Below are 57671 nucleotides of genomic sequence, written 5' to 3'. Positions count from 1 at the left end.
CACGGCGCTCATCTTCGGCGCAGGCGCTGCATTTATAATAAGAAGCAGAAGAAACATAAGAAGGACCCGCAGATAGACTTAGGCGAGGATACACTTAAGACGATTGACATAAGACTTTGAAAGAACGGGAAAGGGGGAGTATGATAAAATGACTGCTAAATTAAAACGAGGACTTACGGTTTTCCTTGTTCTGTGATACTCATGGCGGCAGCGGGAGCAGTGTTCGTATATTCGGGCATTGTATTAAAGCGCAGAGACGAGCACGGAAAGTAAGCCTTAGTAGGGCGAAGACGATAAGTTTTAACACATAAAAACTGGGACTATGACCGATCGATGAATATATTTTCACGGACGTCATAGTCCCTTTGGTCATTTATCGGCAAATCAAATATGATATGAACCTGCAGGCGCATTCATTTTATATTATAATTATGATAAAATATACGCAGACTATTGAATTTTGCGCATTACAAATGTATAATTACAAGGACAAAAACCATTTAGAAAGGGTAGAGGAAAAATGAAAAAAGTAATTGCACTTATTTTAGCCGTACTTATGATGGGCGTGCTCTTTGTAGGATGCTCGTCCGGCGGCAGCAAGTCTGACTCTGAGGGCGATGCACAGCAGGAAGAAGAGGCAACAGTAGAAGAGCAGGCAGGCGTGGTACTCAATTCCGCAGCTGACCTCGTAGGCAAGAAGATAGCAGTTCAGGAAGGCACCACCGGCGACCTTATCGCATCCGATATAGCCGATGCGGAGATAGTTCGCTTCAAGAAGGCTACCGACGCCGCTATGGAGCTTAAGAACGGCCGCGTTGACTGCGTTATAATCGACGAGATGCCGGCTAAGAAGATCGTTGAGAGAAATGACGATATGGTAATACTCGACTTCCAGCCGACCGACGAGATCGAAAAGTACGCTATCGCAGTTAAGAAGGACAACGCAGAGCTTCTCGGTATAGTAAACGACACTATCGCCGAGATCCAGGAAAACGGCGCATATGACAGCATTTTTGCATACTACATCACCGGCGACGAGGAAGCGGTTCTTCCCGAAATACCGGAGTATGAGGCTGACGGCGAGATAATCATGGGCACGAACGCAGAGTTTGAACCCTTCGAGTTCAGAGACGATGCAAACGAGATCGCAGGCTTTGACGTAGAAGTTGCAAAGTGGGTAGCTTACAAGGCAGGCAAGACGCTTAGAATAGAAGACATGAACTTTGACTCGCTTATCGCAGCTCTTTCCAGCGGCAAGATCGACTTTATCGCCGCAGGCATGACGAATACCGAGGAGAGAAGACAGAACGTAGACTTCTCGACCGACTATTATGAGTCTAATCAGGCTATAATCGTTCTTAAATAATTTAGTTTTTGTTGTCAAGTGAGGAGCACTTTTCACTGCTCCTCACTTGCTGATACCGATTTTAAATAAGAATTTTGGGGCGGATCCGAGTTTTTATTTAAGATCGCGTATCTGTTTTTTAAGGAGTGGAACGATTGGATATTTTTACAGCCCTGTCCGCGTGGTTTCAGACTGCCGGAAATAATTTTTATCAGGCGTTTTTATACGCCGACCGATACAAGCTGTATCTTGAAGGTCTTCAGGTCACGCTGACCGTAACGATAGCGGCGATAATTTTCGGAACTATAATGGGAATAATTCTTGCGCTCATGAAGATATCGAGCGTGAAGATACTTCGCTTTATTTCGATAGTATACATAGACTTCATACGCGGAACGCCTACGATGGTGCAGCTGCTTATCGCATATCTAGTTATCTTCACATCGCCGGACACCTCGAAGATGATGGTAGCGATATTCGCATTCTCGTGCAACAGCGCGGCGTATATTGCCGAAATAATTCGTTCGGGCATTATCTCCGTCGATAAGGGACAGCATGAGGCGGGGCGTTCGCTGGGACTGTCAAAGTCGCAGACTATGATAAATATCATCATGCCCCAGGCGATAAGAATGATACTGCCAACGTATGCCAGCGAATTTATCGTGCTTGTAAAAGAGACCGCTATCGTCGGATATATCGGACTTGCCGACCTTACGAAGGTGCAAAGCGTAATAACGAGCCGAACTTATGAGGCGTTTTTCCCGCTTATCATAATCGCGCTCATTTATCTGGGCGTAACGACGGTATTGTCAAAGCTGTTTGCCGCAATGGAAAGGAAGTTGAACGAGCATGATAAGCGTTAGACATCTTCATAAATATTTCGGCACGAACCATGTGCTTAACGATATTTCCGAGGAAATAAATAAGGGCGAGAAAATAGTTATAGTAGGCCCGTCGGGCTCGGGAAAGTCTACGTTCCTTCGCTGTCTTAATCTTTTGGAGGTACCTACGAGCGGCCAGATAATCATTGACGGAGTAGATATAACCGACAAAAAGACGGATATAAACAAGGTGCGCGAGCGTCTTGGAATGGTATTTCAGCATTTTAACCTTTTTCCGCATCTTACGGTAATGCAGAATCTTACGCTTGCTCCCGTTAAGCTTAAGATAATGTCAAAGGAGGAGGCGGACGAGCAGGCGATAAAGCTACTTAGGCGCGTAGGTCTCGAGGATAAGGCAAAAGCATATCCGAACCAGCTTTCGGGCGGTCAGAAGCAGCGTATCGCCATCGTGCGTTCGCTTGCGATGAAGCCGCAGATAATGCTTTTCGACGAGCCGACGAGCGCGCTCGACCCTGAAATGGTAGGCGAGGTCTTGGAGGTAATGAAGGAGCTTGCCAACGAGGGAATGACGATGGCCGTTGTGACTCACGAGATGGGCTTTGCACGAGAAGTGGGCACGAGGATACTCATAATGGACGAAGGCAGAATAATAGAGCAGGCGCCTCCGGAGGAGTTTTTTGAGAATCCCAAAGAGGAGCGCACAAAGGAATTTTTAAGTAAAGTCTTAAAATAAACGAGCAGCAAATTAAAGTGTGCCTTGCGGCACGCTTTAATTTTTAGAAAAAATCATCAGAAAGGCTTATATATATATGGATCCAAAACGTCTCGGAATGATCCAGATAATCATATGCTCCGTGCTTTGGAGCACGGGCGGCATATTTATAAAGCTGATACCGTGGAACGCAATGGCGCTTTCCGGCGCAAGAAGCCTTATCGCCGCGCTTGTTGTGCTTGTTTCGATAAAAGTAATGCGTCTTGAGCTTAAACTAAGCAAACGCACAGTATCTATTGCCGTTTCGCTTGCCGGTACGCTTCTTATGTTCGTTTTATCGACAAAGCTTACAACGGCGGCCAATGCAATAGTGCTGCAATACTGCGCGCCTGTTTTGATACTTTTATATTATGCCATATTTAAGAAGAAACGCTTTTTAAAGACAGATTATATAGTAGTTTTACTGACTTTAGGGGGGATAGTCCTCTTTTTTTTGGACGGCCTTTCCTCGGGCAGCGTTATCGGCAATGTTACAGGCCTTTTCGGCGGGATATTTTTCTCGGGCGTATTTATAAATTCTGCCGAGGCCGACGAAAGTACGCGCTTTTCGGGCATTTTCCAGGGCCAGCTTCTTACTGCCGTAATAGGACTGCCGTTCGCGGCGGCGCTTAACGTTCCCATAACGGGGCAGACGCTGATCCTTATAATACTTCTCGGCATATTCCAATTAGGGCTCCCGTATGCGATATACGCCGTGGCTTTAAAGAACTGCCCACCGCTTACGGCGTCGCTTATCGCCATCTTAGAACCGCTTTTAAATCCGCTGTGGGTATTTATTTTTGCGGGAGAGACGCCGGGGATGTGGTCGCTTATCGGCGCAGTTATAGTGCTTGCGTCGGTCACGTTTTGGTGTGCGAAGGACGCGGCGAAGAAGTCCGCGTAAATATTTAATAATCATTATAATAAACAGGAGGATTAAAATGAAAAAGAAGCTTATATCGATACTGCTTGCGGCGATAGTTGCCGTATCGCTTTGCGCATGCTCCGGCGGCGAGCAGAATAAAGCCGCAGAGGATAAGGAATTCGTAACGCTTGGAGATGCGTTTGCGGTGGACTCCGAGATGTGGATGTCGGGATATGACGATAAGGATTACGTATATGTATTTGAGTACGGCGGAAAAAGCCTTCGCGTGTCGGCCCAGCTTAGCAAGGAAAAGCTTGAAGCCATCGACGCCGTTGATTTTGCGTCCGAGGAAGGTTTTGATGAGATAGAAAAAATAGTTTCCGACCTTGAGATAACAAAGACTGAGGATCTGTCCGCAGGCATACCCTCGGATGAGGAGCTTTCGGCTTATATCGGCATTACGGGCGCCCAGCTTGAGGAAGCGGGCTTTTCGGAGAACGGCTGGTCGATAACCGATGACTCAACGGAGGTCTATTACATAAACGGTCTTTATAACTACAAGGTGACGTTTGAGCAAAAGATAGACGCCGACTCTTTGGACGACGACTTTAACGCCGCAGAAGCCGTGTCAGATCTTACGATAAAAACCATTGAATACGAAAGCCTGTCTTATAACTGCACGGATCTTAGCCTCGTGCCGTAACGTGAAGTTTGCCGCGAAGTATTAACAAAAAAAACGACGTGTTTCGACACGTCGTTTTTTTAAGCGTTGATCCTTTTTTCGCCCGACTTTTTGTCAGCGGCTGCCGCCTGATATGACGCCCAAACACCCGCAGGAAGCGGAGCAAAGAGGCGTAAAGCTGTCTGAGAATACAAAGATACCGAAATTTGCGGCGCTGTCATTGTCGGCTGTGAATGTAAGCTCATTTTCGGTATCGGCCAAAAGCGCGCGAGACTCCGCGCCGAGGAATCTGCCGTTTTCGTCATATACGGCGAACCATGCGCTTGAGCTTTCGGTAACGGATATCGTACAGCTGACCGTGCTGCCCGAGACCTGCACATCTGAGATCTCTGCCGCAGATACTGGCTGCTCCTTCGGACTGCGTATAACACGAACTGCGGCATGATCGAGAAGCTCATTATATGAATCGGAGCTGTTTTCAAGAAACTCGCTCAACTGCTCATTAGTACCTATATAGTAAAGGTCGGAGATATCGTCGATATATACCGAGAACGTATTTTCGATGATCCGGGGGACGTTGGTAAACGCAGCGCGGCCTATACGGGTCACGCCTTCATCGATAACGACGCAAACGGCGGCAGGCTCCTTAAATATCCACGTAGGGAAGAAGTCTTCGTCTCCTACGTTATAAGTTCCTGTGCGCTTAAAGTCGTATGTTGATCCGCTGCCGTAAATACGAAGCGTACCGTAAGCGTCTTTCTGCCAATATACGTCGGGACCGCAGCGGCCTTTGCTTGTAACAGGTCCCATGTTAAGAGGAACAGAAGCTGTCTTCCCGTCGGAGAAATGAAGCGTAACGCCCGTAAGCGAGTTGTCGCCTTCGGCGAGGCTTATCTCATTCCAATGAGACTGACGTCCGCCGTAGCGTATATCCGCAAGCTTTTTACAGTATCCGAAGGCTCCGCGGTCTATCGCATTAAGAGCGACGGGGAGAGAGATCTCCTTAATTGATGAGCAAAACTCAAAGGAACGCTTTCCTATCCGTTCCAAGCTTTCCGGAAGGTCTATCTGTTCCATGTTAAAGCAGTTCATAAAGGCGTGATCGCCGATACAGGTCACGCCATCCCCGATCACTGCCCGCGATATCGCTTCGGTATTATCGAACCACGGTACGTCCGTCCAATCATCATAGTCGGTCATAGCGCCTGTGCCGGATATGGTCAAAACTCCGGCCTCGTCAAGCTTCCACAGAAGATCTTCGCCGCAGGTGCCGCTCGTTTCGCCCGACGGTCCCGTGTAATATGAGTTAAAACATACGCTCGTATATTCGGGATAATGGTCGTCATCGCCCCATATAACGGCGTCCCACTGCTCACTGCTGCCGCCGTAGTATATGACAGATAAGTTTTCGCAGCCGTAAAAGGGAGTCTCGCCGATCTCTATAGTCGCTTCCGGTATGCGTATGCTCTGAAGCGCCGAACAATGCACGAACGCCGCATTGCCTATGCCTGCGACCTTTGGCGGGACTTTCAAGGAAGTTAGCTTTTCACAGTAGATGAACGCGGCTTTGCCGATGTAAGTAAGGCTTTGGGGCAGCTTTACGGATGTAATGTTCAGGCAGTCCCAGAATGCATAGTTTCCGACAGTCGTTACGCCTTCCTCGATAACGACGGCTCTTATATCCTGTTTCACGTCGTTCCAGTCGGCTTCTCCGAAATCCTGCCACTCGGTCATAGCTCCCGTGCCGGATATGGTCAGAACTCCCGCGTCGTCAAGTTCCCATCTGAGATCGCCGCCGCACGTTCCGGCCTCGGCTTCGGCCGTCATAGGCAGAAAAGAAAGAAACATGCAGGATACGATAACTATTCCCAAAAGTTTCTTTGTCACGTTGGATCCCTCCGGTATGAATGATTTGATTTAACGCCTTTATTTAACGAAATCATATCATAAACGATATGAGTCCGCAACGGACATGCGCTCTTTTATTAAAGCGGCGAACACATTTCGTGCGGCATGGCGTAATCTTATCAAAAAAGCGAAAAAAAGAGCCGCAGCGATTTTCATTTCGCTGCGGCAGGGGATTTTTATCTTTGCTGCGGTTTTGATCCGGCCTGCTCCTCCAGTGCGCGCTTGTTTACGCCGCGCATCATCACAAAGAACATTATCGCCGCAACTATCAGCGACAGAAGGTCGGTAAACGGCTGCGTATATATAATGCCGTCGAGACCGAACAGACGGTTAGCGATGAAGAGTATCGGCAAAAAGAAAAGGCCCTGCCTTGCTACCGACAGAAGCAGCGAAGGTATCGCGCGTCCCATTGCCTGAAACGAGAACGTAAACGAGAAAAGTATGCCGAGCACGGGGCTTGCGATCATCAGGGCGCGCAGTATCTGCACACCGTACATTATGACCGTTTCGTCCTTGATGAAGACGGATATTATGAAATCAGTATTGAAAAAGTACAGCGTCGTGAGCGCCACGCCTATGATCGTCGTGCATATCATGGTAAAGCCGATGGCCTTTTTCATGCGGGAATAATTCTTTGCGCCGTATGAGTAGCCGATGAGCGGCTGTATGCCTATGGCGAAGCCCATCTGCAGCATTACGACAAGCATATTCGCTCTCAGCGCCACGCCCATTGCCGCTACGGGGTAGTCGCCGTAGCTTGAAAGGACGTTGTTCAAAAACAGATTTGATATGCCCATGAGTATATTGTTCACGGAAGCGGGGAGACCTATCATAAATATCGGTCCCCAGATCTCATGCATCGTGAAAAACTTGGGCGCTATGGAGAGCACGGTATCCTTTCTTCTGAAATAGAGAAGATATACGATAACAGAGCATATATTGCCTATCACAGTTGCGATAGCCGCGCCGGAAACGCCCATATCGAGCACGAGTATCATTATGGGATCGAGGATGATATTCACAACGGAGCCGAATATCATGCCGAACATGGCCGTTTTTGCCGCGCCCTCAGCACGGATTATATTGGAAAGCATTATAGACTCCACCGAAAACACCGCGCCTATCGCCAAAAAGGTAAGATAGGAGCGCGTAAATCCCTCGGTTGCGGGAGATGTGCCCATGAGGTGCAGTATCGGCGTCATAAATATGAGGAATATCGCCATAAGAACGAATGAAGCCGCGACAGACATATAAAAGCAGGAGCTTGATATGTTTTTTATCTTATCGTAAAGCTTTGCGCCGAGCGAACGCGAGATGAACGTGCCGCCGCCTACGCCGAAGATGTTGCCCACGGCGAGGAATATAAAGAAAAGCGGCATAGTGAGCGATACCGCGGCCACCTGATTCGGGTCGTTCGTCTGACCTACGAAGAAGGTGTCGGCCATGTTGTATATAATGGAAACGAGCATGCTCAAGACCGACGGAACGGCAAGCGACATTACCGCCTTCGGTATAGGCATTTTTTCAAAAACGTCACGATTCATTTTGTTCTCCGTTTTTTTGATTTATTATGCACCGAATATATATATAGGTATTATATCAAGCGTTGATAAATATCATATTACTAACACAATATGTTGTCAATAGAGACGGAAAAAGATGTAATAAGTATACAAAATATGAGCAAGAGCATACATAATTTTTGAAAGATACAGAAACGAAAGATCTGCTTTATAAGAAAGAAATAAGACCCGTATGCTCAAACATCATCTTTAAGCCGATGAATATGAGCACGGCGCCGCCGATCATCTCTGAAGGCCTTTTGAACATTGCGCCGAAGCGGACGCCCGATATGACGCCGAGAAACGAGAGCGCGAAGGCGGTAAGCCCTATCACCGATGCGGCGGGGAGCACCGGAGTTTTTATAAAGGCGAACGTCATGCCTATGGTAAATGCGTCTATGCTCGTTGCAAGCGAAAGGATAAGAAGCTCTTTTAAGTCGAACGACGATTTGATGAAGGCAGGCTCGTTTTTTATAGATTCGTATATCATTTTAGCGCCGATGAACGAAAGAAGGAAGAAGGCGATGAAATGACCGAATCTTGTGATGCATTGAGAAAACTGCGCGCCTATCAGAGCGCCTATAAGCGGCATAAGCGCCTGAGAGCCGCCGAAGAACAAGGCGATAACCGCGCATTTTCCATAGTCGATGCGGCGCATACCGAGCCCCTTTACGAGCGAAATGGCAAATGCATCCGCCGAAAGTCCTACGGCGATAAGAAACGATTCGAGAAGACCCATTTTTTCACCTCCGAAAGCGGCCGTTTACGTAAAAAGCCGCTTTATTTATATTATCGGGAGCGCCGCCTTATGCATTTGGGATATCGTATGAGCGAGTTGAAAAGATTTGACATTATGCGCCTTGACGAGGGCGCGCGGCGTGAGTATAATAAAAAAACACGGATAAATCTTCTTAGGAGGAATTTATGTCTGCTCCTTCTGTAAAAATTGCGGCAAACAACAAAAAAGCATATCACGACTACTTTATATTGGAAAAGTTTGAAGCGGGGATAGAGCTTTTCGGCACGGAGGTAAAATCCGTGCGTTTGGGACAGCTTAACCTCAAGGATTCATATTGCTTTATAAAGGACGGGGAGCTTTTTGTAAGAGGAATGCACATAAGCCCTTACGAAAAGGGAAATATTTTTAATAAGGACCCTTTAAGGGAGCGAAAGCTACTCATGCACAAGCGCGAGATAAACAGGCTTTTCGGCAAAATGAAGCAAGACGGCTGCGCTGTGATCCCTTTAAGCGTATATTTTAAAGGCTCGCTTGTCAAAGTTGAAGTTGCGCTGACAAAAGGAAAGAAGGAATACGACAAGCGCCAGAGCATTGCCTCGCGCGATGCGAACAGAGAGATAGACCGCGCAATAAAGCAGAGAATGAGATAAATACGGGGGCGTACCGGTTTCGACGGGGATGCTGAAGCTCGATAAGCGGATAATGGCGCCCGGCCATTTAAAAACGGGCAACCTTAAAATTAAACGCTAACAGAACTAACAGATTAGCATTAGCTGCGTAATTACGCACAGCCGTCCCGCCCGTGAGGACCGCGGCATGGGACGGGGCGTCATTTAGCGGTGAACGTGAACGCGGTAAGCTTTGCCCGCGTCATGTAAAATGAAGCTACCGAAAATGTAAGCCCGCCTGTCGGCGTGCATCGTAGGGAACGTAAAACATCAGGCTATATCCGTAGAAAGTCGGGGGGATGTGTTTTCGGACAGGAGTTCGACTCTCCTCGCCTCCACCAAATAAAAAACCCCGCATGAGCGGGGTTTTTTGGTCAAAATAAATAGGCCTGTGAGCTCGGTAAGAGCGAGAAAAACGGCCGGATCGCAAAAAATAAAATAATGGTCAAGGAGAAACGTATGAAACAGAATATTGGCTAAGATCATTACCTCTTTTTTTATATATTGATGAAAAACAAGCAAAGTCATTGTTTGAGGAGCACTTGGAGATCAAACGGATCTTGATAGCTTCCTTGGAAACGGTGAAGAGTAATAATATTTGACAGAAGTTCACTTACCTATAGCGGACCACGGAAAATCCGTCTTTTCGCACCCGTTTCCCCCAAAAAGCGCACGCTTAGGCGTGCGTTTTTTTTATGCCCGTGTAAAACAGTACACCGATTTGCCGCAGCAAACAAGTTTGTTTTTCCGCTATGAAATGTGATGCAAGGTTGGTATAATAATAATGAACAAAGCATCTGTGATGATCCTAAGAATACCAAACGGAAAGGAAGGAACAATATGTCTATTATCGGAGCATATATGGCGCCGCATCCGCCGCTGATCGTGCCCGAGGTCGGACGAGGCGGCGAGCGGCAGATAGAAACTACGAGGGCGGCGTATATTCGCATAGCGCAGCGGATAGCAGAGCTTAGGCCCCAGACCATTATCATTTCCAGCCCTCACACTACGCTCTATTCGGACTACTTCCATATCTCGCCCGGCAAAGGCGCGGAGGGAAGCTTTGCGCAGTTTGGAGCTTTTAAGGTGCGCTTCAAAGAGAAATACGACGAAAAACTTATAAAGACCATTGCGCGCATTGCACACGCGGAGGATTTTCCCGCAGGGACGTACGGAGAGCGTTCGCCCGAACTGGACCATGGCGTCATGGTGCCGCTTTATTTCATACGACAGTATTATTCCGATTTCGATATTGTGCGTATCGGCCTTTCCGGACTGCCGCTTGAAGACCATTACAGGTTGGGTCAGATAATTAAGGAGGCCGTTTCCGATATCGGCCGCAGAGCCGTATATATCGCCAGCGGAGACCTGTCCCATAAGCTAAAGAGCGACGGCCCTTACGGCTTTGCGCCGGAAGGTCCGCAGTACGACGCCCGCGTTATGGACGTATGCGGGCGGGCGGCCTTTGATGAGCTGTTCGATTTTGACGAGGCCTTTTGTGAACGTGCGGCGGAGTGCGGACACCGTTCCTTCGTTATAATGGCCGGCGCTTTGGACGGGACCGGAGTAAAGGCAAATAAGCTTTCCTATGAGGATGTGACCGGCGTGGGATACGGCGTTTGCACGTTTGACCCGATCGGAGCCGACGAAAGCCGCAGATTCCTTAAAAAACGGCAAGAGGCAGAAAAGAAGCGGCTGACCGAATCGCGCGCGGCAAGCGATCCGTGGGTGAGGCTTGCATGGAGATCGGTGGAAAGCTATGTGCGCACCGGAAAGACGATCGATGTTCCGAACGATTTGCCTTGGGAGCTTACAGATACGCGGGCAGGTGCGTTCGTGTCTATACACAAACAGGGAAGACTGCGCGGTTGCATAGGAACGATCGCCCCGACGCAGAAAAGCCTTGCAAAGGAGATAATTATGAACGCTGTCAGCGCGTCGAGCCGTGACCCGCGTTTTGCCCCGATCCGCCCGGATGAGCTTTCGCTTTTGGAGATAAGCGTTGACGTGCTGGGAGAGCCGGAGGACATATCTTCACAGGCGCAACTGGATCCGGCGCGCTACGGCGTGATAGTGACGAAAGGCGGCAGGCGGGGTCTCCTTTTGCCGGCTCTGGACGGCGTGGACAGCGTGGAAGAGCAGGTGGCCATTGCCCGCCGGAAAGCGGGGATAGGGCCGAACGAAACGGTGGCGCTGCAGCGCTTTGAAGTTGTGCGCCACACTTGACGATCGGGGGGGATCAAAATGGCTCGATGCAGCGTATGTTTTCATCACTGCAATATTTTGGAGGGTAAAAAAGGTCTCTGCGGTGCGCGCACGTGTGTTAATGGGAAAGTGGTTTCCGAAAACTACGGGAGGATCACCGCCTTTGCGCTGGACCCTGTTGAGAAAAAACCGCTGCGACGTTTTTTCCCCGGCAGTATGATATTGTCTGTCGGCAGCTACGGGTGCAATCTGCGCTGTCCGTTTTGTCAGAACCATGAGATCTCATGGTCGACTGAGGCGATGAGAATGTCGGGGGAGGTAGAGAAAATTACGCCGGAGGAGCTTGTTTATGCGGCAAAACGTGCAAAGTCCCGCGGGAACATCGGACTTGCGTTTACCTACAATGAGCCGCTTGTGGGCTGGGAATTCGTCCGTGATGCGGCGTCTATGGCGCATGAGGCGGGCCTTATCAACGTAATGGTCACCAACGGGACAGCCGAGCCGGAAATTCTGGAAGCGCTTCTTCCATATATTGACGCCATGAACGTCGATCTTAAAGGCTTTACGGAGCATTATTATACCGGCGTGCTGGGCGGCGATCTTGGCACGGTCAAGGCTTTTATCACAAGAGCCGTTAAAGAATGCCACGTGGAGCTTACTACGCTTATCGTGCCGGGGGAGAACGATTCGGTGGAAGAAATGCGTGCGCTGACCGAATGGGTTGCGGGACTTAAGGACACGAAAGGGAATACGATCGGCCGCAGTATCCCTCTTCATGTCTCACGCTTCTTTCCTCGGTTTTGCATGACGGATCGCCCGGCAACGGATATAGGAAAAGTCTACCGTCTGGCAGATGCGGCCCGCGAACGGCTCGACTACGTATATACAGGAAACTGCTGACAAGGATTAAAAGCCGCATAAAAAAGACAACGAAGGGCGATCGTGCCGCGTTGGACCGCTCCGTGCTCGTTTGACACGGCGCGTATATCGTGATATTATTTTTATAAATAATTCACGTAATTCACGGCAAAGAGCGTTTATTTTAGATCTGCCGCGCGAATCAAAAAAACATACGTTTCATCCGAAGAGGCGGGGGACGCCCCCGAAAAAAGAATACGGTATCGGCGAGAATAATGAGAGCTGCCGTAAGGATCGCCGGGGACCTTAGCACGACTTTTTATTTGGGCTTTGCGGCTTTGAAGCTTAGGGCGTTTTTGGCGTTTTTTCAAAGCTTCAGTTTATGCGGACAACTGCCGCACAGCCCAAGTACGACATATGAAGGGAGACAAGCCAAATGAGCAACAACGATATTTTGAACGGGAATCATCTCGAAGGCGATGAAGCGCACCGACATTTTATGCGTGTCGTATACCAGGTGAACAATATTGCCTGCCTGTTTGAGCAGAACGAGGACGGGAGCGTTTCGGCTATTTTCGTGACGCCGGCTTTTGCCAAAATGATGGAATGCGATTCGCAGGAGGAAGCGCTTATGATCATGGACGGCGAAAACCTGTTTAAGAATACTTATGAGGAAGACCGTCGGCTCATTTTCGATATGTTAAGGAACCGCATCGGTCCGGACGGCACGCAGGACATTACGGTGCGCAGGATCACAAGCAAGGGGAATATCATCTGGTGCGCGATACATTACGCATTTATCGACGACTACGACAGGCATTACGTTTATTGTACATATGCCGATCTCACAAGACTTAAGCGATATGAGGAGCAGCTGCAGAGCGTGTATACAAGCCTGGGTGAAAGCTTTCACCAGACGGATGACGATTCGCTTGCCCGCGTTCGTGCCAATCTTACTACCGATATCGTTGAAGAGGCCAACGGCGCATCGAGCTATGTGACGAACAGCGAGAATATGAATTTCTCGGATGCGCTGAAAGAAAGGGCGTCATATTTCCCGATCGATGAAGAAAGAGATATATTCCTTGACACCTTCAATGCGGACGCGCTGACAAAGGCATATATGGACGGCGTAGTCTCGGCGAGCAGGGTGCTTTACTCCCGACTGCCCAACAATTCCGTATTCTATGTAAAGATCACGGCGAATGTTACGCGCCACCCCCTTACAGGCGATCTTGTCGTCTTTATTAAAGAGGAATCAAACAACCCGGAGAAGCTTGCCTCCACCATAAACGGAAAGATACTTGCAAAGCAGTTCGATCTCGTTGCATATATTGCCCGCGACATTTACGATGTTGCCATAGGCGACGCGAGCATGATCGAGCACGGAAACATATTTCCGAAGGTAAAGCACGGCTCCTATAAGGAGTATCTTGAAACGCAGATCATTCCCGCCCTGCCGAAGGATGAAGAATATCGGCAGAAGATACGTGAAGCAATGGATCTTAAGACTGTTTTTGAGATGTTCGAGGTAAGGGAGCCTTATTCAGTAGATATTGAAGTGGACATGGAGGACGGACATTTTTATAAGCGCTTTGACTTTTATTCCGTAGATCCAGAGTCTGAATACTGCATCGTTCTTAAAACAGACACGACCGCGGTGCGCCTGGAGCAGTTGGAGCAGGAGGAGCGCAAACGCGAGCTTGAATACAGCAGGCAGGAGCTGGCGGACACCGACGGCATAATGGCCGACGCGGGCTTCGGTATGTGGCACATGACGCTTGAAGAGGGAAAAGCGTCGCGGCTGCGCGCTAATGCAAAAATGAAGGAGCTGTTAGGGATAGCCGGAAAAGACCTGACAGAGGAAGAAATATACGACGCATGGTATTCCCATGTGCCTGAAGCGGAAAGACCGGCAGTAATGAAAAGGATCGAAGAGATGCTTTCGGGAAAATTGTCTGAGTGCATCAATCTTTGGATCCATCCGGACGGCCACGAGATGTATACGCGCTTCGGCGGTACCGTAGTGGCCGATGAGAACGGAAAACAGTCTCTGCGCGGTTATTACAGCGATGTTACCGAGTCTGTCCGCGAGGACAGAGCGCAAAGAGAAGCGCTTAAGGACGCTCTTGTTGCCGCCGAGCATGCAAACAAGGCAAAGACGACATTCCTTAATAACATGTCGCATGATATACGCACTCCGATGAACGCGATAGTAGGCTTTACGGCGCTTGCCACGTCGCATATTGAAGACAAGGAGCTTGTACACGACTATCTTGGCAAGATATCCGTATCGAGCCAGCATCTTCTCTCGCTCATAAACGACGTGCTTGATATGAGCCGAATAGAGAGCGGCAAAATGACGCTTGACGAATCGGAAGTCCATCTGCCTGACCTTATCCATGACCTGCGGACTATAATACATGCCAATATAGCGGCAAAGCAGCTAAATCTGTTTATTGATACGCAGGATGTGGTAAATGAGGATATTATAACGGATAAGCTTCGTCTGAATCAGGTATTTCTCAATATCCTGTCAAACGCGATAAAGTTCACGCCGAACGGAGGAGATATCAGCTTCTTTGTAATAGAAAAAGCATCTCCTATCCCCGAACATGCATTGTTCGAGTTCCGCATCAAAGATACGGGCATCGGCATGAGCAAGGAGTTCCAGAAAACGCTTTTTGACGCCTTTACCCGTGAAAAGACAAGCACGGTAAGCGGTATTCAGGGCACAGGCCTTGGTATGGCGATAACCAAGAGCATAGTAGATATGATGGGCGGCACGATATCCGTAAACAGCGAGGAAGGAAAGGGCAGCGAGTTCATCGTGACGATGCCCTGCCGCCTTAACGGGAACTCCACTCTCAACGAAGCGATCCCCGAATTGCAGGGACGCAGAGTGCTCGTTGTGGACGACGATACCGACACATGCCTTTCTGTATGCTCTATGCTCAGAACGATCGGTATGCGTCCCGACTGGACAAGCCAGGGAAAGGAGGCCGTGATCCGCGCGAAAGAGGCAATGAAGCAGGCGGAGGCGTTCAGCACTTATATCATCGATTGGCAGATGCCGGATATGAACGGAGTTGAGGTAGTCCGCCGGGTGCGCAATGTTATAGGCGACAATGCCCCGATAATCATTATGACGGCTTACGATTGGACAGATATCGAGAAGGAAGCAAGCGAAGCCGGCGTTACCGCGTTCTGCTCCAAGCCGATCTTTTTGTCGGAGCTTAGGAAGGTACTGGCCGCACCCTTCAAGAATGCGCCGGAGAATAATGAGCCGGAAATAAAAGCGGTAGACTTTACGGGCAAGAAGGTCCTGCTTGCCGAGGATAACGAGATGAATCAGATGATTGCGCAGGCGATATTCTCTGAAGCAGGCTTAGAGATCGAGATCGCCAAAAACGGCGAGGAAGCCGTGAACATGATGAAGGAAGCGCCTGCCGGAACATATGACATAATTCTTATGGATATCCAAATGCCCATTATGGACGGCTATGAAGCTGCTCGTATAATTCGTTCCCTTGACGACCCCGTAAAAGCCCATATCCCGATCATCGCCGTTACGGCAAATGCATTTGAGGAGGACAGAAAGCTTGCGCTGGAGGCCGGTATGAACGGGCATCTGGCAAAGCCTTATGATATTCCAAAGATGATGGAAATGCTTGGACATATTCTGGCGTGACCGGCCGAATTATAAAAAAGATCCCGCGGCGCATAAGACTGCCTTTTGGTATTGCGCCGTAAGAGGAGAACGCGCGTATGTATGCGGTGCGCCAGATTGAACGTTTTTTGTAAAAACACAGTGATTTATTTTAAAAAAGCACGCTTCGGCGTGCTTTTTTATAGACCGCAAAAATATGAAAAGCTGCCCCAAAAAGCAACAGCAGGTTGCTTGCAATATTTTTTTAAGCGTATTAAGATCAATATATAAGGAGGCGTTAGTGTGGATACAAGAGAGATACTTCATGAGCTTAGAATAAAGAGCGGCTTATCACAGGATGAGCTGGCAGAAAAGGTATTTGTAACGCGCCAGGCGGTATCGCGCTGGGAAAACGGCGAGACCGTGCCGAATACGGAAACACTGAAACTGCTTTCAAGGTTTTTCGATGTTTCGATAAATACGCTGCTTGGAGAGCCGCGCCGTCTTATATGCCAATGCTGCGGAATGCCGCTTGAGGATAAGATCATAAGCAGGGAAAAAGACGGAACGATGAATGAGGATTACTGCAAGTGGTGCTACGCCGATGGAGCTTATACATACAGCAACATGGAAGAGTTGATAGACGCTTGCGTTAATCACATGACCGGCGAAGGCTTTTCAGAAGAGCAGGCGCGTTCTTATATGAAACAGCTTCTGCCTACGCTTGATCATTGGAAAAGATATGAACAGCTCGGCGATAACGGTCAGTTTGAGGAATTCAAAAAGAAGCTTATCGAAGAAATAAACGATCTTCATATAGAGGGTATGCCGAAGGTGGAAAAATTAAACGCTCTCGTCGGACAGCGTGTAAACTTCGAGTATCCGCTTCAAGGCGGCAGAAGCGTTAAATTTCTTGACGATGGAAAAACGTATTTGTGCGCTCAGCTTGAGTCGCAGTTCGGGAAAGGACGCTTATTTGGCGTTGTTGCAGATATGGATCTTATACTCGTATGCACTTACGAGGAAGGGGGTATAGATCCCGAGCTTGTGATGTATAAAAAAAGATGACAGAGGGCAATGCAGCCGCTTTTGTTCGTCTTATGCTTATTTGACATGCCGGATATATCGTGCTATCATTTTTTCAAATAAAACAAAAGGGGATCGTTTACTATGAATTTAATGGACAAATCGACGTATTCAACTGCTTCCGGTCATAACTATCAGTACGTTGTGCTTCAGGTGACGCTGAAGGAAAAGCTTATCGGAACGGGTTCGGGAAACTTAAAGGCGTTGGAGCGCGTTATCAACGATCAGGCAAAAAAAGGCTATAGGCTGCACACAATAACAACGACGAGCGCGGAGAGCAAGGGACTTATGGACGGCGACCGTATCCAGGCGACTCTTGTATTTGAGAAGCTGGAGTAAAATATACGCGTTTCCGGACGCGGCTTATATAGCATAAGCGATATCGCGTCGGCGGGATTTTTCGTTTTGGAGTTAAATCCAAATTTAAGTGAGTGGTTGAACGAAAGGAGTGCGCCATGGTATATTTTGTTATAACAACATATTTCGATAAGGAAAAAGACATAAAGGACTATCTTGAATACATAGAAAAAGTTGCGCCCATCGTTAAAAGCTACGGGGGACGGTATTTGGTGCGCTCGGAAAATATAACGGCGCTGAGTCCGAAATGGAAGCCTGACAGAGTGATAATAATTGAATTCGACAGAAGGGAGCAGCTTGAGAAGTGTTTTTCGTCGGAAGAATACAGAAGAATTGCCGCTCTCAGAGAAAACACTGTTGACAGTCGGGCGATAATTATTGAATGATTAAGGAAAGCGGGGGATGAAGCATGAGGATAAACGATAACGTTCATTTGATACGAAAAGAGTTTTTCGTAACATCAAGCGTGAAGCGATTTGTAAACGTTTATCTCATCGAAGGAAGGCACTGCTATCTTGTTGACTGCGGCGTTGCGGGGACGGAAACTTTGATAGAGGAATACTTAAAGACAATAGGCCGCAGCTTAGATGATTTAAAAGGCATATTTATCACGCATTCGCATCCGGATCACATAGGCGCGGCGGCTGGAATACAAAGGCGAAGCGGATGCGCAGTATATGCTCCCGCAAAGGAGGCCGAGTGGATAGAGGATATAGACCGACAGTTTTCGGATCGCCCCATCCCGAACTTTTATAAGCTGCTGCCGGAATCGGTAAGGATAAGTCGTCAGCTTGAAGACGGCAATGTGATCTCGCCCGAGAATGGGATAGAGCTTCGCGCGATATCGACAGAAGGCCATTCGCACGGTTCAATGTCATATATATTGAACGGCGAGCTCATTTTTACGGGCGATGCGATACCGACTTCAGGCGACGTTCCTATTTTTGTTGATTATAATAAAAGCATAAAGAGCCTTGACCTTATCAAAAGCATCGGCGGTATAAAATACGCCTGTCCGGCGTGGGACGCAGTTTACGATAAGGATAAGCTTGACGAGAGGATATTGATCGCAAAGGAAATGCTTGCACGGCTGAAAGAAGCGGCGATTCAAGTCGAAAGCGAATTCGGAGACGTTTATGACGATGAAAATATCTTACGGATATTTAAGGCGGCAGGCATGCCGGACTATTCGGGAAACCGCCTTGCGAGAATAAGCATAGAAGCCTGCCTTATGGGGCAGGACGATGGGTGAGACGCAAAAAAAGCCTTGTGAAAGCAAGGCTTTTTTTGCATCCTCCCGCGATTATTTAATCGCGGCTTCTATGCAGAATATGGCTTCGTCGAGCGTACATACGGCGTCGTCGAGATTATCGACGACGGCGTCGGCTTTTTCGTACTCCTTCGTGTCGATCTTGTTTTCGGGCATGTTGTCTCGGTCCTTTTCCTCCTCGTAGAGGATATCGTCGACGGTGCATTTGAGCTCCTCAAGTTGTGTAATTATCTCGCGCAAGGCTTTTCTTCTTTGATTGTTCATGGTGTTTGCCCCTTCTTTCAAAGATTTCGGCTGGTTTAAACTAATGCTTGATAACATGATTATACACGAAGCTTTGACCATTTACGACAAGCTCCCCAAAAAAATGCCCCCGTATGCATTCATGCATACGGGGGCGAGCCGATCGCTTTATTTTAGTCTTTGAGCATTGCGTTTGCGATGGTCATGCGCTGTATCTGGTTGGTGCCTTCGAATATCTGGAATATCTTAGCGTCGCGCATGAGCTTCTCAACGGGGTATTCACGGCTGTAGCCGTAGCCGCCGAGTATCTGTACTGCGTCGGTAGTAACAGACTGAGCCAAGTCGGAAACGAAGCACTTCGTGGATGCGCCGATGCCGGGGTCGGTGATGCCGTTAGTGATGAGCTCTGCAACATACCAGCACATCTGGCGAGCTGCGATGGTCTTCATCTCCATGTCAGCCAGCATGAACTGAACTGCCTGGAACTTCGAGATGGGCTTTCCGAATACTACGCGCTGCTTTGCGTACTCAACGGAGTAGTCTATGCAGGCCTGCATAATGCCGACAACCGTAGCGTTGCCCAGAGGACGGGTACGGTTTAAGGTGTTCATGGCTATCTTAAAGCCTTCGCCCTCTTTGCCTACGAGATTCTCTGCCGGCACGACAACGTCTTCAAAAATAACGTCGCTCGTCTCGGAGGAGCGTATGCCCAGCTTGTCCTCGTGCTTGCCTACGGAAACGCCGGGACGGTCGCGCTCAACGATGAACGCCGAAACGCCCTTTGCGCCGAGATCCTTATCGGTGGAAGCAAATACGGTGTAAAGCGTGGAAACGGGGCCGTTGGTGATAAAGCACTTAGCGCCGTTTATAACGTATTCGTTGCCGACCTTTTTTGCGGTGGTGCGCTGATGAGCAGCGTCGGAACCGCCGTCTGGCTCGGTAAGACAGTAGCTTGCGAGACCCTTATTCAAAATATGGTCTGCATACAGCTTCTTCTGCTTTTCGTTGCCGGCAAGAAGCACGGGCGTGAATGCGAGCGAAGACGCGCCTACACCTATCGAGAAACCGGGATCGACCTTACCTATTTCCTCGCGCACTATGCACTGAGTCTTGAGGTCGAGTCCGAGTCCGCCGAATTCTTCGGGTATGTACATACCGTTAATGCCGAGGTCGCATATCTTTTCATATACGTCCATGGGGAAGTAGCTCTTTTCATCGCAGTCTTTAACGATGGGACGAACATACTTTTCGCAGAATTCGCGCACGAGAGCCTGTATTTCAAGCTGCTCTTCGTTTAAAAGGTGATACGGGTTTATCATGGTGACCATCCTCCTGTTTTTTTAATTTTTGTTTTTAGAATATACGACGCACGACTGTATCGGTCAAATAAAGCCGTAACATTGAACAAGCCCGAAAGAACTAACAGGCAATTATTTGTGCATTATAATATTTAAAAATATTATAACAGGCAAAAGCGTATTAGTTAATATTAAAACCGCCGCAAACGCAAAAAACGAACTGAACCAAAAGGAGAATCGTTAGTGTGACTTATGCGAAAAAACGTGCTATACTATAAAAACCGACTATATGGCGCGCAAAGGAGGAAAGCAGAGTGGATTATGAAAAGACGCTTCTTTATATACACAGCGCTTTGAAGTTTGGCATAAGACCGGGGCTTGAACGCATAAGCGAGCTTATGAACAGGCTTGGGAACGTGCAGGACAAGCTGAAATTCGTACATATCGCAGGAACTAACGGCAAGGGCTCTACCGCTACGATGATCGCGTGTACGCTGGAAGCGGCAGGGTACAAAACGGGGCTTTTTACCTCGCCGTATATCGTTGATTTCAGAGAGCGCATACAGATAAACGGGAAGTATATAGAAAAAGACGCTCTTGTATCGGCCGTGGAGCGCGTAAAAGCCGCCGCGGAAGATATGGAAGCAAAAGGGTATGAGCATCCGACCGAGTTCGAGCTTATCACTGCTGCGGCGTTTTTGGCTTTTTATGAGGAAAAGTGCGATTACGTAGTGCTGGAAACGGGACTCGGCGGGCGGCTCGATTCGACTAACGTCATAAGCTCGCCCGAGGTCTGTGTAATAACTTCCGTATCCATGGATCATATGAACGTTTTGGGCGACACGCTCGAGCTTATCGCAAAGGAAAAGGCCGGCATTATAAAGGCGGGCTGTGATACCGTGATATATCCCTTAAACGCGAAGTGTGTAACGGATATTATGGAAAAAACGGCCGATGAACGCGGCTCAAAGGTGTTTTTGCCCGATATGAGTCTTTTACATATCATATCGGAGGACATGGGAGGAAGCGTTTTTGAGTACGACGGGACGAAGATCGAGATAAAGCTTGCGGGGCGTCATCAGATATATAACGCGCTTACGGCGCTGTGCGCCGTTTCAAGGCTTTGCGCGCGCGGAGCAGATATAAGCGGCGAGGCCGTAAAAAAAGGCTTTGAAGCGGCAAGGATACCGGGACGCTTTGAGGTGGCGGGGGAAAGCCCGACGGTCATACTCGACGGCGGGCATAACGAGGACGGCGTAAGAACGCTGTGCAAAGCTCTTGACGCGCTGAAAATAAAAAAGCCCACCGTTATAATGGGTATGCTTAAAGACAAGGCGTATGAGGAGTGCATATCAATGGTAGCCGAGCGGGCGGGCGCATTTATCGCCGTAGACGTTCAAAATCCGCGCGCGCTTTCACGCGCCGAGGTAAAAAGCATTGCGGCGCGCCGCACGACCGCATATGAAGCGGAAACGAACGAGGCGCTGCCGCTTGCGTTAAAGCTTACGCCGAAGGACGGCACCGTGCTTATATGCGGCTCTTTGTACCTTGTGTCGCAGTTTAGGGAAAAGATAATGAAATAAGTCGATACGTTGGGGGCCAAATAAAGCCCCCTTATTTTCATAAATTCATCACATAATCAAAAAACCGTCACATTTCCTTCAAATAATACACATAAAGAAAATATACCCTTTACTTAAAGAAACATAGGAGGGGAGGCATCCATATGGCAAAATTCCGACATGAGTTCAAGCATATCATAAATCCTTCCGATTATTATGCGGTAAAATCGAGGCTTTCGTCAGTACTTATGCACGACAAATTTGCCAAAGAGGACGGCACGTATAAGATATCGAGTCTTTATTTCGACAACGTGTACGATAAGGCGTTAAGAGAAAAGATCGACGGCGTGAACGACCGCGAAAAATTCCGTATAAGGCTTTATAACGACGATACGTCTTTTATAAAGCTTGAAAAAAAGAGCAAAAAGAACGGCCTGTGCCAAAAGATAGCAGAGCGCGTAACGGCCGAGGAAGTGAGACGGATAATAAACGGCGATATCGAATGGATGAAGGGATCTAAAAAGGGGCTTATTTGCGAGCTTTACGCGAAGATGCGTTATCAACAGCTCAGGCCGACGGTCATAGTGAGCTATACGCGCGAGGCGTTCGTATATCCGCCGGGAAACGTAAGAGTAACGCTTGATTACGACATACGCACGGCGCTTAAAGCGACCGATATTTTAAATCCCGAGCGCGTGGAGATACTTACCGGCACGAATATCGTTATGGAAATTAAGTACGACGAGTATTTTCCGTCCATTATAAGGGATCTCGTACAGGTCCCCGACAGGCGTGCGTCGGCTTTTTCAAAGTATGCTAAATGCCGCATATATGATTAACGCGAACTGATATTAAAGGAGGAAAACAAAAATGACTTTTGACGACATCTTCAAAACAAGCTTTCTTGAAAACGTGACGTCTGTCAATATTACCGACATGCTCATAGCCATGGGTCTGGCTTTTCTTATCGGACTTTTTATATTCCTTATATATAAAAAGACTTACTCCGGCGTTATGTATTCACAAAGCTTCGGCATAACGCTCGTTGCGCTTACGCTTATAACGACTGTTGTGATTCTTGCGGTAACGAGCAATGTGGTACTGTCTTTAGGCATGGTCGGCGCGTTATCGATAGTTCGATTCCGCACGGCGATAAAAGAACCGCTAGATATAGCCTTTCTGTTCTGGGCGATTGCTGCCGGCATAGTGCTTGCGGCAGGCATGATACCGCTCGCTGTTATAGGCAGCGTGGTCATAGGCATAATACTTCTCGTTTTCGTAAACAAGAAGTCGCACGTTAATCCCTACATAGTTGTTCTTACTTGCGAGAACGCCGAAAGCGAAAAAGCGGCCAGAGCTTTCGTTGAAGCGAATACGAAGCGCTGCGTGATCAAGAGCAAGACGGTAAGAAGCGGCGCTGTAGAGCTTAATATGGAAGTAAGACTTAATGAGGACAACACCGATTTCATAAACGAGCTTGCAGCGCTTAACGGAGTACAGAACGCCGTGCTCGTAAGCTATAACGGCGAATACATGGGATAAGGAGAGTATGGTATGCAGGCGCAAAAGAGGTTTGAACGTATTTGCGTTGCAGCTATTGCGGCAGCCGTTATCATAGCGGCAGTTCTTTTGGTGGGAAAGATAAAGACGTCACAGACCGAAGGCAGCGAAGCAGAGTATGAGGCGCTTCTTTTCGATACAAAAAAGGTGCATACTATCGACATAGGCATTGACGACGGGGACTCGTTTTTGGAAACGTGCGAAAACGAGGAGTACAGGCAATGTACGGTAACGATAGACGGTGAAAAGTTCTACTACGCAGGTATCCGCGCAAAGGGCAACACCTCGCTTTCCACGGTGTCGGCTTTAGGAAGCGACCGTTACAGCTTCAAGCTGGAGTTTGACCAATACGAGGACGGCAGAAGCTATCACGGACTTGATAAGCTGAGCCTCAATAACATAATACAGGACAACACCTACATGAAGGATTATCTCACGTACCGCCTTATGAACGAGTTCGGCGTTGACGCGCCGCTTTGTTCGTACGCATATATAACGGTGAACGGCGAGGACTGGGGGCTCTATCTTGCCGTTGAAGGCGTGGAGGAGAGCTTCCTTGAGAGAAATTACGGCGCGCACCACGGCGAGCTTTATAAGCCCGATTCGATGAACATGGGCGGCGGCCCCGGCAACGGCAGAGATTTCAAAATGGAAGACTTCATGGAAGAAAACGGGATGGATGAAAACGGGCAAACAGGCGCGGAAGGCAGAAACGGCAGAGCGGGCAGAAACGATATGACGCCGCCCGAGGGATTCGATCCGTCGAACATGCCTGAAGGCTTCGACCCGTCGAATATGCCTGAGGGCTTTGATCCGTCGAACATGCGCGAAGGCTTCGATCCGTCGAATATGCCTGAAGGCTTCGATCCGTCGAATATGCGCGAAGGCTTTGATCCGTCGAATATGCCGGAGGGCTTCGATCCGTCGAATATGCCCGAGGGATTCGATCCGTCAAACATGCCTGAAGGCTTCGATCCGTCGAATATGCCCGAGGGATTCGATCCCTCAAAGATGTTCGGCGGCGGAGGGCCGGGCGGATTCGGCATGGGATCCGACGACGTGAAGCTGAAATACACGAGCGGAGACGTGTCCGATTATTCAAATATTTTCGACAGCGCAAAGACCGACATATCGACGAAGGACAAAAAAAGGCTCATTAGATCCTTAAAGAATCTTTCGCAAAACGAAAAAATCGAGGAAACAGTAAATACGGACGAAGTAATACGCTATTTCGTGGTGCATAATTTCGTCGTAAACGGCGACAGCTACACCGGCTCGATAATACACAACTATTATCTGTATGAGAAAAACGGACGCCTTTTTATGATACCGTGGGATTATAATCTCGCGTTCGGCACGTTTATGTCGTTTGATGCGGGAAAAATGATAAACGACCCGATAGATACGCCGCTTTCTGTAAGCGATTACGACGATCGCCCGATGATAGGCTGGATATTCAAAAACGAAGAATATACCGAGATGTATCACGAGTATTTTAAAGAGTTTCTTGAAACGACGGACGTGCAGGCGATCATAGACGAAACGCACGACCTTATAGCGGAATACGTAAAGCGCGATCCGACTGCCTTTTGCACGTATGAGGAGTTTGAAAAAGGCGTGGATACTCTGAAAGCCTTCTGTCTTAAGCGAACAGAGAGCGTAACGGGACAGCTCGACGGCACGATACCGTCTACGGCGGACGGTCAAAAGGAAGATCCCGACAGCCTAGTTGGCGCCGACGGCATAACGCTGTCCGACATGGGGACCATGGGCGGCGGCTTCGGCGGCGGACAGGGCGGCCCCGGAGGATTTGGCGGAGGCGGCCCCAGCGGCGGACAAGGCGGTCCCGGCGGCTTCGGCGGAGGCAGGCCGGATGGAGGCGGCTTAGACGGCTCCGATATCCCTGATACGGTGCAGGGCGAAAAATCCACCCAAAATCAAGGCGGTCCGCGCGATATGCATCCGCAGGCGGACACGCAGACCGGCAACGATACGGTAATGTGGATTGTCTTATCTGTCATACTCGTTTCCGCGCTGATAATTGCATTTTTATATAGACGAAAATAGTGACAAATCGAAAAATAGTAGTATAATAAACTAAGAGTTTAGTTTTAAAAAGACGCTGGATCACAGTTTTTCATAAGATCATGGGAATTTCAAACGTTTTAGCACTACTGTGCGGACTTGCTTTATTTCTATACGGAACCACTCTTATCGGCGACGGTCTCAATAAGGTTGCCAGCGGCCGTCTTGAGACGGTATTATACCGCTTAAGCGGCCGCCCGGTAAAAGGCGTATTGCTCGGCGCGGGCACAACGGCGCTTATTCAGTCGTCTACGGCTACGAGTATTATTGCCATAGGCTTTTTAAACAGCGGCATGATGCGACTGTCCCAGGTCGCGTATATGATTTTGGGCTCGATACTCGGAAGCAGCATAACAGGGTGGATAGTAAGTATATCGTCTCTCGGCTCCGGTTCGGGGATAACGCAGATCCTTTCCGTTACCAATTTTATATCCGTAATTGCCATAATAGGTATTTTCCTTCGCAAGTTCCGAAAAAGAACTTTTGAAAACGATATAGGAACTCTGCTTTTGGGCTTTGTAATACTTATGACGGGTATGAGCGCGATGAGCGCCTCCGTTGAGCCGCTTCAATCCGACGAGAGATTTTTATCTCTTATGGTCGATTTTTCAAATCCGCTTCTCGGCTTGCTCATAGGACTTCTCTTTACGGCGCTTATCCAGTCGTCGGCGGCTGCGGTAGGTATTCTTCAGGCGCTCAGTACGACGGGAGTCATAACGTTCAATACAGCCTTTCCCGTTATTCTCGGTATCGCCATAGGCGGGGCAATACCTGTACTTTTGGGAGTTTTGGGCGGAAATGCAAACGCAAAGCGCGCAGCTTCGCTTCATCTTATCATGGATATATTGGGCGCGCTGTTTTGCGGGATCGTGTTTTACGCCGTGGACAGCGCCCTAAACCTTGCCTTTGCGGATTCGCTTATGAATCCGGTGTCTATCGCCGCAGTCAATACGGCGTTCAGACTTGTAACGATAATCATACTTATGCCGCTCGTGCCGCTTTTAGTAAAGCTTACGCATAAGCTTGTAAAAGAGGTCAAGGAGAAAGCAAACAAGTCGGACGCGCTTTCCGTGCTTGATGAAAGCTTTATAAAATATCCTTCGCTGGCATTGGCACAGTGCCAGAAGGCGATGCACGATATGGCAAAATGCGCGTCTGAGGGCGTTTTGCTTATGGGCACGCTGCTTGAGTCGTACAACGGCGACGTATTTGCCCGAATGGAGAAGCTTGAGACGAAGTGCGACAAATACGAGGACGCCGTAAGCACTTATCTTATGAAGATCATGCGCTATAAGCTAAACACCGAGGAGGACGTTGAAGCGACGCTTCTCATGCACGAGATATCAGACTTTGAGCGTATTTCCGACTATGCTATGAACATTGCGCATATTTCAAAAGAGATGCGAAAGCAGGGCACGAAGTATTCCGCAGAAGCTCAGCACGAGCTGTCTGTTATGCACAGGGCCGTATGCGCAGAGGTAGAGATCACTATAACGGCCTTTGAAACGAAAAGCGCGAACGACGCAAAAAGCTCTGTAATACTTGCGGGCGTAATAGACGACATGTGCGAAGAAATGCGCCTGCATCACGTTCGCAGACTGCAGACGGGCGCTTGCACGGCGGAGCTCGGCATAACCTTCAACGATACTCTTTCCAATATGGAAAGTATTTTGGACAGATGCAGAAAGCTGTCGTCGATGATACTTAAATCGACAGAGGGAAAGATAGGCGTTCACGGACTCACTCAAAAGAACATACTTCTGGGGCAGGAGTGGTCGGCGGAAGTGGAAAAGGAATACAGAGAGAGGTTCTTAATGGAGCTTATGGGCACAGACGCCGTTCATAAGAACGAGACGTCAAAAGATACGGCCGGTGTAAAATAATAAATCTTGTTTAAAAAAGAGCGTTTTTGCTCTTTTTTTTATTTATGCTTTGTTGTATAATATTCTAAGTTATGCGTAGAAGCTTTTGCATATGATTTGGAGGATGACATGTCAAGACGTCTGTCACGCGAAGAAGCGTTCAAGGTGCTTTTTGAAATAAGTTTTCAGGGGAAAGAAAACATTGACTCAGTGCTCGATTATTATTATGAAAATCTGTCTGTACCGCAGCTTGAAAAGTCGTATTTTGAAGTCGTAACGCGCGGAGTATGCGAAAAAAAGGGCGAGCTTGACGATTATATCTCCCGCTTTTCCAAAGGCTGGACAAAGCAGAGGATATCTCGGGTGGGTACGTCTTTACTTAGGCTGTCGATGTATGAGATATTATATATGAACGACATACCGAACGGAGTATCGGCAAATGAGGCGGTGGAGCTTGCAAAAAAATATGAAAGCCCGGAATGCGGAGCGTTCATAAACGGAATTTTGGGAACGCTTATAAGAAGCCTCGGAGAAAAGAAAGAGAACTCATAATGGCGTCGTATATCGGTATAGATACAAGCAACTACCGCACGTCCGTATGCATTCTTTTTGAGGACGGATATAAGAACGTAGGAAGACTTCTCCCCGTAGAGCAGGGAAAGGCGGGCCTGCGACAGAGCGACGCGCTGTTTTTGCACACCCGGGCGCTGCCCGAGGTTTTAGCCGAGCTTCCGAAGGCGGAGAGCATTGCAAAGATAGGCGTAAGCACACGCCCGCGCGACGAGAAGGGCTCGTATATGCCCTGCTTTTTGGCGGGAGCGGCTTCGGCGCGCTCTATGGCGTATGCGTCGGGCGCACCGGTTTACGAGACGTCGCATCAGGCGGGACATACGCTGGCGGGGATATATGAAAATAAAGAGCTTCTTTCCATGCCTGAATTTATAACAGTCCACCTTTCGGGCGGCACAAGTGAAATACTTCACGTAAAAAACGATATGGGCGCGCTCAATATCATAAGGATCGGCGGCACGCTCGACATAAACGCAGGCCAGCTCATCGACCGCGCAGGCGTTATGCTGGGGCTTCGCTTTCCGTGCGGCGCAGAGCTTGAAGAGCTTGCGAAGGGATGCCCGACGGATGATATAAAGGTGAAGACCTCGGTAAAAGGTACATACTTCAATCTTTCGGGACACCAGAATATAATCGAAAAGATGTTTGGATCGGGCGAAGAACCGAAGAAAATAGCATCTTATGCCATAAAAGCCGTGACCGATACGATATTATCGGCGCTTAACAATCAAAAAACGCGCCTTCCCGTGCTTTTTGTAGGCGGCGTAAGCGCCAACGGATATTTAAGGGAAGTTATGAAGCGGGAGCTTTCTTATGTTTATTTCGTATCGCCCGCACTTTCGGGCGACAATGCGCTCGGCTGCGCCTACGGGGCGTATCTTAGCGATGTAAGGAGAAAATAAAGTGGCTGAGGAAAAAAATATACTTAGCGTAACACAGTTAAATAAATATATAAAGCTGCTTATTGATAAAAACCCCGTGCTTTCGAATGTATTCGTAAGCGGCGAGATATCGAACTGCAAGATACATTCGTCGGGTCATATATATATGTCGTTAAAGGACGACGGCGCGCTGATACGCGCGGTCATGTTCCGTTCAAGCGCGTCTAAGCTTGCCTTCAGGCCAGAGAACGGTATGAAGGTCATAGCGGGCGGCCGCGTATCCGTCTTTGAGCGAGACGGACAGTATCAGCTTTATATAGATCGGCTCACTCCCGAAGGAGAGGGGAGTTTGTATCTCGCTTTTGAACAGCTTAAAAAGAAGCTTTCCGACGAAGGACTTTTCGATCCTGCGAAAAAGCGCAAAATAAAGCGAATGCCCGTGCGTATCGGCATAGTAACATCGCCGACGGGCGCCGCGCTTCGAGACATGATAAATATTTTGGGGAGACGATTTCCTCTCTGCGAGGTCTTGGTCTATCCCGCGCTCGTTCAGGGGCCGCAGGCGCCTTTGGAGCTTATAGCAGGAGTGAATTATTTTAACGCGGGCAAGCTCTGCGATACGATAATAATAGGACGCGGAGGCGGCTCGATAGAGGAGCTGTGGGCTTTTAACGACGAGGGGCTTGCAAGGACGGTTGCGGCGTCTCAGATACCGGTCATATCGGCCGTAGGGCATGAGACCGATTTTACGATATGCGACTTTGTCTCGGACCTGCGCGCGCCTACGCCTTCTGCGGCGGCGGAGCTGGCCGTTCCGAATTTTGACGATATATATAATTATCTTTATAAGGCGCAAAGCACGATGACCCGGGCGCTTACAAAGAAAGTTGATTTTCTTGAAAATACTTACGAAAGACTTGCGGGAAGCACTGTATTTAAGTATCCCGAGCGGAGCTTTCAGGATAAAACGCTCATGCTGTCCCATTTGGAGGACAAGATGACTCATGCGCTCGACGCTCTGCTTAAAAGCCGCGTTCACGAGCATGACGCGCTGTCAAAAAAGCTTCATGCGCTCGATCCCATGGCGGTGCTCGAACGGGGATATTCTGTCACGACTGATGCACAGGGGCGCGTGATACGCTCCGAGAACGATATAAGTCCCGGAGACGACATAAAAGTATATCTTGACCGCCTGAGTATTGAGGCGCGTACCGTGAAGGTCATAAAAAAGCCCGACAGAGAGGATGGAAACGATGGCTAAGAAGATAAGCTTTGAGGAGAATATAAAAAAACTTGACGAGATAGTAAAAGCGCTGGAAAGGGGTGATCTTCCGCTTGACGATATGATAAAGCTGTTTGAGCAGGGTGCGGCGCTTTCAAAGCAGTGCAAAAAGACTCTTGATGAGGCTCAGCTCAAAGTGAGGATGCTTCTTTCGGAAGAAGGGACCGCGAGCGGCGCCGCCGACGATGAACAATAATAAAATGCAATAAAAGAAAGGAAAATTATTATGACTCCCGAGAACAGATTTGATTTTTATTCGCAGATGCTGAAGGAATATTTTGATTGTGTCATAGCGCCTATCGAGGGCTATCATAAAGAGATCAACGACGCGATGATCTACAGCCTTACGGCGGGCGGAAAGCGCATAAGGCCTATGCTCTGCATTGAATTCTGCCGCGTGATGGGCGGCGACATAAACGCTGCGATGCCTTTTGCGGCAGCGCTTGAAATGCTGCATACGGCTTCGCTCATACATGACGATCTGCCCTGCATGGACGACGACGATCTGAGACGCGGAAGGCCCACGAACCATAAGGTGTTCGGCGAGGCGATGGCGCTTTTGGCGGGCGACGCGCTTATTTTGAAGGCGTTTGAATACGCAACGAAGTCATCGGACAAGATCCCCGCCGACCGCGTGGTAAAGGCGATAAAGGTGTTCGCCGAGGCTGCCGGAAGCGAAGGCATGACGGGAGGTCAGGTAATAGACTTAAAATCCGAGGGGCTTAAAATACCGATAGAGAAGCTTGACAAGCTACATAAGATGAAGACGGGCGCTATGATAAGAGCCTCCGTTCAGATGGGCTGTATAGCTGCCGGCGTATGCGAGGGCAAGCTTTATGACGCCGCAACGGAGTATTCGGGACATATAGGTCTCGGTTTTCAGATAAAGGACGATATCCTCGACGTTGAGGGCAGCACCGAAAAGCTGGGAAAGGCCGTAGGACGCGACGAAAAGAGCAATAAGAGCACGTATGTGACCTTCTACGGCGTGAACGGAGCAAAGAAAAAGCTTACGGAAGTAACTAATAAAGCAAAGGATTGTTTAAAGGAAATACCGGACAATGAATTTTTACAGTATCTCACCGATTTTCTTTTGAACAGGGATTATTGAGAATAATCGTTAGGTGTAATTATTTGCGCATTTACGGGAGGCAAACATGAAGGAATTTTTTGTCTTCATAACTTCTAATATTGCGTTTGACGCCGCCTTTCTGTCATGGTTCATAGCCCAGGTCATAAAGATGGTCATAACGCTCGTCACGGAAAAGAGCTTCGACTTTCGGCGATTTATGGATTCGGGCGGTATGCCGAGCTCTCATTCCTCGTTCGTGGCTGCGCTTGCCGTATGCATAGCCTTCAAAGACGGATTTGCATCTTCGCAGTTTGCGCTTGCGGCTGCCTTGGCGTGCGTTGTAATGTACGATGCTGCGGGCGTAAGGCGCTCTGCCGGCGAGCAAGCCAAGGTTTTAAACAAGATGATGGACGCATGGGAAGATACGGAGCCCGAGTTTATGCAGATGCGCCTTAAAGAGATATTGGGCCATACGCCGGCGCAGGTGGGAGCAGGCGCTCTTTTGGGCATAGCCGTTGCTCTTATATTTATGCTGGCATGAGATAACCAAAACGAATGCGGGGAAGCGGCGTCTTTCCCCGCATTTATTTTTTTATTTATCTTTTTCGAAAAGTATGGATTATAAATATGATATATGATACAATACAACAATAAGATATAGTGGCGCAGTATTCTTAGTCGGAGCTTTTTGCTTTGAAGACGGGGCTAAAAATCCGTTAAAGGGCATATCGATGAAGCTTCTTGTGCTTGCTTAAAACGCCCAGTTTTGGGTGGGTGCTGGGAGTAACACCACGAGTGTTGGATTTAAGGGCAGCCTGTAATGGCATACAGATCTGACCCTTTTATCATGGAGACCCGACTTTGTAGTCTGCCTATACACGATCATTAGTTGACCGGACAGATTACGAACCGGGATTAAACCTGCATTGCGGTTGTTTTGCTGTGTGCAGAGTAGCCTGCCTTGAGTGAACAGCGGTGAACGGAAGACAGGCCCTAAGCCTTTGGCCGAAGGCATGGGGCTAATGCAGCCTGAAACCCTGTTTGCAAAAGAGGATAAAAAGCAGATAAGACCGTTTGGGAAAACCTCTAGGCTGTTCTTTTTTGAGGTATGCGGGGGATTGAAGTGCGGACTGAGTGGCAATCAAGTCATGCCGTCGGCGACGCGGCATATGAGGCTTTAATGGGAAACCGCCCGTTTGGCGACAGCGGGCAGCAGCATGGGAAATCCAACTTGACCAAAGCCGCAAGATTTACTCTGTATACCGCCACTATTATTTACTTAATATATAACGGAGGAGCTTTAATTGGAATCATCAAATGAAGGTACCGACGAAGATAATACGGGCAGTTTTGGCATAAGAGACAGGATAAAAAAACATAAAAAGATAATACGTTCTCTTGCCTCGCCTAAGCGAAAGTCAGACAGCCGGTGGGCGATCATAGTAGTAGCGGTTGCTCTTTTAGCCTCGTTTTGTCTTTCTTTCGTTTCAAACCGTGCGCTTTCGGGGGTATCGATTGCGGGAGCGCTCGTTATACTGCTTATTTTTATACTTTTGGGAATAGTCTTCGATATAGTCGGAACGGCGGTGACGGCGGCAAATTCCACTCCGTTTCATTCGATGGCCGCAAGAAAGGTGCCGGGAGCGAAGTACGCGCTCAAGATTATCGCGCAGGCAGGCAAGGTCTCAAACTTCTGCAACGACGTAATAGGCGATATTACGGGAATAATAAGCGGCGGCGCAGTAGTAGTTATCGTAGGATATTTTGCCGCGTCGTTTTCATGGGAGAAAAACAGCGTGCTTATAAATCTGGTGCTTACGAGCATCGTTGCCGCGCTCACGATAGGGGGCAAAGCGCTTGGGAAAAACATTGCGCTCGGTTATTCCAATACGATAATATATTACGTGGGGCTCGTTTTAGAGAGCATTTTAGGCGTTGCCGCGCCCAAAAAACTGAACAGACAAGGCGACAAAAAGAAAAGCGGCCGTATAAGAGCCGCAAAAAAGGATACTTAAAGTGAAAAAAAGGATAGATATTCTCGTGTTCGAGAAGGGCTTTGCAGAAAGCCGCGAAAAAGCCAGAGCCCTTGTAATGGAAGGCATAGTATTTGTAAACGGCGAAAGAACAGATAAGCCGGGGCAGAGCGTAGATGAGAACGCCCAAATAGAGATAAGAGGGAAAAAGCTTGAATTTGTAAGCAGGGGCGGACTTAAGCTTAAAGGGGCAATAGACCGCTTCAATATAGATCTGACAGACGTATACGCCATAGATATAGGCGCTTCGACCGGCGGTTTTACCGACTGTATGCTTATGCACGGCGCAAAAAAGGTGTACGCCGTTGACGTGGGGTACGGCCAGCTTGCATGGAAGCTTCGCACCGATCCGAGAGTTGTGAATATCGAGCGGACGAATATACGTTATTTCGACGACAGCGTGCTTGAGCGCAGACTTGATTTCGGCACGGTGGACGTTTCGTTCATCGGGCTTAAGCTCGTGCTCCCCGTGTTATACAGGACCCTAAGAGACGGGGCGCGCGCCGTTTGCCTTATTAAGCCTCAGTTCGAGGCCGGACGCGAAGCTGTGGGGAAAAAAGGCGTTGTGCGTGATATGCGCGTTCACGAACAGGTAATAAAAAAGGTGCTCTGTGAAGCGCAGGAAACAGGCTTTAGCATACTCGGGGTGTACCACTCTCCGATAAGGGGTCCCGAAGGCAACATAGAATACCTTATGTATATAGAAAAGCGCGCGCCCGAAGCAAGCTTCGAGGCCGATATAGAAAAGCTGGTGCATGAGTCTCACATGGCTTTTGAAAAAGACAAAAATGCATAAATCTGTTGGGAGGCATTTTTTTGAAAAGAGCTTTTATAATTCCTAATACCGGCAAGCTCAAGTGGCGGGAAGCCGTGCTTTCCATAACAAAGACGATAGAGGAAGCCGGCGGGGAGGTATATCTCGATCCTATGCATAAAACGGAGGTAGGCGCCTCCGATATAAAATATGCTCCCCTAAACAAAGTAAAAGGGAAAATCGACCTTATAATAACTCTGGGCGGCGACGGTACGCTTATAGCGGCTTCGGCAGAAGCGGCTTCGGCAGACATTCCCATGCTTGGGATAAATATCGGCAATCTGGGTTATCTCGTTGAGCTTGAGATCGACGAGACGGAGGAGCTTAAAAAGGTATTTGCAGGCAGGTTTGAATTTGACGAGCGCGCGATGCTCGATATCTCGGTAATAAGAGACGGCAAAACGATAAATCGCATAACGGCTTTGAACGAAGCAGTTATCTCAAAGAGTTTGATCGCGCACCCTGTAGATCTGTCGTTTTACGCGGACGGCATACTTGTAAATCAGTTCCGCGCCGACGGTATGATAGTGGCGACTCCCACAGGCTCCACGGCATATTCGCTTTCCGCGGGCGGCCCCGTTATGGAGCCGGGGACTCCGAGCGTTGTGATAACTCCCGTTTGTCCTCATTCGCTTGTTTCCATACCGATAGTTATGTCCATAATGTCCACGTTTCAGATAAAAGTAACGGGAGAAGGGGACAGGGAAGCGTATCTGTCGGCAGACGGAAATAAATACGGAAAGCTTATGATAGGAGACGTCGTACAGGTATCGCGTTCAAAGCTTATGCTTAAGCTTATACGCGTGAAGGACCGCAATTTTTATACTATTCTGCGCCAAAAGCTGCGAGAAAGGGTGTAGTCATTTTGAAAAACAAACGACAGCTTAAAATTTTGGAGCTTATAGACAAATACAGCGTTGAGACGCAGGAAGAGCTTGCCCAAAGACTGAAGGACGAAGGCTTTTTGGTCACTCAGGCAACTATATCGAGAGATATAAAGGAACTGCGTATATTCAAGGTTCTTGACGCTTCGGGACGATATAAGTATTCGTCGCGGGGAGCGGAATCAGAGGACAAGAGGCTTAAAAAGCTTGAGGCGATATTTCGCGAATGTGTGACAAATATCGACTGCGCGGGAAATATGGTGGTGATAAAGACTTTGACCGGTCTTGCTTCAGGTGCGGCTGCCGCCATAGATTCAATGAACATTTCGCAGATACTTGGAACGCTGGCAGGCGACGATACGATATTTGTCGTCTTTCGCAGCGATGACGACGCGGTCAAGTTTTCAAAAGAGCAGGCCGCAAGGTTAAAAGAATAAAAAGAAAGTAAAATGAAATGATCTATGCTATTCATATTGAGAATGTCGCGCTGATAGAGTCGCTCGATATCGACTTTTCGGGCGGGATGAATGTGCTTACCGGAGAAACGGGAGCAGGAAAATCAATAATAATAGATTCAATAAATATGCTTTTGGGCGGACGTACACCAAGAGAGCTTATACGCACGGGGAAGAAGTCTGCCTTTGTGAGCGCGATAATCGGCTCTCTGCCCGAAAGTGCGGCCGAGCGTATGGCTGAGGCGGGAATAAGCCCGGATGAAGACGGGCGCATCTTGGTTGAAAGAGAGATATTCGGCGACGGGAAAAACAGCGTGCGCATAAATTCGCGTCCGACAACGCTTTTGGTACTTAAAAGCATAATGCCGTATATCATAAATATACACGGTCAGCATGATGCAAGCAGCCTTCTTGACGAAAAACGCCATCTGACGCTTTTAGACCGATTTTCAAAGGACAAAACGGTATCGGCTCATTATCTCGATACATATAAAAAATATAAGGCGCTTGAAAAAGAGTATAACGCTTTGGATATGGACGAGCATGAAAAAATGCGCCGTGTGGACTATCTTAAATTCTGTATTGAAGAAATAGAAGCGGCCGAGCTTACGCCAGGAGAGGACGAGCAGCTTGCGGCGCAGAAACGAAAGTTTTCCAACGCGAAAAAGTTTGTTTCCGCGATAGAATCGGCATATGATCTCTTATACGGCGGCGAGAACGGCGCGGTGAGCGCATATAACGCCGCATATGAGGCGAAAAACGAGCTTATGATTTTGGCACGCGATGATGAGGAGACACAAAAACTTGCCGAGCGCATTGAGTCGGTGTGCCTTGAGATAGAGGATATAGCGATGTCGGCAGCCTCGAAAAAAGATGAATTTGATTTTTCCGACGAGGATATCGACGATATCATAGCACGTCAGGACGAGATATCGCGCCTTAAAAGAAAATATGCCGGCAGCATAGAAGATATTCTTGCATTTTTGGAAGAATGCAAAAATAAGCTTGACGATATCGTATTTGCCGATGCGAAGCGCGAGCGCTTGAAAGGGGAACTTAATGAGGCGCGAAAGGAGCTTGTCGCTTCGGCACAAAAGCTTTCCGCTCTGCGCAGCAAAACGGCGAAACGGCTGGAAGCTGAGATAACGGATAAGCTTACTTATCTTGATATGGCGAAGGTAAGATTCAAGGCGGATATAAAAACGGCCGAAGATGTTTGTGATTTCACTCAAAGCGGCGCCGATGTTTTAGAGTTTCTCATATCGCCCAACCCCGGCGAAGCGTTAAAACCGCTTGCAAAGATAGCGTCGGGAGGAGAATTGTCACGAATAATGCTTGCCATGATAAGCGTGCTTTTTGAAAGCGAGCCCACGGGCACGCTCGTGTTTGACGAGATAGACGCGGGCATAAGCGGGCGCGCGGCCGTGAAGGTGGCAAATGCGCTGTATGAGATATCGGGATATAAACAAGTATTGTGCGTGACCCATTTGGCGCAGCTTGCGCTTATGGCCGACAGTCATTATTATATTGAAAAAAGCACCGACGGGAAAACTACAAGAACGACCGTGAAAGAATTATCCGACGTTGAGCGCGCAAGCGAGATCGCGCGGATAACGGGCACTGATAAGATAACAACGCTTTCTTTAGTCAATGCCCGGGAGATGCTAAGTATGGCTGAGCGCACGAAAGAGGATATAAGAAAAACAAAAACCAAAAAGTGAGGATCTAAAAAAATGGGCATTTTTCAGGAATTAAAGGACAGAGGACTTATTGCACAGGTGACCGATGAAAAGGAGATAAGAGAGCTTGTCGATAACGGTAAGGCGATCTTTTATATAGGCTTTGACCCGACGGCCGATTCTCTTCATGTGGGCCACTTTATGGCGCTTTGCCTGATGAAGCGGCTTCAGATGGCGGGAAACAAACCGATAGTGCTCCTCGGCGGAGGCACGGGACATGTAGGAGACCCCTCGGGCAGAACGGATATGCGCGCGATGATGTCTTACGACGTTATAATGAAAAACTGCGAGCGCTTTAAGGAGCAGATGAAAAAGTTTATAAACTTCGAGGGCGAAAATGCCGCAATAGCAGTAAACAACGCCGATTGGCTTCTTGATCTGAAATATGTAGACCTTCTCAGGGAGGTCGGCGCATGCTTCTCGGTAAACAATATGCTCAGAGCGGAATGTTATAAACAGCGTATGGAGAAGGGCCTTTCTTTTCTTGAATTCAATTATATGATAATGCAGTCTTACGACTTTTATTATCTGTTCCAAAAATACGGCTGCAACATGCAGTTCGGCGGAGACGACCAGTGGAGCAATATGCTCGGCGGCACTGAGCTTATAAGAAGAAAACTGGGCAAGGACGCTTACGCCATGACGATAACGCTCCTTCAGAACTCCGAAGGTAAGAAGATGGGCAAGACGGCGAACGGCGCCGTATGGCTCGATCCCGAAAAGACGCCGCCTTACGACTTTTATCAGTACTGGCGCAACGTAGACGACGCAGACGTGATAAAATGCTTAAAGATGCTTACGTTCCTCCCGCTTGACGAGATAGAGAAGCTTTCAAAGCTGGAGGGCAAGGATATAAACCGAGCAAAGGAGACGCTTGCTTTTGAGCTTACCGAGCTTATCCACGGCGCCGAAGAGGCGAAAAAAGCCGAGGAAGCGGCGAAAGCGCTTTTTGCCGCAGGCGGCGTAAGCGACAATATGCCTACGTTCGAGCTTTCCGAAGGTCAGCTTAAAGACGGACAGATAGGCATACTTGACCTTCTTGTTCTGTCCTCGCTTGCACCGTCAAAGGGCGAGGCGAGACGTCTTGTAAATCAGGGCGGTATATCCGTAAACGACGAAAAGGTCACGGCGATAGATAAAACGGTCGGCAAAAGCGATTTTAAAGACGGATTTATAATAGTCAAAAAAGGCAAAAAAACCTTTATGAAGATAACAATCAATTGAAACGGGGGGGCAATATGAAAAGAAAAGTTTTGAGTTTATTGATCGCGGCAGCTTTGTGCATCGCTTTTGCTGTGATGCCGGCGGGCGCCGCAGACGCATCTTCATCGGCAGAGCTTGTTTTTCAAACGGGCAATGACAAGGCGTATATAAACGGCGAAGAGACGGCGCTGCCGGAAGCGCCGAGGATCATTGACGGAAGAACGATGGTGCCGTTTCGTGTGCTTACCGAATCGCTTAACTGCTCTGTGGAATGGATAAGCGAGGGACAACAGATCATTGTTACAAAAAACGATGATCCCGGCTTTAAGCTGAAATATCAGATAGGCAATACGGCGGTATACAGGATAGTAAACAATATGGACGAGATAACGTATCGCATGGATGCTGCGCCCGTGCTTTCCGCGAAAGGCAATACGCTGCTTCCCGCGCGTTACGTTGCAGAGCTTGTGGGATATACGGTAAACTGGGCAGATACATATAACGCTACTTTGATATATAAGAACGCGGCGCCTCTCAGGATCGCCGATATCAAGACGAAGATCGCGGGCATGATACGTCCTATAGATGCTTCGGTCACTGCCGACAGCTTTAAGATCGACGAGGAAAGATTTGCACAGGACGTATATAAAGCTTTGAACGATACGCTTGTGCAGAAGGGCGAACGCAGCCTTATGTGGAGCGAGGAGCTTTCCACGGTGTGCGATAACAGGGTATATGAGCGCCAGATACTGAACGCTTGGAGCAACGATAATATCGATACGCTTTCCTACGGCGCCGACAGAAAGTCTATGTTTGAAAGTCTGGGTGTCGCATATTTCGTTACCGAAAAGGAGATATGCTTTGTAAAGAACACCAATGCAAACTGGCTTATACAGAACACGACGCACGACGAATCGCTGTGGTCTGAGCTGAAGGATAAGGACTATACGCAGACTGCGGTAAGCTGCGCAAAGGATGGCGACGGCTACAGAACGCTTATAATACTTACGGGCAGCGCAAGAATGAAATAAGGAATAAGAAATAAGAAAAAAGGGCGGCTTCGTCCGCCCTTAAGCTTGAAGTTTTCATGTAAATTTATTCCTGTATTGGGGGACTTTATTTGGCTAAGGCCACAGGCGTTCCGAGCGCGTTCATAGAAGTCAGCGAGCGGCTTTGGAACAGTGATTTTATAAGAATATTCATAATAGCGACCCTTTGCAACATTTCTCAGCAGATGATAGGCTCTACGCTGCCTTACTACGTTATCGTGCTTGGCGGCAGTCCGAGCCAGGCGGGAGTAATGACGGGTCTTCTTACGCTTGCGGCTCTGACGTCGAGACCGTTCGTAGGGCGCATAATCGACACGAGGGGAAGAAAGATAGTTACCATCGTGGGTATTTTCGTCTTTCTTTCGGGAACTATCGTGTACATACTTTCGATGAACGTGATGCTTGTAATGGCTTTTCGTGTGCTTCAGGGCGTGGGCATCGCCTGCATATCGACTGCAAACGGAACTATCGCAGCCGACGTGTTGCCGGAGAAGAGACTGTCTGAGGGTATCGCTTATTTCGGACTTACCGCCACGGCGGCAACGTCGGTAGGTCCGGCGCTTGCTTTGTCGCTTATGACAGGCGGTATCTATTCTCCCATGTTTGCCGTATCGGGCCTTGCGCTTATTTCGGCGCTTGTGATAATCATGACCTTAAACTACGAAAAGAAGGCGCGGATACGATTTGAGGAGTATAAGCGAGAGCATCCCGAGGAGTATAATAAGCCACGGAACGCAGATACGGAGGCGTCGGGCAAGAAGGTCAAGCTGATATGGAGAATATTTGAGAAAACTGTATTTCGTCCGTCGCTCGTCGTTTTGGTGCTTGCAATGAGCATGAGCTGCGTGCTTTCGTTCATGCCGTCCTTTGCGATATCACTGGGGATAGATAATCCGGGCATGTTCTACACGGCGACCGCCGTCGTTATACTGATCGTGCGCGTTTTGACGAGCAGGCTTTTCGGCCGCGTACATACGCTTATGATAATGATACCGAGTCTTGCGATATTTTCTGCTGCTCTGTTCTCGCTTTCGTTTTTGAACAGCTTTACCCACCTTATAATCTGTTCTGTAATATACGGCATAGGCGTGGGAGCGGCGCTGCCGACGGCAAACGCGCTCGTAGTGAAGCACGCGCCCGCAGACAGGCGCGGCAGCGCGAACGCGACTTATTACTCTTCTTTTGATATAGGCATCGGCGCAGGGGCGGCGCTGTGGGGATTCATTATAGATTATCTCGGCGGCTACAGAGTGGCGTTCGTATGCGCCGGAGTATGCTGTATCATTGCGATAGTGATGAGTGCGTTTATTTTAAGAAACATGAAGCTTTGAACAGTATTCAGATATAAAAAAACCGTGCATCTCTCATACGGGGGATGCACGGTTTTATGTTTTGGATCTTCAGCTTATTTTCAGCGCCTTTGCAGCTACGTCATAGATATATTCAAAATCGTCCTTGGAAAGCAGGCATGAGATGTCGTTATCGGATGTAGTTATAAGCTTTAGCATAATGTGATTATCCGAAAACAGGCGCATAACGTATGCTGCCACACCGTAATTGTCCTTCATGCGCTCGCCGAAAAATACGATTTTTGCATTACCGGGGTTTACGTCGCTGCGAAGGGAGGGAAGCTTTGACTTGAAAGTGCTCATGATTTTTATCGCGCGGGGCAGATCGTCGTCCTTTAAAGTAAATGAAATGCTTATATGTCCGCCCGTTGGAGCAGTCTGGCTTATCATATCTAGAACTACGCGCTCGCGGGAAAAGCTGTCGAATATATCGCACATAAGCTTCATATCCGCAGGAATATTATGAAGCGTTATCAACGTGATATCTTCTTCACCTGTAAGTTCAGTTAAAATCTTATCCATATCAAGCATAAGAACGCCTCCTTTCGACGTGGATCATTCATTTATAAGGTCGCTCATGCTGTAAAGGCCGACAGGCTTTTTTGCGATGAACTTAGCCGCTCTTAAAGCGCCTGCCGCAAAAACGTCGCGCGAAGCGGCGGAGTGGGATACGGTTATCGTTTCGTTTTGTCCGCAGAAAAGCACGTCGTGATCGCCGATGATATTGCCTCCACGGATGGAATGTATGCCTATCTCACTCGTTTCTCTTTTGCGGCGCACCGACTGACGCTCATATACGTACTGCGTTTCGCAGTCGCGCGCCTCTTTAAGCGCGTCGGCAATGGCAAGCGCCGTACCGCTCGGAGCGTCAAGCTTCTGGTTGTGGTGCTTTTCGATTATCTCGATATCAAAATCGCTGCCCAGTGCGCGCGCAACTCTTTTTACAAGATCGATAAGCAGATTTACGCCGAGCGACATATTTGCGCTGTGGAAGATCGGCACGTATTTTGCGCTTTCGTGCATAAGCTCTATCTGCGTATTGAGAAGGCCGGTCGTTGCAATAACGGCGGGGACCTTTTTGCTTCTTGCAAGCTCGAGCACCCCCTCAAGCGCGGCATGGTTTGAAAAATCCACTATAACGTCGCAGTCAATATTGACCTTCGCCGGATCGCTGAAAACGGGATATCCGAACTCCTCGGCCGTGTTTATATCAAGACCTGCAACTATCTCAACGCTGTCGTCCGCAGCGGCCATACGCGAGATCGCGCGGCCCATCTTTCCGTTGCAGCCCGACATGAGAATTCTTATAACATTACTCATATTTTCACATCCCTTTTAAAGACCTTTACTTTATAAGACCGCAGTTTTTAAGCGCCGTCTTTAATCTGTCGAGGTTAGCGCCTTCCATATCGCAAAGCGGCATGCGAAGCGGACCTACGTTATATCCCATAAGACCGAGAGCCGTCTTTACGGGGATGGGATTCGTTTCGCAAAAGAGCGCGCCGATAAGGTCCATCATCTTGAGCTGAAGCTGTGCGCTTTCCTTTATCTTGCCGTCAAAGAAAAGTTGGCAGATATCGTGCGTCTCGCGGGGCATCACGTTAGAGAGAACGGAGATAACGCCGATGCCGCCCAAAGAGAGGATAGGCACTATCTGATCGTCGTTGCCGGAATACATGTTCAAGTCGTCGCCGCATAAGTGGCGCGTGTTGGCGATTTCGGAAATGTTGGAATTCGCTTCCTTGGTAGCTACGATATTCGGATGCTTGGAAAGCTCAAGATAAGTCTTGGGCTGAATGTTGAGTCCCGTGCGGCTGGGCACGTTGTAAACGATTATCGGAGTATTTACGGAATCGGCGATACGCATGAAATGCTTTACGAGTCCTTTCTGCGTCGTCTTGTTGTAATAAGGCGTTACCATGAGAAGACCGTCTGCGCCTGCGCTCTCGGCAAACTTGGAAAGCTCAATGGAATACGCCGTATCGTTCGAGCCCGTGCCTGCGATAACGGGTATGCGCTTGTTAGTATGTTCTACCGCAAAGCTTATGGCAGCTTTATGCTCTTCGTCGTTCATCGTTGCCGCTTCGCCGGTGGTGCCGCATATGATTATTGCGTCGGTGCCGTTTTCAACATTGAAGTCGATAAGGCGTCCCAATTCCTTAAAGTTGATCCCGTCATCGGTAAAAGGAGTGACGATAGCGACGCCTGCCCCCTTGAATATTGTCTTTTTCATGATTCTTCCTCCTTATTTAAGTAAGATTTACGAAAGAGAGCCGAAATGTTATATTATGCCGTTGTTTATCATGGTCTCGGCTATCTGAACGGCGTTGCTTGCCGCGCCTTTTCTTATATTGTCGGCAACTACCCACATGTTGACGCCGTTTTCTACCGATTCGTCGCGGCGTATTCTTCCTACGAACACTTCGTCGTGTCCCGTTGCGTTTATAGCAAGCGGGTATACGTTGTTTGCGGGATCGTCTTCAACGACTATGCCGGGAGCCTTTGCAAGGACGTCCTTTAATTCGGCAAGGTCAAAGGGACGCTCGAACTCGACGTTGATGGATTCGGAATGGCTGTTGAATACGGGAACTCTTACGGTCGTAGCCGTTACCTTGAGGTCGGGGCGGCCGAGTATCTTTCTCGTCTCCTTTATCATCTTTTCCTCTTCCTTCGTGTATCCGTTGTCTAAGAATACGTCGATGTGGGGGAGGCAGTTGTTGTAGATGGGGTGAGCGAACTTCTTGGGGGGATTGCCCTTCTGTCCCTCTTCAAGGTCCATCCAGCCGGCAAGACCTGCGCCGGATACTGCCTGGTATGTCGAATATACGATGCGCTTTATGCCGTATTTTTCATCGAGCGGCTTTAATGCAACCACAGCCTGAATGGTCGAGCAGTTGGGGTTTGCGATAATGCCCTTGTGCCACTTCAGATCGTCGGGATTTACTTCCGGCACTACGAGCGGAACCTCCGGGTTCATGCGCCATGCAGAGGAGTTGTCGATAACGACCGCGCCTTTTTTCGCAAAGATGGGCGCGAATTTTTCGCTGGTGCTGCCGCCTGCGGAGAAGAGCGCGATATCTATGTCTTTACCGTCCATTGCAGTTTCGGTAAGCTCGATAGCCGTGTATTCCTTGCCCATGAACTCGATTTTTTTGCCTGCCGAGCGGTAAGAGGAGAAAAGATAATAATTCTCAACGGGGAGCTTTTTCTCTTCAAGCACCTTTAAAAAGGTTCTTCCTACCATGCCGGTCGCGCCGACAACTGCTACATTGTACTTTTTCATAATTGACCCTCCAACGTAATTGTTTAACGGCAATTCGGACATTGGCACAAATTACCGCCGTAATTAAGATTTAATAATAAAAAAACCGGTTGAAAAACCGGCGGCTTTCTAGTAAAATGTAAAGCATGAAACCGCAAAAAAAATACGGCAAACGACATTAAACCAGAAGCTGATAGCTCTCCATCTGTTTTCGATGACAGTTGCACGGCTGTTGACCGTACACCCAGGGCAATGCGTCCGAAAAAAGCATCCCCTTCGGCGTTTTTTCCTTTCGTCGCGGCGTAAGATCTTTCGGTATCCGTACGCGAGTACTGATAAAAAACGCACCTCTATCAAATATATTATGCTATTAATATATAATGTAGCATTGTTTTTTTAAACTGTCAATTACTTTATAAAAATTTTATAAAAATCGTATTTTCGATGTTTTTTATGAAAAGAGGCGATATATAAATGAAGAAGATCGTATCCGTTATACTGTGTCTGGCGGTCGTTTTGACTTTTGCCATGCCTTCGGCCTTTGCGCTTGACTACAATAAGAATATGACGGCAAAAGTGGGCATTATATACGGCAGCGAAGCGAAGGACAGCTATAATGTATTATACGATGCGGGAGGTATGAGTTTCGGTTATCTCGACAATAATGACGATCCCGTTATATTATACGAATCCGGCGCGCGCTTCGTATCGGTCGCAAACGATAAAAGCTACGCTGTATCCGGAAATTCGCTTTCATCGGGATCGGACATAGGTGCGTATCACGTTCAGCTTGACCGCACTTTTGCGTCGCAGAGCGCCGCGTATAATGCGGCTGCTCCGCTTTCGGGCTTTGTAGCATATGTCGAGGGCGCGTACAGAGTGCGTTTCGGCAGCTTTTCGTCGCTTTCCGATGCAAATGGCGCGGCGGCGGAATATGCCGCGCAGTCGGGGGAAGGCGCTTCGGGCGCGGGCGGCGCGTCTTACGGTTTTTCGGTCATTGATATGAATCAAAGCAAAGTGATATTTGAGCTTGAGCAAAGCGGCGTAAACTGCTTTTACCTGTCGCCGACGAATTACGGAACGAAACCAAAAATGAAGAACGGCAGCACGGAGTATTACGGCAGCTTTCTTATGTACCGCAATTCCTCCGGAAAGTTGAACCTTATAAATCTGGTATCCGTGCAGGATTATCTTAAGGGCGTAGTGCCTTACGAGATGAGCAACGGCTGGCCGCTGGAGGCGCTGAAGGCGCAGGCCGTGGCCGCAAGGAATTACCTTTATCAGAATATGAACAAGCATAGATCCGAAGGCTTTATGGTATGCGACGGTACGCATTGCCAGGTATACGGCGGAACGACAAAAGCGGGAACGAATTCCGACGCGGCCGTGGATCAGACGGACGGCATGGTGCTTACATACGCAGGAAAGCTTGCGGAGCTTTATTATCACGCTTCGAGCGGCGGATATACCGAAAACGCCGAAAACGTATGGTTTGCCGCCGTGCCGTATCTTACGGCGGTCGAGTCGCCGTACGAGGATCTGGATAATGCAGCTTACGGCAGATGGTCCACGACGCTTACGAAAGAAGAAGTGCGTTCAAAGCTCGTGGCCGGCGGCTATACGATAGGCGAGATCGAGAGCTTTTATGTAAGCAAGTTTACAGACGCCGGCAACGTATATTCCGTGACCGCGACGGATACGGAAGGGCGTTCGATAACTATAAGCAAGGAAACGGTGCGCATCAAGCTTTCGCCCTACGTTCATTCGCAGCGATTTACGATAACGGGCTCGGGCGGCGGCTCGTTCTCGTCTGTATATGCGAGAAGCTCAAGCGGGACAAGCAATATAGCCGACGGCGCGTTCACGGCGTCTGTTATAAGCGGAAGCGGCGAGGTCTCAAAGATGAACAAAGATACCGTAAGCGTTGTAACGCAAAGCGGAAGCGGCTTTGTTTCAAGAACGGGCGGAAGCGGCGATACTTATACGATATCGGGCACGGGCTTCGGAAATAACGTGGGCATGAGCCAGGAGGGCGCGAAAGGCATGGCGCTTCAGGGATATACTTTTGAACAGATACTTACGCATTATTTCAGGGGCACGACGCTTGAGACTTTAAAATAACGAGGAAAAGAGCGCATATTTAATGAACAGACTTATACCGACGTACACAGTCAGCGATTTTGATTATTACCTTCCCGAAAGGCTTATTGCACAGACGCCGCTTAAAGACAGGCAGTCGTCTAGGCTTATGCACATGGACAGGCTAACGGGAGAGCTTAAACACGAACACTTTTATGACATACTGAATTATCTTTGCACAAATGATGTTCTTGTGCTCAACAATACCCGCGTTATACCGGCAAGACTGTACGGAAAGAAGCAGGGGACCGGCGGAAGCGTTGAAATGCTTTTGCTTAAGCCATACGGAGGCGACGTGTGGGAAGTATTGATACGTCCGGGAAAACGTGTGCACGAAGGAAATATCATTGAGTTTGACGAGGGCGGGCTTACCGCCGAAATAATAAAGAGAACTGACGACGGAGGGCGCATTGTGCGCTTATGTGCAAAAAACGGCGACACGGCAGCCGCGATAAATAAAACGGGAGAAATGCCTCTGCCGCCTTATATAAAGGAAAAGCTTGACGACAGGGAGAGGTATCAGACCGTCTACTCCAAGGTGGAAGGCTCTGCCGCAGCGCCGACTGCCGGTCTTCATTTTACAAAAGAGCTTTTGGAAGGCATAAGCAAAAAAGGGATAAAAACAGTAGATCTTACGCTTCATGTGGGAGTGGGTACGTTTCGTCCCGTAAATGTTGAAAATGTACTCGATCATAAGATGCATTCGGAATGGTTTGAATTGACCGAGGAGGCGGCCGATGAAATAAACAAGGCGCGAAAGAACGGCGGGAGGATCGTTGCAGTAGGCACGACCTCGGCAAGAACGCTTGAATCATGCGCCGATGAGAACGGGATAATAGTTCCGCAGAGCCGTGAAACGGATATATTCATATATCCTCCGTATAAATTCAAGGCGGTTGATGCGCTGATAACAAATTTTCATCTTCCGAAAAGCACTCTAATGATGCTTGTAAGCGCCTTTTCGTCGCTTGAGAATATACGGCGTGCATATGAGGAGGCCGTAAAAGAAGAATATCGCTTTTTCTCATTCGGAGACGCAATGTTTATAGAATAAGCGTCTGCGTCAAACTTTTTTTTAAAAATTTCACAAAACGCTTGACTTTAATGCATTTATATAGTAACCTTTAGTTAGTCAACACTAACCCACATAAAAACGGCACGGCCGTTTTTATTAAAACATTAGGTTAGTTGCAACTAACAAGTATTTGCTTATAATAATTTCGCTTGATCGGGGAATGATATTTGCAAATACATTTTAACCTAAGGAGGAAACGGTTTTGCTTGAAGAATGTCTTATTAAGCATTGTTCACCTACGCTTGCGTCGCTGAAAACGGCAAGCCTGTTTACTGTGGATATAAAGTCTAAAGAAGCTCTTATAGATCAAATCAATGCGATGAACGTAAGCTTCGGCGCCAAAGGCGTTTTTTTAAAGCTTCTTAAATATTCGAAAGGCAAGGCGCTTATATATGTATATCGCGGTACGCATCTTGCCGCCGACCTTAAAAAAAGCGGGGTCGAAAGCTTTTTGTCTGCTTACGGATATGAATGCGCCGATATGGACTGCGCTATAGAGCATCTCAAAGAAAGATTTGAATGCGGCGAAGGCTTTCCGCATGAGATAGGGATATTCTTGGGATATCCGCTTCGGGATGTAGTCGGGTTTATCAATAATCAAGGCAAAAACTGCAAATACTGCGGTTATTGGAAGGTATACTGCAACGTTTGCGAAGCGCGCAAATTATTTGCGCGAATAAAAAAATGCCGCGCTGTATATGCAAAGCTGTGGCATGAGGGCAGGTCTGTTTGGCAGCTTACTGTGGCTGCTTGACATAAAACATAATTCTAAGGAGAGATCATAATAATGAGCAAAGTAGCTGTAGTATTCTGGAGCGGCACGGGCAACACGGCACAGATGGCGTCGAGCGTGGCAAACGGAGCAAAAAGCGCGGGCGCGGACGTTAGCGTATTCAACGTATCTGACGGCAGCTTTGGCGCGGCGAAGATGGATGGATTTGACGCGATCGCGTTCGGATGTCCTTCGATGGGCGCCGAAGTTCTGGAAGAATCGGAAATGCAGCCCTTATTCGATGAATGTAAGGGAAAACTTGGAGGAAAGAAGATCGCGTTGTTCGGTTCATACGGCTGGGGCGACGGCGAATGGATGCGAAACTGGGAAGCCGAATGCAAGGCCGCAGGCGCAGCTATGGCCTGCGATTTCGTCATCTGCTGCGAAGCTCCCGACGCACAGGCTCTGGACGAGTGCGCGGCGCTCGGAAAAGCGCTCGCATAAAAACGCTTCTTAATATAAATAACTGCACGCGATAAAAACGCGCGCAGTTATTTTTTTGGCGCTTTGTTGATATGCGCATTATTTATGATATACTGAATATGTAGTCGAAGCTTAAATCATGTATCGGAGGAAAATATGTTTAAGATCTTAAAAACAGAGGGACGCGCGCGTCTGGGCGAGTTTCATACCGTGCACGGAATTATAAAAACTCCGGTGTTTATGAATGTGGGTACGCAGGCGGCAATAAAGGGCGGCCTTTCATCGTTCGATCTTAAAGATATAGGGTGTCAGGTAGAGCTTTCAAACACATATCATCTTACGCTGCGTCCCGGGGACGAAGTAATACGCGATCTCGGCGGGATCCATAAATTTATGAACTGGGACAGGCCAATACTTACAGACAGCGGCGGATTTCAGGTGTTTTCGCTTGCCAAGCTTCGCAATATAAAAGAGGAAGGCGTATATTTTTCGTCGCATATCGACGGGAAAAAGCTGTTCATGGGTCCTGAGGAGAGTATTACCATACAGTCGAATCTCGGATCGACCATAGCAATGGCGTTCGACGAGTGTGTGGAAAATCCGGCACAGTATTCATATGCCAAGGCCTCGCATGAACGAACGGTGCGCTGGCTTGAACGATGCATAAAAAAAATAAACGAGCTTAACGCTTCGGAAAAGACAGTAAATCCGAATCAAATGCTTTTCGGCATAAATCAGGGCGCGACGTATGCGGATCTGCGAATCGAGAACATGAAGAGGATAGCCGAATTTGAGCTGGACGGTTATGCGATAGGAGGGCTTGCCGTGGGAGAACCCACGGAAACGATGTATGAGATCATTGAGAAGGTGGAACCCTTTGCGCCAAAAGACAGACCGCGTTATCTTATGGGAGTAGGAACGCCCGTTAATATCCTTGAGGCCGTTGACAGGGGGATAGACTTTTTCGATTGCGTTATGCCTGCAAGAAACGCGCGTCACGGACATCTGTTCACTTCGGAGGGCATACTGAATATAAACAATGCTAAGTATATAAAGGATGAGCGGCCGATAGATGAAAACTGCAGCTGTCATGTGTGCAGAAATTTCAGCCGCGCATATATTCGTCATCTTTTTAAGTCGGGCGAGATACTTGCGCTCAGGCTTGCGGTAATGCACAATCTGTATTTTTACAACAGCCTTATGGAAAAAATACGAATCAACCTTGAAAACGGCACATTTTCCGAATTTAAACAGCGAAATTTGTGCATTATGGGACGCAGAATATGATTTTTGCATATTTTTTCTGAAAATCACAAATAAATTATTGCTATTATATAAAAGTTTTAATATAATAAATAACTAGGTAACTTAGGAGGTGTATTAAAAGGTATGGAAAATTTACAAGCGTTTATCCCGCTGATACTCATTGTGGCAGTTATGTATTTTCTCATGATAAGACCTCAGCAGAGAAAGCAAAAAGAGATCAATGAAATGAGAAAAAACATAAAGCGCGGTGATAAGGTACAAAGCGCGGGAGGCGTAGTCGGCAGGGTCATCAAGATAAAAGATGATATCATCACTATCGAATGCGGACGCGACAGAGTACGTCTTGACTTTGTAAGAAATGCGCTTACAGTGCTTGATCCTGCTCCGGCTGTTACGAGAACGCAGAGAGACGAGCTCGAACGGGTCGATAATGAGGATGAAGAATCGTATGAAGACTATACTGTAGACGAAAACGGCGAAGAATACGACGATTATGATTTTGACGAGGATTATGCAGACGGCGAGTATACGGATGAATACGACGGCAGCCAGAAAAAATAAGCGATGACCGTCATAAAATCCATACCCCTTCCATACTTATTTTATAAAAGATGTGAAAGGGGAGGATTTTATGAAAAAGAACGAAACCGTATCGCAAGCAAAAAGCCCTGTTAAAACGTATATTGCGGCGGTGGCTGCATCGTTCGTTTTATGCTGGATATTTCTTGTTTTGGGCGCTCTTCTTATAACGTATGCGGGGGTGCCGAAGGATGCGGCGTGGATCATTACCCTTGTCTCCGTAGGACTGTCGAGCTTTGCGGGCGCTTTTGCCTGTGCGGCCGGGTTCGGTTCGCGCGGTATGATCCATGGTATTATAACGGGAGCGATTCTGTTTGCGGTAATATATATCGTCGGCACTGTCTGCTTTGATGCAGAGGCGGTTTTTAAGAATGCTTTGGTGCGTCTTGTCGTTATGCTTGCTTTGGGAGCGGCGGGCGGCGTTGCCGGAGTGAACCTTAAATTGCCGGGAAGAAAATAAATCAAGAAAGTTTTTTGGAGGGAAGAATTATGAAACATATTAAAGTTATAAGCCCTGCCACTTTAAAAGAAAGCGCATGCAGAGGCGGATGCGGCGAATGTCAGACCTCTTGCCAGTCGGCATGCAAGACGTCATGCACGGTGGCCAATCAGAAGTGTGAGAACCGCAAGTAAAAAAGTTCAAGGGGAGCCGAACGGCTCCTTTTGTTTTAAGTAAAAAAGGATGATGATCGATGGTACACCTTTATAGTATGCATGGGAGGAGCTTCGCTCTTGACGTAAACTCGGGAGCGGTGCTGGAGGTTGATAAGCTTACATATGATATGCTTTCTCTATTGGAAAAGCATGATGACAAAAACGGCGGGCATGATTTAAGAGAAAAGCTGCCGGACGATGTTTTAGACCGGCTTAGGGAGCAGTATGAGCTTAAAGATATAGAAACGGCACGAAACGAGGTGTCGGAGCTTATAAACAGCGAGATGCTGTATACGCCGGACGTATACGAGGATATAGCAAAGAAGAGCGGCGAGCTTGCGCCCGTAAAGGCGCTTTGCCTTCATGTGGCGCACGACTGTAATTTAAGGTGCGAATATTGCTTTGCATCAACAGGAGATTTCGGCGGCACAAGAAAGCTGATGGATCTTGAAACAGGCAAAAAAGCTATAGATCTTGTTATTCTTAAGTCAAGGGGCCGACGCAACATAGAGATCGACTTTTTCGGCGGGGAGCCGCTGATGAATTTCGGCGTCGTAAAAAAGATAACCGAGTACGCATCAGAACAGGGGAGACTTCATAATAAGAATTTTCGCTTTACGATAACGACGAACGGCGTGCTCTTAAACGACGAGAACATGGAATACATAAACGAGCATATGTCGAACGTGGTGCTGAGCCTTGACGGAAGAAAGGAAGTAAACGACAGGGTAAGAAAAACGGCGTCGGGCGGCGGCAGCTATGATGTAATAGCGCCGAAGCTTTTAAAAATGGCAAAGCTTAGGGGAGATCGAGAATATTACGTAAGAGGCACTTTTACAAAGTATAATAAGGACTTTTCAAACGATGTGCTTCATCTCGCCGATGCGGGATTTGACCAGATCTCGGTAGAGCCGGTCGTTTCGGATCCTAAGCTTGCATACTCGCTTACAGAGGACGACCTGCCGCAGATCTATGAAGAATACGAGCGTCTGGCAAAAATAATGTACGACCGCATATGCGCAGGGGAGGGGTTCAACTTCTTTCATTTTATGCTGGACCTTACTCAAGGGCCTTGCGTAATAAAACGGCTGCACGGATGCGGAAGCGGAAACGAATATCTGGCCGTAACGCCGGAAGGGGATATATACCCCTGCCATCAGTTTGTGGGACACAGCGAGTATAAGATGGGCAACGTGCATGAAAGCGATGAGCTTGACTTGACGATAAAAAAGACCTTTGCCGAAAACAATGTTTACTCGAAGCCCGAATGTAAAAAGTGCTGGGCTAAGTTTTATTGCAGCGGCGGATGCGCGGCAAACAACTTCCAGATGCGCGGCGATATAAAGCTGCCGAACACGATCGCCTGCGAGCTGGAAAAGAAGCGCGTTGAGTGCGCGATATGGCTCGCGGCAGCGTTAAATGACAGGGAAGAGAACTAAAGAAACATAATACGACAGATCGCATTTTCAATGAAAAAACGGCCGCAATCAGCATTGCAGCCGTTTTTTTTGCGTATTTTCTTAAAAAATCAAAATTTTTTTAAATTTTTTTAAAATTTTTTTCAATATCGAAATCTTCAAATTCCGGACAAAATGTTGTGAGAAAACTGCTTAAAATCAACAAAATGTATTAAGTTTCGTGTGTTGACATAAAACAAGTTTACATAAAAAGATGAATTTCGGTTACATAATCCAAAATTTGCTCTTGCAAATTGATAAAATGTGTATTACTATAATATTGCAGAAAAAGTTATAGGAAAATTAATTATGTAAATCAAACGGGGTGACTTAAGAGTGAGCGCTTTTATGACAGGTTTTTTGGGTACCGGAAACATGGGCGGCGCTATAATAAATGGTATGCTGACCAGCGGTGTACTCAAACCTTCCTGCATAACCGTTTACGATGCGAAGGCTGAGGCTTCCGAGCGTTTTTTAAAACTCGGCTGCTGCGTTGCCCGCAATGAGGCTACTTTGACAGAGCTTTGCGATATCATTTTTCTCTGCATTAAGCCGCAGGTCTTCCCCGAGGTTTTGAGTAAGCTTTCTTCACTTGATCTGTCGGACAAGCTTTTTGTCACGATCGCTGCAGGCGTTCCTACGGAAAAAATAAGAGATATCCTCGGTCAGAAGGTCAAGATAATCCGCGTGATGCCAAACGCTCCGCTTATGGTTTCGCTTGGCGCAAGCGCGATATACGCGCCGGATGACATTGAGGAAGACAAGAAGCGTTTTGTTATCGATGTATTCAGTAAGCTCGGCGTCGTTTCGCTTATAGACGAATCGCAGATGAACGAAATAGTTTGTGTTAACGGCAGCTCGCCGGCATACGTTTACTACTTTGTTGATGCGATGGTCGAAAGCGCCGTAGACCAGGGCATTGACCGCGACGAAGCTTTTAAGCTTATATGCGCTGTTTTTGAAGGCTCGATAAAAATGCTTAGAAATTCCAGCCTGTCGCCTAAGGAGCTTATTAAAATGGTTTGTTCCCCGGGCGGAACTACCATAGAATCCATCAAATGTTTTGATGCAAATAACGTTTATAAGACTATTGACGACGCAATGAAAGCGTGTACAAAACGTTCTTATGAGCTGGGCGCCGGTTAAGTAGACTTTGAGTTCCCTCACGGGAGTATATTACCGAAACATCTATCATATGATATTAGGGCTTAAATGCTGTTGGGGCTCTATTATCATGACTGCAACTGATACTGCAGTCACCTGATACTGCGACTGATACTGCAAACTGCAAATTGCAAAAGATACTGTACACTATAGAATGTTCGGTTTGATTTCGTGAGGGACCTGGTATGCTTAACGATCCTCTTTGGGATTTTGATATATGGATCAAAAAAAACACAGGTATTTTTACCGGCGTTTTTGTCCTGTATGTATCGGCCCTTTGCGCAGGCGTGTTTTTTGTACGCGGTTTCGTTGCGTCGGATGCAAATTTATTTGCAGGTTTCTATGAAAATTTAACGATAAACGTAAATGACGGCGATATCGGTTTTTGGCTTCTCTTTATTGAGACTTTAAAAATCAATATCCGATATTTGTTTTTTATGTTTATCGCAGGCTTTATTGTAGTTGGCGTACCTTTTGTTTTAGCGATTTTTTCAATGAAAATATTCTGCCTGGGCTTTGCACTGGGCACGATATATTCGCTGTCCTATGACGGGGGCTTTATACTCTCGGTATTGACAATATTCCTTCAGAATATGTTTTCGCTGCCGCTTCTTACGTTTTATGCGGTCATTTGTACAAAGTTTTCTTTTCGATTGTATAAAAACGTACGGGGCATACCGGAGATAAAAAATGATTTTGCCAAAGCGCTCAGGACTCATATCACGGTCTTTGTGATATTTGCCCTTCTTATTACGGCGGCTTCTTTTTTTGAATGCCTGTCGGTGCTGGCATTTTCATCAGGCTAAGTATAAATGTACACCACTTCCCCGAAACGGAGGCAAAAGATTTTGCAAAAATATCTTAATATGTACGAATTGTATCTTAAAAACGAAAGGAAATCTTCTGCGAATACAATACAATCCTATAGAAGCGATATATCTCAGTTCATAGAGTATCTTGAAACTATCGGAGTTACGGATATAGCTTCTGTAACGCAGTCGAACATAGAGGATTACATATCGCATCTTCGCAGCATACACCGTTCCAACGCGACCATTACAAGAAATATTGCTTCGCTGAAGAGTTTTTTTAAATATTTTGCTTCTATCAACGCTATACCGATGAACCCGGCGCTGACGCTTGAACGTGTGACCGTTGAAAAGAAGCTGCCGCAGGTGCTTACAAGCAAGGAAGTAGAGCTTCTTTTGGATCAGCCCAAATGCGTTGATTTGAAAGGGTACAGAGATAAGGCGATGCTGGAGCTTTTATATGCGACAGGAATAAGAGTAAGCGAGCTTATAGACCTTAATCTGCGCGATGTAAATCTGGAGCTTGGCTTTATAAGATGCTCAAGCGGGTTAAAGGAGCGTATAGTTCCGATATATAAAATGGCCGCAAAAAGCCTTTCTGATTATATAGAGACGGCGCGTCCGCTTATGTCGCCCGATGCAAATCAAAAAGCGCTGTTTGTTAATTTTTCGGGACAGCGCCTTACGCGCCAAGGGTTTTGGAAAATTATTAAGCAGTATGCAAAACAGATAGGAATTGAGAATAAAGTTACGCCGCATACGTTGAGACATTCGTTTGCCGTGCATCTTATCGAAAACGGCGCCGATCTTCATTCCATAAAGGAAATGCTCGGCCACAGCGATATATCTTCAACTCAGGTATATGCGCAGATAACGAAGAATAAGCTGAATGAGGTATATCAGAAGTTCCATCCCCGAGCTTGAGATACCTGACTCCTATAAGAAAAGAGCAATAAACCGCAAAAGAGTCTTTTTAAGAATTCTTTTGCGGTTTATTGCTTTACATGCGTAAATTTTTGAGGTAAAATGATAGCATCGCAGGCGAAAGGACGGTATTTTATTATGAAGAAAAGACTTCAGGACGAAAATATAGATTATCTTTATAAGGCAATACTATCGCTGAAAAACACGGAAGAATGTTACGATTTTTTTGAGGACCTCTGTACTATAGCCGAGATAAAGGCTATGGCACAGCGTCTTTTGGTCGCAAGACTGCTTCGTGAAAACAAACTGTATGTAGACATTATTGCGCAGACAGGCGTTTCTACGGCCACTATAAGCCGTATAAACCGCTGCCTTCATTACGGAAGCGACGGATATGCTACAGTGCTTGACAGAATGAGCGAGGAAGAAAACGGGGCAGAGGAGAAATGAATATATCCTATTCGGCGCTTGCAGGGTTTTATGACGCGCTCAATGCACATGTGGATTATGAACGCATCGCTGATTTTTACGAGCGCATATTCAAACGCTTCGGCGCAGATCCCGTAATAGTGGCAGACCTTGCCTGCGGTACGGGCACGCTTACCGAGATAATGGCCGGGCGGGGATATGATATGATAGGCATAGATAATTCCGACGCGATGCTGAATGCTGCACAGGCAAAGCGCGCGCAGTCGGGGCTTGATATACTTTATCTCAATCAGGATATGTCTTCGTTTGAGCTTTATGGTACGGTGGGAGCCGTTGTTTCTTCGCTTGACAGTATAAATCACTTGACAGATAAAAACGAGCTTATGCGCTGTTTTGAGTGCTGTCATATGTATCTTGATCCAGGAGGATTATTTGTTTTTGATATAAACACTCCCCACAGATTTAAAAATGTGCTTGACGGTACGACCGCAATATATGAAACCGAGGATGTTTTTTGCGCCGTGGAGCATTCGTATGACAAAAGACGCCGCAGTTTTTATTACGATATGACGCTGTTTGAAAAGACTGATGAAGGTCTTTATGTGCGCGAGGACGATTGCGTAAAAGAGCGCGCCTATGAGATCACGGAGCTTTCCGACATGCTTTATGAGGTGGGATTTGACAGAGTTTACGTCTACGGTGAATATAAGTTTAAAAAGCCTCAAACGGATTGTGAAAGGGCCGTGTTTGCGGCTGTAAAGGAGAAAATGAAATGAGCGGAACATTGATACGCGCGATAACATCTGAACTCAGCGTGCGCGCATTTGCAATAGAGGGAAAGGACATAGTAGAGCACGCAAGAAAGGTGCACGGCCTTTCTGTGCTTTCGACCGTAGCGCTTGGACGCGCTTTATTGGGCGCATCTATGATGGGGTGCCTTTTAAAAACCGAAACAGACAGCCTAACTATGCAGGTGCGCGGAGATGGTCCTCTCGGCAGCATTATTGCAGTATCCGATTATCTTGGCAATGTGCGCGGATATGTCGATAATCCTTCTTTGGAGCTTCCGCCGGCGTCGAACGGTAAAATAGACGTTGGCGGGGCAGTCGGGAACGGCGATCTTATTATCATAAAGGATCTTAGTATGAAAGAGCCCTATATTGGGCGCATACGCCTTCAGACGGGAGAAATAGCGGAAGATATAACGCATTACTTTGCAAAAAGCGAGCAGGTGCCGACCGTTTGCGCGCTGGGAGTTTTGATTGGCGAAGATCTCAGCGTTAAGGCGGCAGGGGGATTCATGATACAGCTTTTGCCGTATACCGAAGATAAAATAATAGATCTTATCGAAAAGAATATCGCAAAGCTTCCGCCTGTGACGGCGCTTTTAAGCCAGGGATATACGCCGAAAATGATACTTCAGCGCGCTCTTGAGGGACTTGAAACAGAGGTGCTTCAAATGGACAGCATAGACTTTGTTTGTAAGTGCAGCAAAGAACGTATGTCAAAGGCGCTGATAAGTTTGGGAAAGAAGGAGCTTTCGGATATTATAAGAGAGCAGGGCGACGCTCAGCTTGTATGCCACTTTTGCAATAAGCATTATGATTTCGGCAGAGAGGAGCTTGAAGCATTGCTTGAGGAAGCCTCAAAGTAGATTTATTTTTAATAAAAAAACAAAAAAGGTATTGACAAAGCGCATATATCGTAGTAAACTAATTCTTGTCGCTGGCGAGAACAAAATGCTGACCGGCGAGAAAAAAGTTAATTGGGAGCTTAGCTCAGCTGGGAGAGCATCTGCCTTACAAGCAGAGGGTCACAGGTTCGAGCCCTGTAGCTCCCACCATGTGGCCGTGTAGTTCAGTTGGTTAGAACGCCGCCCTGTCACGGCGGAGGTCGTGAGTTCGAGTCTCATCCGGGTCGCCAATGCGGATTTAGCTCATCTGGTAGAGCGCCACCTTGCCAAGGTGGAGGTAGCGAGTTCGAGCCTCGT

General features: G+C 47.8%; 57 protein-coding genes, 2 tRNA genes and 1 other RNA gene (1 of these 60 running past the window's edge). 51 read left to right on the top strand and 9 right to left on the bottom strand.

Annotated features, from left to right (window positions below):
* The 6 genes from IJG50_03355 to IJG50_03330 form a co-directional block, all read left to right on the top strand.
* The coding region annotated (locus IJG50_03355; protein MBQ3378884.1) for an LPXTG cell wall anchor domain-containing protein crosses the window boundary (this coding region is incomplete at its 5' end): on the top strand, positions 1-76 show 76 of its 1588 nt. The annotated region extends 1512 nt beyond the left edge of the window.
* A gap of 444 nt (positions 77-520) precedes the next feature.
* Positions 521-1366, top strand: coding sequence for a transporter substrate-binding domain-containing protein (locus tag IJG50_03350; protein ID MBQ3378883.1), 846 nt, complete (start codon positions 521-523; stop codon positions 1364-1366).
* 152 nt (positions 1367-1518) lie between these two features.
* Positions 1519-2208 (top strand): amino acid ABC transporter permease, encoded by a 690-nt coding sequence (locus IJG50_03345; GenBank protein ID MBQ3378882.1) that lies wholly within the window; start codon positions 1519-1521, stop codon positions 2206-2208.
* Positions 2195-2920: an amino acid ABC transporter ATP-binding protein gene (locus IJG50_03340; protein MBQ3378881.1), complete on the top strand. Its 726-nt coding sequence runs from the start codon at positions 2195-2197 to the stop codon at positions 2918-2920. Before IJG50_03345 ends, IJG50_03340 begins: the two co-directional genes overlap by 14 nt.
* A gap of 76 nt (positions 2921-2996) precedes the next feature.
* On the top strand, positions 2997-3842 hold the full coding sequence (locus tag IJG50_03335; protein MBQ3378880.1) for an EamA family transporter: 846 nt from the start codon (positions 2997-2999) through the stop codon (positions 3840-3842).
* A 37-nt stretch (positions 3843-3879) separates the two neighbouring features.
* Positions 3880-4506, top strand: a complete 627-nt coding sequence (locus IJG50_03330) for a hypothetical protein (GenBank protein MBQ3378879.1) — start codon at positions 3880-3882, stop codon at positions 4504-4506.
* Between the two features lie 93 nt (positions 4507-4599).
* Here the strand turns inward: IJG50_03330 and IJG50_03325 are convergent, their stop codons facing one another.
* From IJG50_03325 to IJG50_03315, 3 genes are all read right to left on the bottom strand, one after another.
* Entirely contained in the window at positions 4600-6372 is a 1773-nt protein-coding gene (locus IJG50_03325) for a leucine-rich repeat domain-containing protein (GenBank protein MBQ3378878.1), read from the bottom strand.
* A 197-nt stretch (positions 6373-6569) separates the two neighbouring features.
* Positions 6570-7937, bottom strand: coding sequence for an MATE family efflux transporter (locus tag IJG50_03320; GenBank protein MBQ3378877.1), 1368 nt, complete (start codon positions 7935-7937; stop codon positions 6570-6572).
* A 187-nt stretch (positions 7938-8124) separates the two neighbouring features.
* Complete coding sequence (locus IJG50_03315; protein ID MBQ3378876.1) at positions 8125-8694, bottom strand: manganese efflux pump; 570 nt, start codon at positions 8692-8694, stop codon at positions 8125-8127.
* 185 nt (positions 8695-8879) lie between these two features.
* Between IJG50_03315 and smpB the strand changes: the two genes are divergently transcribed.
* The 9 genes from smpB (at position 8880) to IJG50_03270 (ending at position 18769) form a co-directional block, all read left to right on the top strand.
* Positions 8880-9344 (top strand): SsrA-binding protein SmpB, encoded by a 465-nt coding sequence (smpB, locus tag IJG50_03310; protein ID MBQ3378875.1) that lies wholly within the window; start codon positions 8880-8882, stop codon positions 9342-9344.
* A 4-nt stretch (positions 9345-9348) separates the two neighbouring features.
* Positions 9349-9703: a transfer-messenger RNA gene (gene ssrA / locus IJG50_03305) on the top strand.
* A gap of 499 nt (positions 9704-10202) precedes the next feature.
* Complete coding sequence (gene amrA / locus IJG50_03300) at positions 10203-11588, top strand: AmmeMemoRadiSam system protein A (protein ID MBQ3378874.1); 1386 nt, start codon at positions 10203-10205, stop codon at positions 11586-11588.
* Between the two features lie 18 nt (positions 11589-11606).
* Complete coding sequence (gene amrS, locus IJG50_03295) at positions 11607-12467, top strand: AmmeMemoRadiSam system radical SAM enzyme (GenBank protein MBQ3378873.1); 861 nt, start codon at positions 11607-11609, stop codon at positions 12465-12467.
* A gap of 1897 nt (positions 12468-14364) precedes the next feature.
* Complete coding sequence (locus IJG50_03290; GenBank protein ID MBQ3378872.1) at positions 14365-16116, top strand: response regulator; 1752 nt, start codon at positions 14365-14367, stop codon at positions 16114-16116.
* Positions 16117-16377: 261 nt separating this feature from the next.
* The gene (locus IJG50_03285) at positions 16378-17142 is read left to right on the top strand and encodes a helix-turn-helix domain-containing protein (protein MBQ3378871.1); all 765 of its coding nucleotides are present in this window, start codon (positions 16378-16380) and stop codon (positions 17140-17142) included.
* A gap of 102 nt (positions 17143-17244) precedes the next feature.
* On the top strand, positions 17245-17499 hold the full coding sequence (locus IJG50_03280) for a DUF4177 domain-containing protein (protein ID MBQ3378870.1): 255 nt from the start codon (positions 17245-17247) through the stop codon (positions 17497-17499).
* Positions 17500-17615: 116 nt separating this feature from the next.
* Positions 17616-17903, top strand: a complete 288-nt coding sequence (locus tag IJG50_03275) for a DUF1330 domain-containing protein (protein ID MBQ3378869.1) — start codon at positions 17616-17618, stop codon at positions 17901-17903.
* Positions 17904-17926: 23 nt separating this feature from the next.
* Positions 17927-18769 (top strand): MBL fold metallo-hydrolase, encoded by an 843-nt coding sequence (locus IJG50_03270; protein MBQ3378868.1) that lies wholly within the window; start codon positions 17927-17929, stop codon positions 18767-18769.
* A 51-nt stretch (positions 18770-18820) separates the two neighbouring features.
* On the opposite strand, the gene IJG50_03265 is transcribed toward IJG50_03270, so the two are convergent.
* Both IJG50_03265 and IJG50_03260 read right to left on the bottom strand, forming a co-directional pair.
* Positions 18821-19051, bottom strand: coding sequence for a hypothetical protein (locus IJG50_03265; protein MBQ3378867.1), 231 nt, complete (start codon positions 19049-19051; stop codon positions 18821-18823).
* Between the two features lie 152 nt (positions 19052-19203).
* A complete protein-coding gene (locus IJG50_03260; GenBank protein MBQ3378866.1) occupies positions 19204-20349 on the bottom strand; it encodes an acyl-CoA dehydrogenase family protein in 1146 nt (381 codons plus the stop codon).
* Between the two features lie 293 nt (positions 20350-20642).
* On the opposite strand from IJG50_03260, the gene IJG50_03255 reads away from it, so the two are divergent.
* The 19 genes from IJG50_03255 to IJG50_03165 all read left to right on the top strand — a co-directional run bounded on the left by IJG50_03255 (position 20643) and on the right by IJG50_03165 (position 40710).
* Complete coding sequence (locus IJG50_03255; protein MBQ3378865.1) at positions 20643-21911, top strand: bifunctional folylpolyglutamate synthase/dihydrofolate synthase; 1269 nt, start codon at positions 20643-20645, stop codon at positions 21909-21911.
* 143 nt (positions 21912-22054) lie between these two features.
* On the top strand, positions 22055-22729 hold the full coding sequence (locus IJG50_03250; protein ID MBQ3378864.1) for a polyphosphate polymerase domain-containing protein: 675 nt from the start codon (positions 22055-22057) through the stop codon (positions 22727-22729).
* Positions 22730-22760: 31 nt separating this feature from the next.
* The gene (locus tag IJG50_03245; protein MBQ3378863.1) at positions 22761-23432 is read left to right on the top strand and encodes a DUF4956 domain-containing protein; all 672 of its coding nucleotides are present in this window, start codon (positions 22761-22763) and stop codon (positions 23430-23432) included.
* A 753-nt stretch (positions 23433-24185) separates the two neighbouring features.
* Positions 24186-25517: a CotH kinase family protein gene (locus IJG50_03240; GenBank protein ID MBQ3378862.1), complete on the top strand. Its 1332-nt coding sequence runs from the start codon at positions 24186-24188 to the stop codon at positions 25515-25517.
* 80 nt (positions 25518-25597) lie between these two features.
* Positions 25598-27418, top strand: coding sequence for a Na/Pi cotransporter family protein (locus tag IJG50_03235; GenBank protein MBQ3378861.1), 1821 nt, complete (start codon positions 25598-25600; stop codon positions 27416-27418).
* A 108-nt stretch (positions 27419-27526) separates the two neighbouring features.
* Positions 27527-27949 (top strand): transcription antitermination factor NusB, encoded by a 423-nt coding sequence (nusB, locus tag IJG50_03230; GenBank protein ID MBQ3378860.1) that lies wholly within the window; start codon positions 27527-27529, stop codon positions 27947-27949.
* Positions 27949-28869 carry a hypothetical protein gene (locus tag IJG50_03225; protein MBQ3378859.1) on the top strand — a complete coding sequence of 307 codons (921 nt, stop codon included), beginning with the start codon at positions 27949-27951 and terminating at the stop codon, positions 28867-28869. The genes nusB and IJG50_03225 overlap by 1 nt, the downstream gene beginning before the upstream one ends.
* A gap of 19 nt (positions 28870-28888) precedes the next feature.
* The gene (locus IJG50_03220) at positions 28889-30109 is read left to right on the top strand and encodes an exodeoxyribonuclease VII large subunit (GenBank protein MBQ3378858.1); all 1221 of its coding nucleotides are present in this window, start codon (positions 28889-28891) and stop codon (positions 30107-30109) included.
* Positions 30102-30326 carry an exodeoxyribonuclease VII small subunit gene (gene xseB, locus IJG50_03215; protein ID MBQ3378857.1) on the top strand — a complete coding sequence of 75 codons (225 nt, stop codon included), beginning with the start codon at positions 30102-30104 and terminating at the stop codon, positions 30324-30326. Before IJG50_03220 ends, xseB begins: the two co-directional genes overlap by 8 nt.
* 30 nt (positions 30327-30356) lie before the next feature.
* The gene (locus IJG50_03210) at positions 30357-31241 is read left to right on the top strand and encodes a polyprenyl synthetase family protein (protein ID MBQ3378856.1); all 885 of its coding nucleotides are present in this window, start codon (positions 30357-30359) and stop codon (positions 31239-31241) included.
* A 46-nt stretch (positions 31242-31287) separates the two neighbouring features.
* The gene (locus tag IJG50_03205) at positions 31288-31743 is read left to right on the top strand and encodes a divergent PAP2 family protein (GenBank protein ID MBQ3378855.1); all 456 of its coding nucleotides are present in this window, start codon (positions 31288-31290) and stop codon (positions 31741-31743) included.
* 763 nt (positions 31744-32506) lie between these two features.
* Positions 32507-33217, top strand: coding sequence for an Mg2+ and Co2+ transporter CorB (locus IJG50_03200; protein ID MBQ3378854.1), 711 nt, complete (start codon positions 32507-32509; stop codon positions 33215-33217).
* Between the two features lies 1 nt (position 33218).
* Positions 33219-34031 (top strand): TlyA family RNA methyltransferase, encoded by an 813-nt coding sequence (locus IJG50_03195; protein MBQ3378853.1) that lies wholly within the window; start codon positions 33219-33221, stop codon positions 34029-34031.
* Positions 34032-34051: 20 nt separating this feature from the next.
* Entirely contained in the window at positions 34052-34909 is an 858-nt protein-coding gene (locus IJG50_03190) for an NAD(+)/NADH kinase (protein MBQ3378852.1), read from the top strand.
* A 5-nt stretch (positions 34910-34914) separates the two neighbouring features.
* The gene (gene argR, locus IJG50_03185) at positions 34915-35370 is read left to right on the top strand and encodes an arginine repressor (GenBank protein ID MBQ3378851.1); all 456 of its coding nucleotides are present in this window, start codon (positions 34915-34917) and stop codon (positions 35368-35370) included.
* Between the two features lie 17 nt (positions 35371-35387).
* Complete coding sequence (gene recN, locus IJG50_03180) at positions 35388-37109, top strand: DNA repair protein RecN (protein ID MBQ3378850.1); 1722 nt, start codon at positions 35388-35390, stop codon at positions 37107-37109.
* Between the two features lie 12 nt (positions 37110-37121).
* A complete protein-coding gene (locus IJG50_03175) occupies positions 37122-38351 on the top strand; it encodes a tyrosine--tRNA ligase (protein MBQ3378849.1) in 1230 nt (409 codons plus the stop codon).
* Positions 38352-38365: 14 nt separating this feature from the next.
* Positions 38366-39361, top strand: coding sequence for a copper amine oxidase N-terminal domain-containing protein (locus tag IJG50_03170; protein MBQ3378848.1), 996 nt, complete (start codon positions 38366-38368; stop codon positions 39359-39361).
* Between the two features lie 89 nt (positions 39362-39450).
* Positions 39451-40710, top strand: a complete 1260-nt coding sequence (locus IJG50_03165; protein MBQ3378847.1) for an MFS transporter — start codon at positions 39451-39453, stop codon at positions 40708-40710.
* 69 nt (positions 40711-40779) lie between these two features.
* On the opposite strand, the gene IJG50_03160 is transcribed toward IJG50_03165, so the two are convergent.
* From IJG50_03160 to IJG50_03145, 4 genes are read right to left on the bottom strand one after another with little or no spacing between them, the layout of a single operon-like run.
* Positions 40780-41259 carry an amino acid-binding protein gene (locus IJG50_03160; GenBank protein ID MBQ3378846.1) on the bottom strand — a complete coding sequence of 160 codons (480 nt, stop codon included), beginning with the start codon at positions 41257-41259 and terminating at the stop codon, positions 40780-40782.
* 24 nt (positions 41260-41283) lie between these two features.
* The gene (locus IJG50_03155) at positions 41284-42048 is read right to left on the bottom strand and encodes a 4-hydroxy-tetrahydrodipicolinate reductase (GenBank protein MBQ3378845.1); all 765 of its coding nucleotides are present in this window, start codon (positions 42046-42048) and stop codon (positions 41284-41286) included.
* 25 nt (positions 42049-42073) lie between these two features.
* Positions 42074-42961, bottom strand: a complete 888-nt coding sequence (locus IJG50_03150) for a 4-hydroxy-tetrahydrodipicolinate synthase (GenBank protein MBQ3378844.1) — start codon at positions 42959-42961, stop codon at positions 42074-42076.
* Between the two features lie 48 nt (positions 42962-43009).
* On the bottom strand, positions 43010-44011 hold the full coding sequence (locus IJG50_03145; protein MBQ3378843.1) for an aspartate-semialdehyde dehydrogenase: 1002 nt from the start codon (positions 44009-44011) through the stop codon (positions 43010-43012).
* Between the two features lie 453 nt (positions 44012-44464).
* On the opposite strand from IJG50_03145, the gene IJG50_03140 reads away from it, so the two are divergent.
* From IJG50_03140 to IJG50_03060, 17 genes are all read left to right on the top strand, one after another.
* A complete protein-coding gene (locus tag IJG50_03140) occupies positions 44465-46111 on the top strand; it encodes a SpoIID/LytB domain-containing protein (protein ID MBQ3378842.1) in 1647 nt (548 codons plus the stop codon).
* Between the two features lie 22 nt (positions 46112-46133).
* A complete protein-coding gene (queA, locus tag IJG50_03135; GenBank protein MBQ3378841.1) occupies positions 46134-47183 on the top strand; it encodes a tRNA preQ1(34) S-adenosylmethionine ribosyltransferase-isomerase QueA in 1050 nt (349 codons plus the stop codon).
* Between the two features lie 223 nt (positions 47184-47406).
* Positions 47407-47958, top strand: coding sequence for a DUF3793 family protein (locus IJG50_03130; protein ID MBQ3378840.1), 552 nt, complete (start codon positions 47407-47409; stop codon positions 47956-47958).
* A 33-nt stretch (positions 47959-47991) separates the two neighbouring features.
* Complete coding sequence (locus tag IJG50_03125; protein ID MBQ3378839.1) at positions 47992-48420, top strand: flavodoxin; 429 nt, start codon at positions 47992-47994, stop codon at positions 48418-48420.
* A gap of 135 nt (positions 48421-48555) precedes the next feature.
* On the top strand, positions 48556-49686 hold the full coding sequence (gene tgt, locus IJG50_03120; protein ID MBQ3378838.1) for a tRNA guanosine(34) transglycosylase Tgt: 1131 nt from the start codon (positions 48556-48558) through the stop codon (positions 49684-49686).
* A gap of 102 nt (positions 49687-49788) precedes the next feature.
* Positions 49789-50226, top strand: coding sequence for a preprotein translocase subunit YajC (yajC, locus tag IJG50_03115; protein MBQ3378837.1), 438 nt, complete (start codon positions 49789-49791; stop codon positions 50224-50226).
* A gap of 70 nt (positions 50227-50296) precedes the next feature.
* A complete protein-coding gene (locus IJG50_03110; protein ID MBQ3378836.1) occupies positions 50297-50704 on the top strand; it encodes a TIGR04086 family membrane protein in 408 nt (135 codons plus the stop codon).
* A 29-nt stretch (positions 50705-50733) separates the two neighbouring features.
* Positions 50734-50877 carry a six-cysteine ranthipeptide SCIFF gene (gene scfA / locus IJG50_03105; protein MBQ3378835.1) on the top strand — a complete coding sequence of 48 codons (144 nt, stop codon included), beginning with the start codon at positions 50734-50736 and terminating at the stop codon, positions 50875-50877.
* 59 nt (positions 50878-50936) lie between these two features.
* Positions 50937-52337: a thioether cross-link-forming SCIFF peptide maturase gene (scfB, locus tag IJG50_03100; protein ID MBQ3378834.1), complete on the top strand. Its 1401-nt coding sequence runs from the start codon at positions 50937-50939 to the stop codon at positions 52335-52337.
* Positions 52338-52703: 366 nt separating this feature from the next.
* Positions 52704-53501, top strand: coding sequence for a pyrroline-5-carboxylate reductase (gene proC, locus IJG50_03095; GenBank protein ID MBQ3378833.1), 798 nt, complete (start codon positions 52704-52706; stop codon positions 53499-53501).
* 203 nt (positions 53502-53704) lie between these two features.
* Complete coding sequence (locus IJG50_03090) at positions 53705-54325, top strand: stage II sporulation protein M (protein MBQ3378832.1); 621 nt, start codon at positions 53705-53707, stop codon at positions 54323-54325.
* A gap of 6 nt (positions 54326-54331) precedes the next feature.
* On the top strand, positions 54332-55252 hold the full coding sequence (gene xerD, locus IJG50_03085) for a site-specific tyrosine recombinase XerD (GenBank protein MBQ3378831.1): 921 nt from the start codon (positions 54332-54334) through the stop codon (positions 55250-55252).
* A 138-nt stretch (positions 55253-55390) separates the two neighbouring features.
* Positions 55391-55702 (top strand): TrpR-like protein, YerC/YecD, encoded by a 312-nt coding sequence (locus tag IJG50_03080; GenBank protein MBQ3378830.1) that lies wholly within the window; start codon positions 55391-55393, stop codon positions 55700-55702.
* On the top strand, positions 55699-56457 hold the full coding sequence (locus IJG50_03075; protein ID MBQ3378829.1) for a class I SAM-dependent methyltransferase: 759 nt from the start codon (positions 55699-55701) through the stop codon (positions 56455-56457). The genes IJG50_03080 and IJG50_03075 overlap by 4 nt, the downstream gene beginning before the upstream one ends.
* Positions 56454-57335: an Hsp33 family molecular chaperone HslO gene (gene hslO, locus IJG50_03070; GenBank protein MBQ3378828.1), complete on the top strand. Its 882-nt coding sequence runs from the start codon at positions 56454-56456 to the stop codon at positions 57333-57335. Before IJG50_03075 ends, hslO begins: the two co-directional genes overlap by 4 nt.
* A gap of 113 nt (positions 57336-57448) precedes the next feature.
* A tRNA-Val gene (locus IJG50_03065) sits at positions 57449-57524 on the top strand.
* Between the two features lie 3 nt (positions 57525-57527).
* Positions 57528-57604: transfer RNA gene (locus tag IJG50_03060), tRNA-Asp, on the top strand.
* The last annotated feature ends 67 nt before the right edge of the window (positions 57605-57671 follow it).

It is taken from the genome of Clostridia bacterium, assembly GCA_017405765.1.
Lineage (GTDB): Bacteria > Bacillota > Clostridia > Oscillospirales > RGIG577 > RGIG577.
The sequence above is the reverse complement of the archived record's forward strand: the minus strand, read 5'-3'. Positions and strand labels throughout refer to the sequence as shown.

Excerpts from the sequence above, each read along its gene's own strand:
- recN (MBQ3378850.1), top strand. The coding sequence starts at position 35,388 with ATGATCTATGCTATTCATATTGAGAATGTCGCGCTGATAGAGTCGCTC.
- IJG50_03270 (MBQ3378868.1), top strand. The coding sequence starts at position 17,927 with ATGAGGATAAACGATAACGTTCATTTGATACGAAAAGAGTTTTTCGTA.
- queA (MBQ3378841.1), top strand. The coding sequence starts at position 46,134 with ATGAACAGACTTATACCGACGTACACAGTCAGCGATTTTGATTATTAC.
- IJG50_03075 (MBQ3378829.1), top strand. The coding sequence starts at position 55,699 with ATGAATATATCCTATTCGGCGCTTGCAGGGTTTTATGACGCGCTCAAT.
- nusB (MBQ3378860.1), top strand. The coding sequence starts at position 27,527 with ATGTCAAGACGTCTGTCACGCGAAGAAGCGTTCAAGGTGCTTTTTGAA.
- amrS (MBQ3378873.1), top strand. The coding sequence starts at position 11,607 with ATGGCTCGATGCAGCGTATGTTTTCATCACTGCAATATTTTGGAGGGT.
- IJG50_03155 (MBQ3378845.1), bottom strand. The coding sequence starts at position 42,048 with ATGAGTAATGTTATAAGAATTCTCATGTCGGGCTGCAACGGAAAGATG.
- proC (MBQ3378833.1), top strand. The coding sequence starts at position 52,704 with ATGACAGGTTTTTTGGGTACCGGAAACATGGGCGGCGCTATAATAAAT.
- IJG50_03290 (MBQ3378872.1), top strand. The coding sequence starts at position 14,365 with ATGCTTTCGGGAAAATTGTCTGAGTGCATCAATCTTTGGATCCATCCG.
- IJG50_03090 (MBQ3378832.1), top strand. The coding sequence starts at position 53,705 with ATGCTTAACGATCCTCTTTGGGATTTTGATATATGGATCAAAAAAAAC.
- IJG50_03125 (MBQ3378839.1), top strand. The coding sequence starts at position 47,992 with ATGAGCAAAGTAGCTGTAGTATTCTGGAGCGGCACGGGCAACACGGCA.
- yajC (MBQ3378837.1), top strand. The coding sequence starts at position 49,789 with ATGGAAAATTTACAAGCGTTTATCCCGCTGATACTCATTGTGGCAGTT.
- scfA (MBQ3378835.1), top strand. The coding sequence starts at position 50,734 with ATGAAACATATTAAAGTTATAAGCCCTGCCACTTTAAAAGAAAGCGCA.
- IJG50_03110 (MBQ3378836.1), top strand. The coding sequence starts at position 50,297 with ATGAAAAAGAACGAAACCGTATCGCAAGCAAAAAGCCCTGTTAAAACG.
- xseB (MBQ3378857.1), top strand. The coding sequence starts at position 30,102 with ATGGCTAAGAAGATAAGCTTTGAGGAGAATATAAAAAAACTTGACGAG.
- IJG50_03265 (MBQ3378867.1), bottom strand. The coding sequence starts at position 19,051 with ATGAACAATCAAAGAAGAAAAGCCTTGCGCGAGATAATTACACAACTT.
- xerD (MBQ3378831.1), top strand. The coding sequence starts at position 54,332 with ATGTACACCACTTCCCCGAAACGGAGGCAAAAGATTTTGCAAAAATAT.
- smpB (MBQ3378875.1), top strand. The coding sequence starts at position 8,880 with ATGTCTGCTCCTTCTGTAAAAATTGCGGCAAACAACAAAAAAGCATAT.
- IJG50_03160 (MBQ3378846.1), bottom strand. The coding sequence starts at position 41,259 with ATGCTTGATATGGATAAGATTTTAACTGAACTTACAGGTGAAGAAGAT.
- IJG50_03350 (MBQ3378883.1), top strand. The coding sequence starts at position 521 with ATGAAAAAAGTAATTGCACTTATTTTAGCCGTACTTATGATGGGCGTG.
- hslO (MBQ3378828.1), top strand. The coding sequence starts at position 56,454 with ATGAGCGGAACATTGATACGCGCGATAACATCTGAACTCAGCGTGCGC.
- IJG50_03150 (MBQ3378844.1), bottom strand. The coding sequence starts at position 42,961 with ATGAAAAAGACAATATTCAAGGGGGCAGGCGTCGCTATCGTCACTCCT.
- IJG50_03250 (MBQ3378864.1), top strand. The coding sequence starts at position 22,055 with ATGGCAAAATTCCGACATGAGTTCAAGCATATCATAAATCCTTCCGAT.
- IJG50_03205 (MBQ3378855.1), top strand. The coding sequence starts at position 31,288 with ATGAAGGAATTTTTTGTCTTCATAACTTCTAATATTGCGTTTGACGCC.
- IJG50_03210 (MBQ3378856.1), top strand. The coding sequence starts at position 30,357 with ATGACTCCCGAGAACAGATTTGATTTTTATTCGCAGATGCTGAAGGAA.
- IJG50_03140 (MBQ3378842.1), top strand. The coding sequence starts at position 44,465 with ATGAAGAAGATCGTATCCGTTATACTGTGTCTGGCGGTCGTTTTGACT.
- IJG50_03340 (MBQ3378881.1), top strand. The coding sequence starts at position 2,195 with ATGATAAGCGTTAGACATCTTCATAAATATTTCGGCACGAACCATGTG.
- tgt (MBQ3378838.1), top strand. The coding sequence starts at position 48,556 with ATGTTTAAGATCTTAAAAACAGAGGGACGCGCGCGTCTGGGCGAGTTT.
- IJG50_03080 (MBQ3378830.1), top strand. The coding sequence starts at position 55,391 with ATGAAGAAAAGACTTCAGGACGAAAATATAGATTATCTTTATAAGGCA.
- IJG50_03335 (MBQ3378880.1), top strand. The coding sequence starts at position 2,997 with ATGGATCCAAAACGTCTCGGAATGATCCAGATAATCATATGCTCCGTG.
- IJG50_03280 (MBQ3378870.1), top strand. The coding sequence starts at position 17,245 with ATGAATTTAATGGACAAATCGACGTATTCAACTGCTTCCGGTCATAAC.
- IJG50_03260 (MBQ3378866.1), bottom strand. The coding sequence starts at position 20,349 with ATGATAAACCCGTATCACCTTTTAAACGAAGAGCAGCTTGAAATACAG.
- IJG50_03275 (MBQ3378869.1), top strand. The coding sequence starts at position 17,616 with ATGGTATATTTTGTTATAACAACATATTTCGATAAGGAAAAAGACATA.
- IJG50_03225 (MBQ3378859.1), top strand. The coding sequence starts at position 27,949 with ATGGCGTCGTATATCGGTATAGATACAAGCAACTACCGCACGTCCGTA.
- IJG50_03235 (MBQ3378861.1), top strand. The coding sequence starts at position 25,598 with ATGGGAATTTCAAACGTTTTAGCACTACTGTGCGGACTTGCTTTATTT.
- IJG50_03330 (MBQ3378879.1), top strand. The coding sequence starts at position 3,880 with ATGAAAAAGAAGCTTATATCGATACTGCTTGCGGCGATAGTTGCCGTA.
- IJG50_03145 (MBQ3378843.1), bottom strand. The coding sequence starts at position 44,011 with ATGAAAAAGTACAATGTAGCAGTTGTCGGCGCGACCGGCATGGTAGGA.
- amrA (MBQ3378874.1), top strand. The coding sequence starts at position 10,203 with ATGTCTATTATCGGAGCATATATGGCGCCGCATCCGCCGCTGATCGTG.
- IJG50_03245 (MBQ3378863.1), top strand. The coding sequence starts at position 22,761 with ATGACTTTTGACGACATCTTCAAAACAAGCTTTCTTGAAAACGTGACG.
- IJG50_03240 (MBQ3378862.1), top strand. The coding sequence starts at position 24,186 with ATGACGCCGCCCGAGGGATTCGATCCGTCGAACATGCCTGAAGGCTTC.
- IJG50_03175 (MBQ3378849.1), top strand. The coding sequence starts at position 37,122 with ATGGGCATTTTTCAGGAATTAAAGGACAGAGGACTTATTGCACAGGTG.
- IJG50_03170 (MBQ3378848.1), top strand. The coding sequence starts at position 38,366 with ATGAAAAGAAAAGTTTTGAGTTTATTGATCGCGGCAGCTTTGTGCATC.
- IJG50_03320 (MBQ3378877.1), bottom strand. The coding sequence starts at position 7,937 with ATGAATCGTGACGTTTTTGAAAAAATGCCTATACCGAAGGCGGTAATG.
- IJG50_03315 (MBQ3378876.1), bottom strand. The coding sequence starts at position 8,694 with ATGGGTCTTCTCGAATCGTTTCTTATCGCCGTAGGACTTTCGGCGGAT.
- scfB (MBQ3378834.1), top strand. The coding sequence starts at position 50,937 with ATGGTACACCTTTATAGTATGCATGGGAGGAGCTTCGCTCTTGACGTA.